Below are 57,671 nucleotides of genomic sequence, written 5' to 3'. Positions count from 1 at the left end.
AGTAGCAACGAAAGTGGATCAAGATAGCAGGCAAGGTTTTCAGTTGATTTGGGAGCAAGCAAAGGTGATTCTCGGCAAAATAGAAGCGGGCAACCCTACTAAAGAGCAGGAAACGGCCCTAAAGCAATTACTTCAGCAGTGGGTGAATCAGGAAAAAACGGCTGGAAAAACAACCATGCCACTTACTTTTAACCAGGATAGCAATCTTAAAGGGGAAGCGAAATTGCAAAACGTTTGGCAACAGCTTGTAACAACTTTTCGCAGCCGGGAAAACCTTTCTGCGCAAAACCGTTATCCAGGCAATTCTTCTGTAACTGCAGCAGATATTGGCAAATGGGTTAAACAGGCCTTGGCTAGACAGTCGGAAGATGGGTCGACAAATCAGGCAACTTTTTCACAGCAACATGCCAACAGCATGCCGGTTTCTAAACTCGAACAGTATGTAGTCCACCTAAACCAAACAGGGAGTCAGGAAGCTAATCAAAAACAAATGACAGAAACATTGCAAAAAGCAATACAAGAAAGCAATTTCTTGAAAAGCAATGGCACCAAAGAGCTTTCCATCAAGTTGCGTCCTGCTCAGTTGGGGGATGTAATGGTGAAGATGACCCAGCTCAATGGGGAAATGACCGTCAAAATAACAGTGACGAGCCAAGCAGCCAAGGACATGCTTGAAGGAAATCTTCATCAGCTCAAGCATATGTTCTCCCCGCAGCAAGTAGTTGTCGAGAAACAGGATGCTCAATTGTTGCAACAAGATAATCGGAACAATGGGCAGCAGAGCAACAGCAACATGGATCAGTCAGAACAAGAAAACGGCTACCCGCAGGATGAATCCAGGGAGTCTTCAGAAGAAGACTCGGAAGGTAAAAGCTTCTCTGATTTTCTGATGAATGAGAAAGTGTAGGTGACAAAAGTGACGAAAATAGATAATTCCTTTTATTTGAGCCAGCAGCCGCGTGGCACGACTAGTTCAAATTTAGGAAAAGACGAATTTTTAAAAATTTTGATGGCCCAGCTGCAAAACCAGGACCCGCTGAATCCAATGGAAGACAAGGAATTCGTATCTCAAATGGCCAGTTTTTCCTCCCTGGAACAAATGACGAACATGTCTAGTTCCATGGATCGATTAGTTGATTCACAAACCATTTCTCCGGTTCTTCAATATAGCCATTTAATCGGCAAAGAAGTTTCTTATAACCGGTATGATGAAGAGACAGGCCAAGTAATCGAAACACCGACAAGCGAGGTGACCGCAGTCAGCCAGTCAGACGGAAAAGCCATATTGGAATTGAGCAACGGTGAAAAGATATATGCGGATTCGGTATTAAAGGTGAGCAGCCCATCATCTGACTAAAGGATGATAAACATGGAGCACCGAATACAATCTTTACAACACCCAATAACCTTATTACCCAACTCAACGAAAACCAAAACATCTAAACAACAAACAAATTTTAAAGATGCATTGTTAAATGTACAAGGTTTAAAGGTTAGCAAACATGCAAAGCAACGTATGAACGAACGAAATATTGCAATCGACAGTGAGCTATGGCAAAAAATCACGGCAAAAGTAGGAGAAGCGAAACAAAAGGGAATAACAGATTCCTTGGTATTGACTGATCACGCAGCCTTGTTGGTAAGCACGAAAAACAATACCGTCGTGACAGCCATGGATCGCTCGGAAGCCGGCAGCAGAATATTCACCAATATTAATGGAACCATTGTTATGGATGATTAGGCTGGACCCGAAAGGGAGGCCGAAATTTGCTGAGTGAATGAGGCAAATGGAATAAAAAATACTGAAAAAGGATGTTGTGCTAAATGTTACGTTCAATGTATGCAGGAATTTCAGGAATGAACGGTTTTCAAACCAAATTAGATGTTATCGGAAACAATATCGCCAACGTAAACACTTCCGGTTATAAAAAAGGCCGGGTTACTTTTCAAGATATGATGAGCCAGTCTCTATCAGGAGCAGAAGGCCCCGTGATGCAAGGAGGGAATGCTATCCGTGGAGGTGTGAATCCTTCTCAGGTAGGCTTGGGTTCTCAGGTAGGTTCGATTGACAACATACATACCGTAGGGAACCGTCAGACAACCAACCGTGCATTAGACCTTGCTTTGGAAGGAGACGGCATGTTCGTTTTAGGAGAAGATGCCAATGCGGATGGAAACTTCACCTTTGGCGGAAACGAAATGACCTTTACCAGAGCAGGAAATTTCTATTTAGATGACGATGGTTATATCGTCAACCCGGATGGTAAATATCTGCTGGGAGAAGTAGAAGGCGGCGGATTAGGGAAAATCCAGATTCCGGAGGATGCTGAAAGCTTCAGCATACAGGGAACTGGAGAAGTGACTTATGTGGATCCGGACGACGGAGCCACAACAGCCGGCACGATCCGACTTGCTAAATTTTCGAATCCAGGGGGCTTGCAAAAGCTGGGAGCTAATACTTATCAGCTGACTGCAAACGCAGGTGTCTACACGGATGATGGCAACTTTGACAGCATCGATGATTTGGTCATTCCTGGACAAGATGGCGGGGCGTCCGTTGTTTCTGGTGCCTTGGAAATGTCCAATGTCGACTTGGCAGAAGAGTTTACGGAGATGATTACAGCACAAAGAGGATTCCAGGCAAATACCAGGATCATCACCACTTCGGATGAAATCCTGCAGGAACTGGTCAACCTGAAACGTTAATTAAAAGGGGGAACGGGGGCGTGAACAGCCCCCTTCAAATAAATGATCAAGCTCACTCGATTAAATGGTGATAAATTCAGTTTAAATGCAGTTTATATTGAGCAGATACAATCTTTTCCTGATACGACCATCAGTCTTGTAACAGGAAAAAAACTAGTTGTAAGAGAAACGGAGAATGAAGTTAATATGTTGATTCAAAAGTATTATCAAACTATTGGTTTGCAGGGCTGTGTCAAAGAAGCCGGTGATGTTGATGAGCGGTAAAATGATTAAAACGCTGATCATCGTCCTGCTGGTGCTGGTTATCGGCGGAGCGGCCGGCATGGTATTTGTATTGAATGCAGACGGAGAGGAAAAAGAACCGGATGAACAGTCGTTGGATGAAATGGTTGAAAACTCTGTTCAGACAGAAGAAATGAGCACCGATTTGGAAGACGGCAGCTTTGTCCGCATTCAATTCCAAATTGTCACAGACAGTGAAAAGGCCAAAGAAGAAGTAGAAAAACGCCAATTTCAAGCACAGAATATCCTGATAAAAGAGTTGGCGAAAATGGACCGGGAAGCATTTAAAACCGGTTTATCCGATCTCGAAGCAATGATGAAGGATAAGTTAAATGAAGTAATGCAAGAGGGAAATATCGTCGATGTTTACACCATCAAAAAAGTTTTACAATAAGGTAGAAAGTCTCCTGATAGGAGGTGGCGGATATGGCGCAGGAAGTACTTTCCCAAAACGAAATAGATGACCTTCTATCTGCTCTGTCTTCAGGAGAGATGGATGCGAGCACCTTACAGCAAGAAGAACAAGAAAGAAAAGTTAGAGTATATGATTTCAAAAGAGCACTGCGTTTTTCAAAGGATCAAATAAGAAGCCTTTCAAGAATTCATGAAAATTTCGCCAGACTGTTGACTACTTATTTTTCTGCTCAGCTGCGGACATACGTGCAAATCTCGGTGGCTTCTGTCGACCAGATACCTTACGAAGAGTTTATTCGTTCGATTCCGAAAATGACCATTTTGAATATATACAGTATGGCTCCATTGCAAGGAAGAATCATTTTTGAATTCAATCCGAATATCGCTTATGCCATGCTTGATCGATTATTGGGCGGAAAAGGCAACAGCGTGAATAAAGTGGAAAACTTGACTGAGATTGAAACCACGTTAATGTCACAGTTATTCGAGAAGGCCTTGGAAAATTTACAGGAGGCGTGGAGTTCAGTCATTGATATAGATCCCATGTTTGAAGAATTTGAAGTGAATCCCCAATTTCTTCAGCTTGTGTCCCCCAATGAAACCGTGGTGGTTGTTTCCTTGAACACCACCATTGGAGAAAGCAGTGGGATGATCAACATCTGTATTCCTCATGTCGTTTTGGAACCGATCATTTCCAAGTTGTCTGTCCATTATTGGATGCAGACGAATACAAAGGAAAGCGATCCAAAAGAGTATGAGGATTTGGCTCATACAATCAGCAGGGCAGAAGTGGACGTCAAAGCAATACTGGGAGATTCGACAATCAGTGTGAGTGATTTACTCAACTTGAAAAAAGACGATGTCATTCAGCTCGATCAGGCGATCGACCAGCCGATGACGCTTAAAGTGGATGAACAACCGAAGTTTTATATACAGCCTGGTAAACAAAAAAATAAGATGGCTGTCCAAGTCTTAGAAGAAATACAAGGGGGGAACGACAATGATGAATGATGATATGCTGTCCCAAGAAGAGATCGACGCTCTTTTGCAGAGCACGGATGACGAGGAACCGGAACAAGGAACAAAAGGAAATACAGTTCAAAATCCCCCGGTGGACGATTATTTAAATTCAATCGAGCAAGATGCTTTAGGAGAAATTGGGAATATTTCTTTTGGCAGTTCTGCAACGACCCTTTCCACTTTGTTGAACCAGAAGGTGGACATCACAACGCCGACGATTTCTGTCATTCACAAGGAAAATCTGCAGGATGAATTTCCGCAGCCTTATGTGGGAGTGGAAGTGGAGTACACAGAAGGCTTTTCGGGAGTGAACTTATTTGTCATACAATCAAGAGATGCTGCGATCATAGCTGATCTTATGCTGGGTGGCGACGGACAAGCTCCTTCTGAGGAATTGAACGACATCCATCTAAGCGCTGTACAGGAAGCGATGAATCAAATGATGGGTACTGCAGCGACCAGTATGTCGACCGTGTTCACCAAAAGAGTCGATATCTCACCACCGGCGATCAGCATGCTGGATGTGGAATCGGACCAAGGAACGAAACCGATTGACTCAGAAGATATTCTTGTAAAGGTTTCTTTTCAATTACAAATCGGCGATTTAATAGATTCAAATATTATGCAGCTCCTGCCTGTCAATTTTGCAAAAGATCTAGTTGATCAATTGTTGAATCCTGCCGAGGAAAACAATCAGGAAACAAAACAGGAACAAGCTGCATCCAAGCCGGAAAATGCACAGCAGCCATCGGCAGCGAAAGCGGAAAGTGAACCAAGGGCCGAGTACAATGCAGCACCTGGCGTTCAGAACCAGCAGCCGAAACATATCGGAGGCAAAGTATCCAGCAAAGCAGCCGATGTCCAGCAGGCCGAATTCTCCAATTTTGAGCAAGCGGAATTACCTGCCAAGGAGCAGCGCAACCTGGATATACTCATGGATATCCCGCTAAAAGTAACAGTGGAGTTAGGACGGACAAAACGTTCTGTACAGGAAATTTTGGAACTTTCGTCTGGATCGATTATCGAGCTGGACAAGCTTGCTGGCGAACCAGTCGACATCAATGTGAACGAAAAGTTGATTGCTAAAGGTGAGGTAGTAGTCATTGATGAAAACTTTGGCGTAAGGGTTACGGATATCGTGAGCCCGAGGGATCGTATAAAAAAATTGAACTAGAATTCGAGAGGGGTAGTTTAAATGGGTAAGAGAGTATTAATAGTAGATGATGCAGCTTTCATGCGGATGATGATCAAGGACATTTTGAGTAAAAACGGCTTTGAAGTAGTAGGGGAAGCGCCCGACGGTGCCCAAGCAGTCGAAAAATACAAGGAACTGACACCAGACCTTGTTACAATGGACATCACCATGCCTGAGATGGATGGTATTGCCGCGTTGAAGGAAATCAAACAAATCAATTCAGATGCTAAAGTCATCATGTGTTCCGCCATGGGACAGCAGGCGATGGTTATCGATGCGATCCAGGCAGGCGCGAAAGACTTTATTGTCAAACCATTTCAGGCGGACCGTGTAATAGAGGCAATTCAAAAAGTATTAGACTGAAAACAAGTGGTGAAAAATGTTGAAAAATTTTTTTGTGCTGGCATTTGTCTTTCTTTCCCTCTGGTTTGTTCCGGCTTCGTTTTCGGCGGCTCCCAGTGTAAAGGACTGCGTGGGAACGCAGAGTGATGAGTGCGAGTCAGACACAGGAACGACAAACGAAGAAGGCAATGAAAATGAAGGGAACCAAGATGGTCAAATAGAGCCGGCAGAGGAGTCTTCTTCCGGATTATTCTATTACTTCATTCGGTTAGTACTGGCGCTTGGGCTGGTCTTGGCGTTGATTTACTTTCTGCTGAAATTTTTAAACCGTAAAAATAAAATGTTCCAAAAAGTCAGGGCATTGGAGAATATTGGCGGTATCGCTCTGGGACCGCAGAAATCGCTGCAAATTGTCCGAATAGGGGAGAAACTTTTCGTGATTGGCGTCGGAGACAACGTGGAAATGTTGTCTGAAATAACCGATGAAGCCACGAAGGAAAATCTGATGAGGACGGATGGCGGGGGTAGTGATTTCAACCCAGTCACTTTCCTGACTTCCGTGGTGGGAAGTAAAAAAAAATCAGCAGTCGATAACGAAAGAGAAGAGCAGCAACAATTCTCTTCTTTATTCCAGACGGAGCTGGATAAACTCAAACAAGGCAGAAAAAGGTTGATTGACCGCCGACAGAATAAGGGTGAAGATAGCGATGAATGAATTTATAGATGTATTTTCCGGTTCAGACCCTGGCAATATATCGACCTCTGTCCGATTGATTTTGCTGCTGACCGTCTTTTCATTGGCACCGAGTATATTGATTTTGATGACATGTTTCACGAGAATCATCATCGTTCTGTCGTTTGTCAGAACTTCTCTGGCTACACAGCAGATGCCACCCAATCAAGTGCTAATCGGGCTAGCCCTGTTTTTGACATTTTTTATCATGGCGCCGACATTTCAAGAGATTAACGAGGAAGCTTTGTCTCCATTGATGAATGAAGAGATTACATTGGATGAAGCGTATGAAAATGCCAGTATGCCAATCAAAGAATTCATGGCCGGTCATACGCGACAGAAGGATTTGGCTTTGTTTATGAATTATGCTCAAATGGATCAGCCGGAAACCGTTGAGGAGATCCCGCTTACAACATTGGTGCCTGCATTTGCCATCAGTGAATTGAAAACCGCATTCCAGATGGGATTTATGATATTCGTTCCTTTTCTTGTAATCGATATGGCTGTAGCAAGTGTTTTAATGTCCATGGGTATGATGATGCTTCCACCGGTAATGATTTCTTTGCCATTTAAAATTCTGCTATTCGTCTTGGTGGATGGCTGGTACTTGATCACCCATTCTTTATTGAGCGGATTTTAACTAGGGAAAGGAGAATGATTTTATGAGCGGTGATTTTGTCATCTCCCTGGCACAGCAAGGGATATACACGATATTGATGGTAACCGGTCCATTGCTGCTTTTGGCACTGGTAGTCGGGCTTTTGGTCAGTATCTTTCAAGCAACTACTCAAATTCAAGAGCAAACACTGGCTTTTATCCCGAAAATTGTGGCGGTCCTTGTAGGACTGGTGTTTTTCGGACCCTGGATGCTGACAAGGATGGTAGAATTTGCAGCAAATATTTTCCAGAACCTGAACCAGTTCGTAGGTTGAAATAGATGTTGGATCTAATTAACTTATCCAGTGTTCCGGCTTTTTTATTGATACTAGTCAGGGTAACCTCTTTTTTTGTGACTGTTCCTATTTTTTCCTATAAAAATATTCCGGCCCATTTCAAAATAGGGAGCAGTTTCTTTTTGGCTTGGATTATGTATTATACGATATCCATACCCGATATAGCATTGGATGAAACTTTTATCTTATTAGTTTTTAAGGAAGCACTTGTCGGTTTGCTGCTTGGGTTGATGGCTTATCTTATTCTTGCGGCACTTCAAATTGCCGGTGGCTTTATCGATTTTCAGATGGGTTTCGCCATCGCGAATGTGATCGATCCGCAGACAGGGGCACAGAGTCCGTTGATCGGACAGTACTTTTATACGATTGCTTTATTGTTTCTGCTGGCTGTTAACGGTCACCATTTGTTGATAGACGGCATCTTTTACAGTTATCAAACGGTTCCGTTAGATGCTTTCATCCCTTGGGGAAACGAAGCTATTGCAGAGCTGGTTACCCAAACATTCAGCAAGATGTTCCTGATCGCTTTTCAAATGGCGATCCCAGTGGTCGGTTGTTTATTCCTGGTCGATGTTGCTCTTGGAATAATCGCCCGTACGGTTCCCCAACTCAATGTTTTTGTAGTGGGGCTTCCCTTGAAAATTCTTGTCAGTTTTATTGTCCTTTTACCTTTTCTTGGTCTGTATGTAGGATTGGTGAAAAACTTGTTTGAAACGATGCTTCAGACCATGCAAAGTCTGTTACAGCTATTCGGAGGTGCTTGAACTGGAATTAAAGCTGGATTTGCAATTTTTTGCTGGAGAAAAGACAGAAAAAGCAACCCCGAAAAAGCGTCAGGATTCAAGAAAAAAAGGACAGGTTGCTAAGAGTCAGGATGTAAACACAGCAATTTTATTGTTTTTCGTCTTTCTTCTTTTTATAGTCCTGGGCGGCTTTTTGAAAAATATTATGATGGAAATATATGAACATTCGTTTACGGAATATATCAACTGGGAGGTAACCGAAACAACCACCCACAAAGTTTTCTTGGAAACGACCATAGAAATGAGCAAAGCAATGGCCCCTGTTATGGGAATTGCTATTGTTGCTGGCCTTGCCTCCAATTTTATGCAAATAGGATTTTTATTCACTGGCGAGCCGCTTAAGCCGAAACTGAGTAAGATCAACCCGATCCAAGGTGCAAAAAAAATTTTTTCGGCACGTGCTTTGGTGGAATTAGTCAAATCTTTATTGAAAATCGTTTTTATCGGAGCGATCACTTTCGCTGTAATATGGATGCGGAAAGATGAGATGATGCAGCTTGCTGGAAAGGATGTGGACAGCTCGCTGGCGTTTTTCGGGAATACCACCGTAACTATGGGAATAGCAGCTTCGATTGCACTTTTGCTTATTGCAGTACTGGACTATGCTTATCAAAAATACGATTTTGAAAAAAGTATCCGCATGTCCAAGAATGACATAAAAGATGAACACAAGAATATTGAAGGAAATCCTTTAATCAAATCAAAAATAAAAGAAAAACAGCGGCAAATGGCCATGAGGAGAATGATGAGCGAGATACCTCAGGCGGATGTGGTCATCACCAATCCGACTCACTATGCTGTCGCGATAAAATATGATGAAACAAAAGCAGACGCTCCCTATGTCGTGGCAAAAGGGGTAGACTATGTCGCTTTTCGTATAAGGGAAATAGCTAAGGCAAACGATGTTATGTTGGTGGAAAACCGGCCATTGGCCCGTGGATTATATAAAGAAATCGAAATTGGCGACATCATCAGTGAAGAATTTTTCCAGTCTGTAGCTGAAGTGCTGGCTTATGTATATAAAATGGGACACAATGCCTCAAGTAAGTGATTTAAGGAGAGAGTTACATGGCAATCAGAGATTTATCGGTTTTATTAGGTGTCATTTTAATTATTATTATGTTGGTCATCCCTTTGCCAGGATGGCTATTAAGTATTTTCATATTATGCAATATATCCTTAGCGCTTATTGTCATATTGGTGTCCATGAATACGACAGAGGCATTGCAATTTTCAATCTTCCCGTCACTCTTGCTGCTGATGACTCTGTTCCGGCTAGGACTGAATGTATCGACAACCCGTTCCATCCTTTCTAAAGCGGATGCCGGGGGAGTCGTAGAAACGTTCGGCACGTTTGTAATTGGGGATAATCCATTAGTAGGTTTTGTAGTTTTCGCCATATTGGTGATTATCCAGTTTCTTGTCATCACGAAAGGAGCAGAGCGGGTTTCCGAAGTTGCTGCAAGGTTTACCCTCGATGCGATGCCTGGTAAACAGATGAGCATCGATGCCGACTTGAATGCGGGCATGATATCGGAGCAGCAGGCCAAGGAGCGTCGAGAAAAAATTGAGAACGAAGCGGATTTTTACGGCGCGATGGATGGTGCAAGTAAGTTCGTCAAAGGGGACGCGATTGCGGGAATCATCATTGTCTTGATCAATATTATATTCGGTCTGATCATAGGTATGGTCCAGATGGATATGAGCTTTCAAGAAGCAATCAGCACCTATATGCAGTTGACAGTAGGGGATGGCCTGGTGAGTCAAATACCGGCACTGCTTATTGCCACTGCTACCGGAATCGTGGTAACCCGAGTCGCTTCGGACGGGAACCTGGGAACAGATGTCACCACACAGCTTTTTCGGTATCCAAAATTGTTGTACATAGCAGCCGGCACCATTTTCTTCCTTGGTTTGACTCCGATCAATTTTTTGCTGACGACAATGATTGCCGGCATCCTCGTTTTTGGAGCGTACTGGCTTTCCAAGGAGTTGGAGCAGCCGGATTTGCCGACGGTCGAAGAAGAAGAGGAAGCGGACACCGATCATATGAAGTCTCCCGAAAATGTTGTCCAGCTGTTAAGTATGGACCCAATCGAGTTTGAGTTTGGTTATGCGTTGATTCCTCTAGCAGATACCAGTCAGGGAGGAGACTTACTTGACCGGGTGGTGATGATCCGGCGTCAGTTGGCAATTGAACTGGGTGTGGTCATTCCGGTAGTCAGAATCAGGGATAACATCCAACTTAACCCTAATGAGTACCGTTTGAAGGTGAAAGGGAATGAAGTGGCTACAGGCGAATTATTGCTGGATCATTATTTGGCAATGAGTCCAGGTATCGATGATGATACAATAGAAGGAATAGATACACAGGAACCTGCTTTTGGACTGCCGGCAAAATGGATAAGCGAAGAATTGAAAGACGAAGCAGAACTCTCAGGTTACACGGTTGTCGATCCGCCTTCGGTTGTTTCTACCCATATCACCGAGGTGATCAAGCAGCACGCGCATCTATTGCTTGGCAGGCAAGAAACAAAACAGCTTATCGACCACTTGAAGGAAAGTTATCCGATTTTGGTCGAGGAAGTGACACCAGAACCATTGTCTACTGGAGATATCCAAAAAGTTTTGGCTAAGCTGTTGCGTGAGAATGTTTCAATTAGAAATCTGCCGATTATTTTTGAAACACTTGCTGATTTTGGCAAGATGACTACTGATACCGAGTTGTTGGCTGAATATGCAAGACAGTCTCTTGCCTCTCAAATAACCAGTCAGTATGTCGATGAGAGTGGTATGCTTCGGGTGATTACCATTTCAAACGATGTAGAACAGGTATTGGCGGAGAATGTGCAGCAAACGGAACATGGCAGCTATTTATCATTAGATCCGGATACACAGCAGGTGATAATCCGATCTGTGACCGAACAGGTGGAACAGGCATCGCTTCGGGAAGAAACACCGATAATTTTATGTGCTCCTTCCATCAGGATGTATCTAAAGCAATTGCTCGATCGTTACTTTCCGCAGGTTATTGTGCTTTCTTATAATGAATTGGAACCAAACCTTGAAGTACAAAGCATAGGGGTGGTGAATGTCGCATGAAGGTGAAAAAGTTTACAGCACCGACAATGCCGGAAGTTATGCAGAAAGTCCGTAAAGAGCTGGGGGCCGATGCGGTCATCCTGCATTCGAAGGCGATCCATACTGGCGGGTTTTTGGGTTTGTTTAAAAAAAGGAACATAGAAGTGGTTGCCGCATTGGACAAGGAGCCGGAAAGACACAAACAAACGGATCAGCAAGCAATAAAACCGGCGGCCTCTATAAAAGAGGTGAAAGGGAAGGAATCTGATCGCGTCAAAGCAGATCAGGGCTTATTACAGGAATTGAGAGACTTGAAGAGCTTGATTGAATTGAACAGCAATACGGGAAGCTTGCCTCAATACCCTGCCGCTTACCGGTTGTTTTATGAACACTTGCTCAAACAGGATATGGAAGAAAAAACAGCTGAAAATTTGGTTTCGAGTATGTATGAGCGGAATCCAGAAGCTGGCAGGGATTCTTTTGTGGAGCTTTTGGCAGAAGAATTGGAAAGCAAATTTCAGCAAGATGCATTTGAGGGGATTTCCTACGACAAAAAATTTGTTCATTTTGTAGGACCTACCGGTGTAGGGAAAACCACCACCATTGCCAAAGTCGCAGCAAATAGTGTATTGAAAGATAACAAAAAGGTTGCCTTCATTACGACAGATACCTATCGAATTGCAGCGATCGATCAGCTGAAAACGTACTCGAGGATTTTGGATGTACCGATTGAAATAGCTTACAACCTTGATGATTATCGCTCGGCAAGAGAAAAATTCAAAGATTTTGACTTGGTGCTGGTAGATACGGCGGGCAGGAATTTCAGAGATGAAAAGTACGTAAATGAATTAGCGGAAATCATCGACTTGAACCATGATATCGATACATATCTGGTTTTATCCCTCGCTGCCAAAAGCGATGATTTGATGGAGATTTACCGGCAATTTGAAAAAGTGCCGATCAAACAATTGATTTTTACAAAGAAAGACGAAACAGCGAGTTATGGAGCGATGGCCGGCTTGACTTTGACTTCCGGCAAAGGGATCGCCTATCTCACCACCGGTCAGGATGTTCCGGATGATATCGAGTCGGTCGATGTCAAAAAACTTGCGAAGTTGATAGTTGGCGGGTTTGCCGATGTATGATCAGGCTGCTAATTTACGAAGAAAAGTAGAGGCATCGAGGAATCCAAAACAGGCAAAAACAATCGCTATCGTCAGCGGAAAAGGTGGAGTGGGTAAGTCCAACTTTGCTTTGAATTTCTGTTTGTCCCTATCCAAGAAACAAAAAAGTGTATTGTTGTTTGATCTGGACATCGGCATGGGGAATATCGATGTTCTGTTAGGAAAAACCAGCAAGCTTTCCATTGTCGATATGTTTGAAGGAAGATTGCCGATTGACGACGTCATTGAACGTATATCCGACTCTTTTGCCTATATTTCTGCTGGTTCGGGACTGATGAACATTTTTTCCATGAACGATGACCAGTTTGATTATTTTATCAGTCAATATGAAATGCTGACAGGTTTGTTCGATTTTATTGTATTCGACATGGGGGCGGGCATAACGGAAGGAAGCGCCAATTTTTTGATGGCGGCAGATGAAGCGATTGTCGTAACCACTCCTGAACCGACTTCCCTTACAGATGCTTACGCGATGATCAAACATATCACAAGGGAAGACCCGGTATTGCCGTTGTTTTTACTGATCAACCGAATTCCGAATCAGCGTGTCGGCAAACAAACTGCAGCCCGGCTTCAGCGTGTTGCTGGTCAGTTTTTAGGAAAAGAATTAGCCGTCCTCGGGATGCTGCCTGAAGATAAAGCGGTGGTCCAGGCAGTCATCAGTCAGACTCCCTTTGTAGAAAAAAGCCCAAAAACCGCTGCAGCCAAGGCTGTACGGGAGATGGCGGATTTATTTCTTGATGGTGATTTGCCGGGTGGCAGGCGAACGTCTTCTTCCTTTATCAAAAAGCTTACACATTTCATCAAAGAGAGGTAGTTAACATGAAACCGATACGGGTACTGGTGGTAGATGATTCAGCATTCATGAGAAAAATGATATCGGATATATTGAATTCCGACCCGCGATTGCAGGTGACCGGAACCGCACGTAACGGGCAGGATGCATTGGACAAGCTGGAGAATTTGGCTGTCGATGTAATTACCTTGGATATCGAAATGCCGGTTTTAGATGGAATCAGCACGTTGAAGCGGATCATGGAGAAACAGACTTTGCCTGTGGTGATGCTCTCCAGTCTTACAAGCCGGGGCGCTGACAGCACTTTGGAGGCCATGTCAATTGGCGCGGTGGACTTTATCGCCAAGCCTTCCGGTTCTATCTCCTTGGATATCAACAATGTCAGAGACGAAATCATCGACAAGGTCTACCACGCGGCTGGAGTAAGAGTAAACGACAGGAAGAGAAATGAGTTTGCAGGACGTCCTGTCACACCGCAGCCGATAAAGGTGCCAAAACAGCAGCCGCTAAAAAAGATAGTTGCAATCGGAACTTCTACAGGGGGGCCGAAAGCGTTGCATGAGGTGTTGACCCGCCTCCCGGGAAACTTTCCTGCTCCGATAGTGATTGTCCAGCATATGCCGCCTAACTTCACTAAGTCGTTGGCTAACAGGCTTGATTCCTTGTCCCAACTACATATCAAAGAAGCGGAAAACGGAGAAGTCCTGCAAAATGGCACCGCGTATATCGCACCCGGCGGGTATCAATTACGGGTGAGGCAAGTCGGAAGAACGTTGGCAGCCCATGTAACGGAGGAAGCGCCACACAAAGGACATCGGCCTTCTGTTGATATCCTGTTTGAGTCTTTGTCAAAACAAACGCTCTATAAAATGATTACAGTGGTGATGACAGGAATGGGGGCAGATGGCTCCTCTGGAATAGTCCAAATGAAAAAAGCTGCTGCCGATACGGTGGTGATCGCTGAATCCCAAACCAGCTCAGTCGTGTATGGAATGCCGCAGGCTGCTGTGAAAACAGGCTGTGTCGACAGAGTGGAAGATCTTGAGAATATTAGCAATGCTTTGGTAGACCAATTTTAGGCAAATGGGGGAATGAACCATGGAAACGAATGAATATTTAGAGGTATTTATTGATGAAAGCAAGGAGCATATCCAGTCTTTGAATGACCACTTACTGGAACTGGAAAAAAATCCTTCCGATTTGACGATGGTCAATGAGATTTTCCGATCCGCCCATACGTTGAAAGGAATGTCGGCAACTATGGGATACCAGGATTTAGCAGATCTGACCCACAAAATGGAGAATGTACTTGATGCCGTGCGCAATCACCAGTTGACAGTCACTACGGAAATCCTGGATATCGTTTTCGAAGCGGTGGACCAACTGGAGGAAATGGTCCTCGACATTGCTTCCGGAGGTGAGGGAAGCAAAGATGTCGCACGATTGGTTGAGCAATTGAATGCCATAGAACGAGGCGAGTCCATCCCGGAAGACAGCAGCAAGGCCGCTGTACCAGCTTCGGAACCCGTCCAAAATTCCTCTGCGTCCGATTTGGCTTCCACCCTTGATGAATTTGAGTTGACTGTCTTGAGGGAATCAAATGACCAAGGCTATAAAAACCTGGAGTTACATATAACATTACGAGAGGATTGCCTGCTTAAAGCTGCAAGAGTTTTCATGGTTTTCGAAATCCTCGAGCAATCAGGTGAAGTCATCAAATCGGATCCAACTGTCCAGGACCTAGAGGAAGAATTGTTTGAACAATCCTTTACCGTTTTGTTGGTGACTAAAGAAAAAGCGGAAGAAATAGAGAAGAAAGTGATGAAGGTATCCGAAATAGAATCGGTGAAAGTGCAAAAATTTTCCATCGATCAACGATCCGGTAAATCCGACAGCCCCGTGGATACACAAGAAGCAGCGGAGGGAAGCGGAGCGACAGCAGTAGCAGAGGCACCTGCCAAGCAGGAAAAAGATACTGCGAAAAAAGCGCCGGTGAGCAACAAGACAATCAGAGTAAATATCGATCGGTTGGACGCTCTTATGAATTTGTTCGAAGAGTTGGTCATCGACCGCGGACGACTGGAACAGATTGCGGACAGTTTAAAGCATGTAGAACTGCAAGAAACAGTCGAACGGATGACCAGGATATCCGGAGACTTGCAAAATATCATTTTGAACATGCGGATGGTTCCAATCGATCAAGTATTCAATCGATTTCCGCGTATGGTGCGGCAGCTTGCGAAAGACTTAGGGAAACAAATCAATCTGGAAATCGAGGGTGCTGAAACAGAACTGGATCGAACGGTGATAGATGAAATCGGTGATCCACTTGTCCATTTGATTCGGAATGCTCTTGATCATGGTGTTGAGTTACCGGACATAAGAGAGCAAAAAGGCAAACCGCGGGAAGGTTCTTTGAAGCTGAACGCGTATCATAGCGGCAACCATGTGTTTATCGAAATCAGTGACGACGGAGCCGGCATCAATCGTGAAAAAGTGATAAACAAAGCAGTGTCCAATGGTGTCATCACCAACGACCAGGCCGAAAATTTAACAGAAAAACAAGTATATCAGTTAATCATGGAAAGCGGATTTTCCACCGCAGACAAAATTTCAGATGTATCGGGCCGGGGAGTAGGATTGGATGTTGTCAAGAATACGATTGAATCTTTAGGCGGCAATATTACAATCGATTCAGGACTTGACAAAGGATCTGTTTTCTCTATCCAGCTTCCGCTCACATTATCGATAATTTCCGTCATGCTGGTAGAAATCAAAGAAGAAAAATATGCAGTACCTTTGTCTTCGATCATCGAAACTGCTGTAATTAAGAAATCGAATATCATGTCGGCCCATAATAAAAAAGTGATTGATTTCCGGGGCAATGTTGTTCCACTTATCGATTTGCAGGACGTCTTTGAAGTGCCTGGAGAAAAGCTCGATGATGAATACAGCTCCGTAGTAATCATCAGAAAAGGCGAAAAGATGGCCGGTCTTATTGTCGATACCTTCATCGGCCAACAAGAGGTCGTTTTGAAATCGCTCGGAAATTATTTGACCGATGTATTTGCCATCTCGGGAGCAACCATTCTGGGGGATGGTCAAGTTGCGTTGATTATCGATAGTAACTCGTTGATTGTTTAATTAAGTAAATGCCGTTTCATCAAAAATAAAGAATCAATATGAGGAGGACGTAGGAATGCCACAAGATAATAAACAGGATATTAAGGCGATAATTTTCCAGCTGAACGAAGAGGAATTTGCGATTTCCGTACAGCAAGTCAGCGGAATTGAAAGGATGCAGCATATCACCAGAGTTCCACAAACTGCATCTTTTGTAAAAGGTGTTATCAATTTGCGCGGGGTGGTCACCCCGATCATCGATTTACGGAAACGCTTCGGGCTTGACGCAGCAGAATTTACTGACAGTACCCGTATGATCATTGTATATATGGAGGATATGGAAGTTGGATTAATCGTTGATGCAGCGTACGATGTCATCGATATACCACAGGATGCGGTTGAACCGGCACCGGAGGTAGTGGGCGCCGTCGATGTGGATTATATCGAAGGAGTTGCTAAACTGGAAGACAGATTGTTGATTTTATTGAATCTGAATAATGTTTTAACCGATGATGAAGTCCAGGCGTTGAAAACTGTTGAAGGATAAACAGCCATGTCATTTATTGAAAAATTATCAACCTATCAACTTGATACTTTAAAAGAAATCGGAAATATAGGAGCCGGAAATGCTGCCACGGCTCTGTCAAAGCTGCTTAATCGCAAAATTGATATGCAGACGCCAGCTGTCCGGATTGCCAGTTTCGATGAAACAATGGAATTGGTAGGGGGGGCAGAGAAAGTCATTGTTTCTGTTTTCCTTCGGATCGAGGGAGAAGCGCCCGGCAGCATGTTCTATCTGTTTTCGCCTGAACAAGCAGAACAATTTGTACATCACATAACCGGCAATGATGAATTTTCGTTTGCCAATCCGCCATATCCGGATATGGGGTTATCGATTTTGCACGAAATAGGAAATATCTTGTCCGGCTCCTATTTGACTGCTCTTTCCGATTTTACCAAAATTAACATGCAACCTTCAGTGCCCTCATTGTCGATGGATATGGCTGGGGCGATTATTTCGGAAGGATTGATGGAGCTTTCCAGAGAAAGCGATCATGCCATCATTATCGATACAATGATACAGGAACCGGAAAGTGACAAAGAAGACATTGAAGGACATTTCTTTTTGCTTCCCGATCCGGAATCTTTCGAGCGAATATTCAAGGCCCTGGGAGTCAATGATCAATGAATGCCACCAATCAAATAATCAAAGTAGGTATAGCGGATTTGAAAATCGCCAATGCTCCGGATTCTCTCCGGACGACGGGATTGGGTTCTTGTGTAGGAGTAGTCGTTTACGACCTCTCAATCAAGCTTGCGGGCATGGCGCACGTCATGTTGCCTGATTCCACCATGTCCAGGAACGGTGAATTGAATGAAATGAAATTCGCTGATACGGCAATCGATTTGCTGATCAAGCAACTTTTGGACAAAGGGGCCCGCCGGTATGCTTTGAAGTCGAAAATAGCTGGCGGTGCGCAAATGTTTACGTTCAGTACTTCCAGTGACATGATGCGGGTCGGCAATCGGAATGTGGAGGCTGTTACTGAACGGTTGAAACATCATCGAGTTTCGATAACTGCACAGGATGTCGGTGGAAATAACGGGAGAACGATAGAATTTTCCCCGGAAAGCGGTATTTTGAAAATCAGGACTGTCAATATGGGAGAATCAGAGATATAAGACACATTACTGTATTTCTTTTCAGGAACAGAATGATAATGTGAGGAGGATAACCATGTCCAAACAAACATCTCCTCTAGAAGAGCAATTGTGGGACAATTGGATGAGAACAAAAAGTAGTGAAACGGCCGACGAACTAATAAAAAAATATATCTATTTAGTGAACTTCCATGTCAGCCGGATATCCACCCATCTACCTGGCAGTGTCAGTAAAGATGATTTGAAAAGCCTTGGTATGATGGGGTTGTTCGATGCTCTAAAAAAATTCGAACCTGAACGCGATTTGAAGTTCGATACCTATGCTTCGTTCAGGATCCGTGGAATGATACTGGATGGTTTGCGCAAAGAGGATTGGCTGCCGCGCTCCGTAAGGGATAAAGCAAAACAAGTCGAACAAGCTGCACAGATGCTGGAGCAATCCTTTCAACGGCCGCCAAGTTCAAAAGAGATCGCCGATTATTTGGGGTTGTCAGTGTTGGAAGTGGAAGAGGCTGTCAAGGACTCTTTGTTTGCCAATGTTCTATCTATGGAAGATAAACCAAAAGATGGCGCTGGCGATCATAAAGAAGGAATTGGCTATACATTGCCGGATAATCATTCATCCACACCGGAACAGCGCCTTATTAAGCAAGAAGATTACGCGGAATTGGAAGCCGGCATCAGAGAGTTGAACGAAAATGAACAGATGGTGGTCAGTTTGTTTTATAAGGAAGAATTGACCCTTACAGAGATCGGCCAGGTCCTCGGTCTTACGACTTCGAGAATTTCACAGATCCACCGCAAGGCGATTTTCAAATTGAAAAACTCTCTGAATAAACTTAGCCAGTGATCGCTGGCGTTTTTCACACAAAATAAATGATTGACCTTCGGCTGGACATGCAGCAGGAGATTTGCACCTGGAAGGAGAACTATTTACAGAGGGCTGGGCAATGTTGGTTGTCACCATTCCTGATATGGAAAGGATGCCTTTACTAAAAAGTGTCCTCGGAGAAAACATGATACAAATGCACATGTACTGTCTCGGGGGAATTCGAAGGGTGCGGGGAGATGAGCTGGAAATCGGTGGAAATGCAAGTGGCACTTCCGAGAGTCCAGGATGCAGCGAAGATGCAGGAACAATTACAGCAGCGGGGCCAGCAAACGCAAGAATTACTTGCTGCGGCACAAAAGAACCTGGAAGAAGTCAAGCGGAAGCAGGTCAATCATTCCGTGAACAAAGCGGATGTAAACAACAAAGCGAAAAAGGAAAAACAATTTAACTCAAGGAATGATCAAGAAAAGAAAAAAACCGACGAGGATAAAACAGGCAACGATCATCCATTCCTCGGGCGGAAAATCGATTTCAGTGGTTAGGGGATTTACATGCTGACTTTTTTACTGTTTATCAGTTTACTATTGCACATATTCACATTCATTGCGATTCGGTTACTGTTCCAAAAGTTGCAGCAAAATGGCTATGCAGGACAGGAGAAGACTGATACCCTTCAACAAACGGAGGAAATCTTAAGCGCTTTTTTGCACGAAATAAGAGAAGAGAACGACCGTCTGTTGAAAGGATTGGATCAAAATCCATCCACTTATAAGCAATCTGTTCCGAAAGATGAGGAGGTTGTTCCTGTATCTAATAAGACAGAACGGGTCCAACCATATAAACCAAGCCACAGAAAGCCTCATACCTCCACAACGGCAGATCATCCGGAATATGTTCCGCCAATTCCCGAGGTACAGCAGGATACGATAGAAGAATCAGTAACGGCGAAAGTATATTCATTATACGACCAAGGATATACAGTCGATGAAATCGCCAAAAAGCTTGACAAAGGAAAAACAGAAGTCGAACTAATGGTAAAATTTCATCGAAAAAACTGATATTATGCTTGATTGCAGAAAACCCATGTGGTATATTTACTTTTGGTGTTAATACACACGCTTGTAGATTTGAACAGGAGGTGCTGGCCAATCGGTTAGTTCCTGCTCAAAGAGGACGCAGGCGGAGGATCAAAAAACCATTTTAGGAGGAATTTTTCATGGCAGTTATTTCAATGAAACAACTACTTGAAGCTGGTGTTCATTTTGGACATCAGACGCGCCGTTGGAATCCGAAGATGAAGAAATATATCTTCACAGAGCGTAACGGCATCTACATCATCGACCTGCAAAAAACCGTTAAGAAGGTTGATGAAGCTTATCAATACGTTAAAGATATTGCTGCAGACGGCGGCTCTGTCCTTTTCGTAGGTACTAAAAAACAAGCACAGGAATCAGTTCGTGACGAAGCTACTCGTTCTGGCATGTACTATGTCAACCAACGCTGGTTGGGCGGCACGCTTACTAACTTCCAGACAATCCGCAAACGGATCAATCGTCTGAAGGACATCGAGCGCATGGAAGAAGACGGCACTTTCGATGTACTTCCTAAAAAAGAAGTAGTAGGATTGCTTAAAGAAAAAGAACGACTAGTCAAGTTCCTTGGCGGAATCAAAGAGATGAACAAACTTCCGGATGCATTGTTCATTATCGATCCTCGCAAAGAGCGTATTGCTGTGGCCGAGGCTCATAAATTGAACATTCCTATTATCGGAATTGTAGATACAAACTGTGATCCTGATGAAATTGACTATGTTATTCCGGCTAACGATGATGCTATCCGGGCTGTGAAACTTCTTACTTCTAAAATGGCGGATGCCATTCTGGAAGCAAAGCAGGGAGAAGAGGAAGTAGAAGCGGAAGCCGAAGCTGAAACCGAAGAAACTGCAACAGAGGAAGCAGCACAAGAGTAAGAAAAGGTTTGTGGGTGATAAGGGGGGGACCTTTTATCACCTTTTTTTAAGAGTTAAGTAAATATGGATTTCAGAGACGTCTAGCTTCAGCGCCTACCTCTCGATCTCTTAATTCAACCCTCTCTGTGGCAAAGAAAGCCACGCCGGGGCTTGTCTTAAACTTGTCGGAGGTGAGCAAGGCGGCTGCGCTTTTCTTAAGAGTCTGGATAAATACCAGGAAGTGGATGTTCCTGGTCTATCATAAGGAGGAATTTTTTATGGCTGTAACTGCAAAAATGGTAAAAGAACTTCGTGAAAAAACTGGTGCAGGAATGATGGACTGTAAGAAAGCTTTGCAAGAAACGGACGGCGATCTTGAAAAAGCGGTCGATTATCTTCGTGAAAAAGGTATTTCAAAGGCTGCCAAAAAAGCCGACCGAATTGCAGCAGAAGGTTCTGCCCACATTGAAGTGCAAGGCAACCAGGCTGTGATCCTTGAAGTGAACTGCGAAACCGACTTCGTCACCAAGAACGACCAGTTCAAGAATTTGCTCTCCGAGTTGGCGAAGCATCTGTTGGAGCAACAACCAGAATCCGTCGAAGCTGCTTTGGAACAAAAACTTCACGGTGAAGGGGAAACTGTTCAGGAATATATCAATTCCAACATTGCCAAAATCGGAGAAAAGCTATCTCTTCGTCGTTTTACCCTAGCTGAAAAAACAGATAACGATGCCTTCGGTGCTTACACGCATATGGGAGGAAGCATTGGTGTTTTAGTCGTTGCTGAAGGAACTACCGACGAAGCGGTTGCTAAAGATGTCGCGATGCATATTGCCGCAGTGAACCCTCGTTATGTTTCAAGAGACGAAGTTTCTGCTGAAGAAGTGGAAAAAGAACGCGAGGTATTGAAGACGCAAGCATTGAACGAAGGAAAGCCAGAGCATATTGTCGAAAAAATGGTAGAAGGCCGTCTCGGAAAGTTTTTCGAAGAAATCTGCCTGCTTGAGCAAAGCTTTGTAAAAGATCCAGATCAAAAAGTGAAAAAATACGTTGAAGATAAAGGTGCTTCTGTCAAAGGATTCATCCGTTATCAAGTTGGCGAAGGCATGGAGAAGCGTGAAGACAACTTTGCCGAAGAGGTAATGAGCCAAGTGAAAAAATAATGATGTAAGGGACGGGGGGACACTTAGTGTTCCCTCTTTCCGCATCGGATTGACAGAAACCAGTCTGCAACTTGCCCTGGGCGCTTGTTGCTTGTTTTCAGCGAACTTTCATTTTAAAATAAATACATATTACTGGAGGTAACCTATGACTACAGCTCGCTACCGTAGAATTGTTTTGAAACTAAGCGGAGAAGCTCTCAGCGGTGAACAGGGATACGGAATCGAACCAAAAATCATCCAATCAATAGCAGATCAAGTGAAGGAAGTTGCAGAACTTGGCGTAGAAGTAGCTGTTGTTGTCGGAGGAGGCAACATCTGGAGAGGCAAAGTCGGCAGCGAGATGGGAATGGACCGCGCTAATGCCGATTACATGGGTATGTTGGCGACGGTGATGAATTCCCTTGCATTACAGGACAGCCTGGAGAATTTCGGAATCCCGACGCGTGTTCAAACCTCAATTGAGATGAGGCAGGTGGCGGAACCGTATATTCGGAGAAAGGCTATTCGTCATCTTGAAAAAAAACGGGTAGTCATTTTTGCTGCTGGTACAGGCAATCCTTATTTCTCCACTGATACCACAGCTGCACTCAGAGCTGCCGAAGTGGAGGCAGATGTCATTTTGATGGCTAAAAACAACGTGGACGGAGTCTATACTGCCGATCCAAAGGTTGACCAAACGGCACGCAAATATGAAGAGCTCACTTATCTGGAAATTCTGAATGAGGGACTGGGAGTGATGGATTCGACAGCTTCCACTTTATGTATGGACAACGATATTCCGCTGCTGGTTTTTTCGATCATGGAAGAAGGGAATATCAAAAAAGCCGTGTTAGGTGAAAAAATCGGAACTATAATAAGGGGGAAATAACATGACTCAAGCTATTATCAAAGACACAAATGACAAAATGACACAAGCAGTACAAGCTTTTTCCAAAAACCTTGCAACTGTTCGGGCCGGGAGGGCGAATCCTTCTTTGTTGGACAGTGTCTATGTCGACTATTATGGAGCCAATACACCGCTCAACCAGCTTGCGACTGTTTCGGCTCCTGAAGCGCGCCTGCTGGTCATAACGCCTTTTGACAAATCTGCCACTGCAAATATCGAAAAAGGGATTCAAAAAGCAGATTTAGGTCTTTCACCTTCAAGTGATGGAAATGTGATCCGCATTAATATTCCTGCTTTGACAGAAGAACGCCGCAAAGATTTAGTCAAGGTCGTAGGAAAGTATAGTGAAGAAGCAAAGGTTCAAGTCCGTAATATCCGCCGTGACTCCAATGATCAACTGAAGAAGGCAGAAAAGAACGGGGATTTGACAGAAGACGATTTAAGGGACTTTCAAGATGATGTCCAGAAAGCTACTGACAAACATATCGCCGATATTGATTCCCTTGCCAAGGAAAAAGAAAAAGAAATTATGGAAGTTTGACCGCATAACATGTAAAATAATAAGTAGAAAAGACCCTCTTTACTTAAGGGGGTTTTTGCACGTTAAGGAAAATACAGCTAAACCCTTAGCGTGATGCCCTGCCCGGTCAGAGCAAAAAGGAATGTAAGGCCATGATGGAGGATTACAATGCCAATCAAACTTCCCTTTCTAAGCAAGAAAAAGAAATATAAACAAAATGAGCAACCCTCATTGAATAAAGACACGATGCCGAAACACGTAGCGATCATTATGGATGGCAATGGACGTTGGGCGAAAAAAAGAGGCATGCCCAGAGTTGCCGGTCATAAGGAAGGCATGAGTAATGTGAAGAAAATCGTGTCGGCTGCATCCGGCTATCATTTGGATGTATTGACCTTGTACGCTTTTTCCACAGAAAATTGGCGTCGCCCCAAAACAGAAGTCGATTACCTGATGAAACTGCCGATGGAATTTTTGAATACATATTTACCGGAACTCGTCGAGAAAAATGTCAAAGTACAAACAATCGGCAGGTTTGACGGTCTGCCAAAGCATACACGGGACGCAGTCCAAAAGGCAAAGGAGCAAACAAAGGACAATACTGGATTAATCTTGAATATAGCATTAAACTATGGTAGTAGAAATGAAATCATGGAGGCGATGAAATGCTTCCTGGAAGAAGTCCAGGCAGGGAAAAAGTCAGTGGAAGACATCAGTGAAGATACTTTTTCCGAATACTTGCACACAAACAATCTGCCGGATCCTGACCTGCTGATTCGCACCAGCGGCGAACAAAGGCTCAGTAATTTTCTATTGTGGCAGTCTGCGTATACAGAGTTATGGTTTACAGATGTCCTGTGGCCGGATTTTGACGAGCAGCTGTTTGACAAAGCTTTGAGTGACTATCAAAAGAGAAAACGCCGCTATGGTGGGATATAAGGTGATGAGAGATAAATGAAATTAAGAATAATTACCGCTTTGGTTGCAATCGTATTGTTTTTTCCCATTGTTTTTTATGGAGGATGGGGATTCAAGGCACTTGTGTATTTGATTGCAACCATCGGCCTTCTGGAACTGATTAAAATGAGAATGACCATAAACTATGTAGTGCCCTTTGCGATTACCATTTTGCTTTTATGGGGACTGCTAATCCCTGTAACCGGACAGGAACTCATGGATGTATTGTCCACTACCAAAGCTGAAATAACGCTGATAGGCGTCCTGCTTCTGTTGTCATATACCGTATTGGTCAAAAATAAATTCACATTCGAAGATGCAGGGTTCTTAGTGTTATCGGCCATTTATATCGGTACAGGCTTTTATTATTTCATGAATGCAAGAGATGCAGGTGCAGTTTTTATCTTTTATGGCATCATCGTTGTGTTGGCTACCGATACAGGGGCGTATTTTTTTGGACGAGCCTTTGGAAAGAAAAAACTTTGGCCGCAAATCAGCCCGAATAAAACAGTGGAAGGTGCAATCGGGGGAGTTTTGCTCGCTTGTGTCATCGCCGTTCTTTTCGACTGGTTGTTCCCGCTCCCGCATTCTTTACCGATCATCATTTTGGTGACCATCATAGCGTCGGCAGCAGGTCAGATCGGAGACTTGGTCGAATCAGCTTTTAAAAGGCATTACGATGTGAAGGATTCTGGAAAAATCCTTCCGGGACACGGTGGGATACTCGACCGGTTCGATAGCTGGCTGTTTATTTTCCCGGTGTTGCATTTCATTCATTTTATTTCCTGACCAGGAATAGATATAGGAGCGTGTCACATGAAAAATATAACACTTTTAGGGGCAACTGGCTCCATTGGAATCCAGACCCTTGATGTTATCAGGGACCACCCTGATGCCTTTTCCTTGTTTGCGATGGGATTTGGTGAAAACCTTGATAAGGCTATACCGATTATTAAAGAGTTCAATCCGCGAATCGTAGTGGTCGGGACCGACAACACCAAACGGCGATTGCAAGATATCTTCCCCGAGCTCGAGGTGGTAGCCGGGAAAGAGGGATTAGTAACGATAAGCACGGCAGATGAAACGGATATCGTCGTCAACGCCGTTATGGGAAGTGTTGGATTGCAGGCTACATTGCAAGCGATTGAGCATCGTAAACAAATAGCTTTGGCCAATAAAGAAACATTGGTCACGGCAGGACATCTTGTCATGGAGAAAGCCGAACAATATGGTGTGCGGCTTCTTCCGGTGGACAGTGAACATTCGGCGATTTTTCAATGTTTGAACGGAGAGAACGAAAAGCAGTTGAATCGGCTTATCTTAACTGCATCAGGCGGAAGTTTCCGCGACAAAACGCGGGAAGACTTAGTCGGGGTTACGAGGGAAGACGCACTAAAACATCCCAATTGGAATATGGGAGCAAAAATCACCATTGACTCGGCAACCATGATGAATAAAGGGCTGGAGGTCATTGAAGCCCACTGGTTGTTCGATGTACCCTACGATAAAATAGATGTTATCATGCATAAAGAAAGTGTCATCCATTCGATGGTTGAATTTGCTGATAATAGTGTGATTGCTCAATTAGGCACTCCGGACATGCGCGTCCCGATTCAATATGCACTGAATTATCCTGACAGGCTTGAATTATCAGGGACAAAAAGGTTAGACTTAATTGAAGTAGGAAAGCTGCATTTTTCAGAAATGGATCAGAATAGGTTCCCCTGCTTGAAAATGGCTTATGAAGCCGGTAAAGAAGGAGGAACGATGACCACCGTCCTAAATGCAGCAAATGAAGCTGCAGTACAGTTGTTTTTGCAAGATCAAATATCTTTTTTGCAAATAGAAGAGTTGATCAAAAGAGCACTGGATGCACATCAATCCATTAAACAGCCTGATTTGCAGACTATTTTGGAAGTGGATAGCCAGACAAGATCACAGGTGTTATCCTATTTAGATTAAAGGAAGGTGCATCAGTTGAATACTATTATTGCATTCATTCTAATGTTTGGCCTGCTTGTGTTCGTTCATGAGTTTGGACATTTTATTTTCGCCAAACGGGCAGGAATGCTTGTTAGGGAATTCGCCATAGGGTTCGGTCCTAAAATTTTTTCAAATAAAAAGAACGAAACCCTCTATACCATCCGGCTGCTGCCGATCGGTGGTTATGTCCGTGTAGCAGGCGAAGACCCGGAAATCATAGAATTGAAGCCGGGTCAGCATATAGGATTAGAGTTCAATCCTGGGGGAACGGTAAGCAAAATCATTGTAAACAACAAGTCCAAGCACCCGGATGCCAGAGTGATTGAAGTAGAGCATGCGGACTTGGATCATCGGCTTATCATCGAAGGTTATGAAATCGACGAAGAGGAAAAACTGTCTTTTTCAATTGATCCAAAAGCTGGTTTCGTGATGGATGAGGTGGAAACACAAATCGCGCCATATGACAGACAATTTGCTTCAAAGACGAAATTGCAGCGGGCGATGCAGCTATTTGCCGGTCCGATGATGAATTTTCTGCTTGCTGCCGTCATTTTTTTCTTGCTGGGAATGTTGAACGGTGTGCCTGCCGATCGGGCTATTATCGGCAATGTCGTATCCGACAGTCCGGCTGAGGAAGCAGGCTTTCAAAATGGAGACGAGGTCATCCGCATCGGGGATACGTCTATATCTACCTGGGAAGAGTTCACAGAAATCGTTCGGGCTCACCCGGAAGAAGAACTGGACATGACGGTGGAAAGAGACAATGAGCAAGTAGATGTCCAGGTAGTACCGAAGAGCAATGTGGCTCAGGACCAAGAAATTGGCCAGATCGGGGTCCAGGCTGCTACGGAAAAATCAGTATTAAAGGCAATTCCATACAGTATCAATCAGACATACGAGTGGATAAAACTGATTCTTGTAAATCTAAGTATGCTTGTTACCGGACAGTTTTCTCTCGACATGCTGTCTGGTCCGGTAGGCATCTATGATGCCACCGATCAAGTAGTCCAAACAGGGATGCTCAATTTGCTGATGTGGACATCGGCTTTAAGCATCAACCTTGGGATCATTAATCTTTTGCCCTTGCCTGCTCTTGACGGAGGTAGGCTGCTGTTTGTCGGAATCGAGGCGGTCAGAGGTAAACCGATAGATCCGCAAAAAGAAGGCGTTGTCCACTTTATCGGTTTTGCATTGTTAATGCTGCTCATGATAGTGGTAACTTGGAATGATATTCAGCGGTTGTTCTTGTGATAGCACGATTTGACTATCTTTCGAAAAGCGTGCTTTTCCGTAGTCTTCTACGGCGATTTGTTTATTGAACGAATCCACCATTTTTTGAAAGCCAGCCTTTCCGTAAAGGCTGGTCTTTCGGAGTTGGTTAGGTTTTTATTATGACGGAAGAAAATTGAGGTGACATACATATGAGACAAAGTAACATGCTGATTCCGACACTTAAAGAAGTCCCCGCTGATGCGGAAATCAAAAGCCATCAATTGTTGGTCCGCGGAGGGTTCATACGTCAAATAGCTTCAGGGGTGTACAGCTTTTTGCCAATGGGCCAACGAGTGCTTCGCAAGGTAGAAACAATCATAAGACAAGAAATGGATAACATCGGTGCCAATGAAATGATCATGCCTTCGATGCAGCCCGCTGAACTTTGGAAAGAAACAGGAAGATGGAATAATTTTGGCCCGGAGTTAATGCGGTTGAATGATCGTCACGACCGGGAATTCGCTTTGGGCGCGACACATGAAGAAGTCATAACAAGTCTCATCAGGGATGAGGTGAAGAGTTATAAACGACTCCCGTTAACCGTTTATCAAATCCAAACGAAATTCAGAGATGAAAAACGTCCCCGATTCGGATTGATGAGAGGCAGAGAATTTGTCATGAAGGATGCCTATTCGTTTCATGATTCCTTCGATAGCCTTGACCAGGTATATGACAAGATGTACCGAGCGTACGAGAATATATTCCGTCGGTGCGGGTTGAATTTCCGGGCTGTAATCGCTGATTCAGGAGCAATGGGTGGCAAAGACACACATGAATTCATGGTATTGTCAGAAGTGGGCGAGGATACAATCGCCTATTCAGACACCTCCGAATATGCTGCCAACATCGAAATGACTCCTGTCATCACGCCACACCAAACGGCACAGGATGAATTAAAAGATTTGCAGGAAGTAGCAACTCCAGGTAAAAAAACGATGCAGGAAGTAGCCGACTTTCTAGAACATCCGCTTGATAAAGGACTTAAGGCATTGATGTTCAAAGTCGACGGAAATTTGGTATTGGTTGTTACCAGGGGTGATCATGAAGTAAATGACATTAAGTTAAAGAACCTATACAAAGCTGAGACAGTCGAACTTGCGACAGAAGAAGAAACAAAAGCTGCTCTTGGTGCCGGGTTTGGATCATTGGGACCGGTCGGGGTGCCGGACGATGTGGATGTTGTCGCCGACCAGGCGGTAAAAAGTGCCGTCAATGTTACCTGTGGGGCAAATAAAGATGGATATCACTATCTCAATGTCAATCCGGACCGCGACTTTAAAGTTGACACCTATGCCGACCTTCGTTTTATTCAACAAGGCGATCCTTCCCCTGATGGCAAGGGAACCATCCAATTCGCTCGCGGAATCGAGGTGGGACACGTTTTTAAACTGGGAAGTATCTATGCCGAACGAATGGGCGCTACGGTGTTGGATGAACAGGGGAAAGCCAAAACGATGAATATGGGCTGCTATGGTATTGGCGTATCTCGCACAGTTGCTGCCATAGTAGAACAGTATCATGATGATAGAGGCATTACCTGGCCGGCCCATTTAGCTCCATTCCAAGTGCATCTGCTGGCTTTGAATATGAAAAAAACGGAGCAAAAGCTATTGGCCGAAAAAATATACGATTCCTTGAAGACGGCCGGAGTTGAAGTGCTCTTTGATGATCGTGCGGAAAGGGCGGGCGTCAAATTTGCCGATAGTGATTTAATTGGTGTTCCCCTCAGAATAACTGTAGGTAAGCGTGCTGGAGAAGGATATGTAGAACTTAAACAACGGGCTACAGGAGAACAAACAGAAATTCATGAGTCGGAATTGTCGGGACAATTGAATAACTTGGTCTGATTGGCAATCAAAACCCTTGTCTGTTTTCTAATGACAAGGGTTTTCTAAAGTAGTAAAATTGTAAAATAAGAGCTTTTTCAGCCTGCATGCAGGTCGGAGAAGACGGGCCATGCTGCTGAATCAAATTAGATGGTCGCAAATGGGGAGGAAGAAAAATGGACATATCAGGTAAAGAAAAGCTTGGTTTACTGTTGAAGCAAATCGATATGCCCGACGAGTTAATCCAACAGCATTTTCAGGATGGTTATCTAGCTAAATTGGAAGTCCATACAAAGCAAAAGCAATGGCATTTTCATATAAATGTACCACGAATTTTACCACCTTCTGTCTATCAGTTGTTCACCGCAAAATTGCAGGAAGCTTTTTCTCAAATTGCAGCGATCAAATGGACGATTTATGCAGAAAACAAAGCTTTGTCAGATACTGATGTTTGTACTTACTGGAAACATTTTGTTCATTCACTTACAGATTTATCCCCGGCTTACCGGGACCTGGTTCATGAACAAGTGCCAAAAGTGAACGGTAATAAGATTATGTTAACTTCGCGGAATGAAGCAGAAGCCAACGCCCTTCGAAAAAGATTGGAGCCCGGCTTCCAAGGATACTGTCAAACAATCGGAGCAATGAATTATTTTTTGACGGTCGAAGTCGGAGACGAACAGGAGAACATACAAAAATTCAGAGAACAAAAAGCAAAGGAAGATCAGCAGCTTGTTCAGAAGGCTGTGAAGGACAAGCAGGAAAGAGAGAAGCAAAAAGCCGAAGGTGCCTTTGAAGGACCGCTGACCATCGGTTACAGAATCCAGGATGAAATCGTTCCGATGGAAAATATCGTGGAAGAAGAGCGGAAAATGGCAGTGCAGGGGTATGTGTTCAGTTCTGAAGTCAGAGAACTTCGGTCAGGTAGACATTTGTTGATCGCAAAGGTAACGGATTATACGGACTCCTTCCAGTTAAAGATGTTTTCCAAAGGGGATCAGGACGCTGAGAAATTTGCCAAATTAAAACAGGGTATGTGGATAAAAGCACGAGGAAGCATTCAAACAGATAATTTCACCAATGAATTGACGATGATGGTCCAAGATATCAACGAAGTGAAAGCAGAAAAGAGAAACGACAATGCCCCTGAAGGGGAAAAACGAGTAGAATTACATGCTCATACTGCGATGAGTCAAATGGATGCTGTTGTTTCGGCTGGCAGGCTGGTACAGCAAGCCGCAGAGTGGAAGCATCCCGCGGTTGCGATTACAGACCATGCTGTCGTCCAGTCCTATCCGGAAGCCTATGCGGCGGGGCAAAAACATGGAGTGAAGGTCATATATGGATTGGAAGCAAATATTGTCGATGACGGTGTGCCGATTGCATATAATGAAGCGGACTTAAATTTGGAGGACGCTGTTTATGTCGTATTTGACGTAGAGACAACCGGTTTATCAGCAGTTTATGATACGATCATCGAACTGGCGGCCGTTAAGGTGCAAGGCGGGGAAATCATTGATCGTTTTGAAGCCTTTGCCAATCCGCACCACCCTTTGTCACAGACGACAATTGATTTGACTGGCATTACCGATGATATGGTAAAAGACGCACCGGATGTCGGAGAGGTATTGAAGAATTTTCATGAATGGATGGGTGATGGAGTGTTGGTTGCCCACAATGCGAGCTTCGATATGGGATTTTTGAATGAAGGACTTAAGAAAATCGGTTTTGAAAAAGCAGAAAACCCGGTGATCGATACGTTAGAGCTTGCCCGTTTTCTGTATCCGTCCTTGAAAAACCATCGATTGAATACGTTATGTAAAATGCTTGATATCGAGCTGACTCAACACCATCGCGCGATATATGACGCCGAGGCAACAGGGTATATGCTTTGGAAACTGATAAAACAAGCATTCCAAAAAAATATCGTCAACCACAATCAATTCAATCAGCATATGGGAGAAGGAAACGCCTATCAGAGATCAAGACCATTTCATGCCACATTGCTGGCAATGAACCCGGAGGGCTTGAAAAACATTTATAAACTGGTATCCGTGTCTCATGTCGATTATTTTTACAGAGTACCGCGTATTCCCCGCTCTCAATTACAAAAGCTGAGAGAAGGTATACTGGTTGGCTCCGGGTGTGATAAAGGGGAAGTATTTGAAACGATGATGCAAAAATCCAAGGAAGAAGCAGAAAAAGCTGCTGATTTCTATGATTTCATTGAAATACAGCCGCCTTCAAATTACTACCATTTGATTGAAAAAGAGTTGGTCGGAAATGAAGCGCAATTATATGACATCTTGAAAAATTTAGTCGAGTTGGCAGACGGTATGGGGAAGAAGGCCGTTGCTACAGGCAATACGCATTACATTGACCCGCATGAAAAACTGTACAGACAAATCCTGATTTCAAGCCAGAACGGTAACCCATTGAGCCGTCAGACATTGCCGGATGTCCATTTCCGGACAACGGAGGAAATGATCGATTGTTTTTCCTTCCTGGGCGAAGGGAAAGCAAAGGAAGTCGTTGTCGACAACAGCCAGTATATAAATGATCTAATTGAAGAAGTCTCTCCCGTCAAAGAAGACTTGTACACACCGAACATCGATGGTGCAGAAGAAGAAATCAGGGAAATGAGCTATAGCATGGCGAAAAGCATCTATGGCGAAGAGCTTCCGGAAATAGTGGTCAACCGGATTGAAAAAGAATTAGAAAGTATTATCGGACATGGTTTTGCGGTTATTTATTTGATCTCGCACAAACTGGTGAAAAAATCACTGGACGATGGTTATCTCGTCGGCTCCAGGGGATCTGTGGGATCTTCGTTGATTGCAACACTGACTGAAATTACGGAGGTCAATCCGTTGCCACCGCATTATGTCTGTCCTTCATGTAAACATAATGAATTTTTCAATGATGGATCGGTCGGCAGCGGCTTCGACCTGCCGGATAAAGATTGCCCAAAATGCGGGCAACCTTTCAAGAAGGATGGTCAGGATATACCGTTTGAAACGTTCCTGGGCTTTAAGGGCGACAAAGTCCCCGATATCGATTTGAACTTTTCTGGCGAATATCAGCCACAGGCACATAACTATACGAAAGTTTTGTTCGGAGAGGACAATGTCTATCGTGCAGGTACGATCGGCACGGTCGCCGAAAAGACTGCCTATGGTTATGTAAAAGGGTATGCAGGCGACCATCAGTTACAATACAAAAATGCCGAAATCGATCGTCTCGTCCAGGGGTGTACAGGCGTGAAGCGTACTACTGGGCAGCACCCTGGGGGTATCATCGTCGTTCCTGATGATAAAGAAATTTATGATTTCACCCCTATTCAATACCCGGCTGACGATCGGAACTCGGAATGGAAAACCACGCATTTTGATTTTCATTCCATCCATGATAATTTGCTGAAATTGGATATACTCGGACACGATGATCCGACTGTCATCCGTATGCTTCAGGATTTGAGCGGTATCGATCCGAAAACAATACCGACAGACGATCCGGAAGTGATGAAAATTTTCTCAGGACCGGAATCACTCGGCGTAACTGCAGAAGAAATAAATTGCAAAACTGGAACACTCGGTGTGCCGGAATTCGGTACAAAGTTTGTGCGTCAAATGTTGGAGGATACGAACCCCAAAACTTTTGCAGAATTAGTGATTATTTCCGGATTGTCTCATGGTACCGATGTTTGGCTTGGAAACGCACAGCAATTGATCAACGACGGCATATGTCAACTGCCTGACGTAATCGGATGCCGCGATGACATCATGGTATATTTGATGCATAAGGGCTTGGATGCATCGCTTGCATTTAAAATCATGGAGTTCGTCAGGAAAGGAAAAGGACTGCAGGATGAATGGATAGAGGAAATGAAAAAACACAATGTGCCTGATTGGTATATTGAATCTTGTAAAAAAATCAAGTATATGTTCCCGAAAGCCCATGCTGCAGCATATGTGCTTATGGCCGTGCGCATTGCTTATTTCAAGGTCCATTACCCGATCTTCTTTTATTCAGCTTACTTCACCGTCAGAGCCGGCGACTTTGAACTGGAAACGATGATCAAAGGGGCGGACGCCATCAGAAAAAGGATCCAGGAAATCGCGGCGAAAGGAAACGATGCTTCTCCGAAAGAAAAGAGTTTGCTGACAGTATTGGAAATTGCTTTGGAAATGAATGCCAGAGGTTTCACTTTCCAAAAAGTCGATTTGTATAAATCAAGTGCCACAGATTTTCTTGTCGATGGAAACTCTTTGATCCCGCCGTTCAATGCTGTGGATGGCCTTGGCACCAACGCAGCGTTGAATATAGTCAAAGCCCGGGAAGAGGGAGAGTTTTTGTCGAAGGAAGATTTGCGTGAGCGAAGCAGGATTTCAAAAACCGTTTTAGAGTATCTGGATAATCACGGTTGTCTGGAAGGTATGGCAGACGCCAATCAACTATCTCTGTTTTAACCACACGGCTCTAAAAAGCCACTATCTTGCATTAAATTGTTAGATATGGTATATTTTCTATGGTAAGCATTGATACGTAAGCAGAAAGAGTGGGTGAAGCCCACTCTTTCTTCATACCATTTTCTTTTTCTGCAATGGAACTTTTGTTGATTGAACAGAAAGCGGGCACAAACGGATGGATTTCTGTTTCGTGTTGAAGCTGCCGGTGTTGCTTATCACATTGCTTGAGGCCTCTGTTTCTCACTTTTTGTTAACACAGTAATAGGTTGGAAGCTGATGAGTTCCCTTGTCAATTATCTAAATGGCAAGGGTTTTGTAATGAAGAAGCAGGAAGCGGGAAAGGTTCTCCGTTCAAAATGAAACAGCAGCTAATTGAGTATACTATTTTTACATGACAGGATAGTATAGGTGGTAAAAGGAGGGTGCCAATTGAGTGCAAAAGTAACCGAAACAACAGAAAAACTTGTCCAACCCATCTTGCAAGAAATGAATTTAGAATTAGTGGACATTGAATTTGAAAAAGAAGGTAAAAATTGGTTCCTGCGTGTCTTCGTGGATAAAGAAGGCGGGGTAGATATCGAAGAATGCGGCCAGGTTTCCGAGCAGCTCAGTGAAAAATTGGATGCCGAAGACCCGGTGAGCACGCCTTATTTTTTGGAGGTTTCGTCTCCCGGAGCCGAAAGGCCACTGAAGAAGCCAGAAGATTTCCGGGCGAATATCGACAACACTATTTACGTGAAACTGTATGAACCGATAAATGGTGAAAAAGAGTATGAAGGTGTTCTGAAAGCTTTCCAAGATGAAACCATTACATTAGAAGTGAAAGTAAAGACCCGTAAACAAGAGATACAATTACCGTACGATAAAGTTGCAAAGGCGCGCTTGGCGGTATCATTTAACTAAAGGGGGAAAAAACGGTGAGCAGCGAGCTTTTTGATGCAATTGATTATTTGGAGAAAGAGAAAGGGATTGATAAAGATATCCTCATGGAAGCCCTCGAGGCCGCTCTTATCTCCGCTTATAAGAAAAACTTTAAATCAGCCACAAATGTCCGGGTTGATTTAAATGAAGAAACGGGAAGCATGCATGTTTATGCCCGTAAGGATATTGTCGAAGAAGTGGAAGATCCATTGCAGCAGGTATCCATTGAAGAAGCAAAACAGAAAGACCCTAACTATGAAATCGGGGATGTAATCGAGCAAGAGGTGACTCCGAAGGATTTTGGAAGAATCGCCGCTCAAGCAGCGAAGCAGGTAGTCACCCAAAGAGTCCGGGAAGCAGAAAGAGGCGTTATTTTTAGTGAGTATGCAGACCGGGAAGAAGATGTTATGACGGGCATCATCCAACGAAAAGATCCTCGTTTTATTTATGTAAATCTCGGCAAAATCGAGGCGAGACTCCCCGAGAGTGAGCAAATGCCTACGGAACGGTATGAGGTTCACGACCGTCTTAAAGTGTTGGTTACAAAAGTCGAAAATACGAACAAAGGACCGCAGATATACGTTTCCCGTACCCATCCGGGATTATTGAAGCGGTTGTTTGAAATGGAAGTTCCGGAAATTTATGATGGAACCGTGGAAATTCGATCTGTAGCCAGGGAAGCCGGGGACCGTTCCAAAATCTCCGTCCACGCCGAAGACCCGGAAGTGGATCCGGTCGGCTCATGCGTAGGCCAGCGCGGCCAACGGGTACAGACAATTGTCAATGAATTGAAGGGCGAAAAAATTGACATTGTAGAGTGGTCCGAGGACCCGATTGTATATGTTTCCAATGCACTCAGCCCTTCAAAGGTGATCGAAGTGCTTGTCAATGAAGAAGAGAAGGCCACTACTGTAATTGTTCCTGATTATCAGTTATCGCTCGCTATTGGCAAAAGGGGACAGAATGCAAGGCTTGCTGCAAAACTGACCGGATGGAAGATAGACATAAAGAGCGAGAGTGAAGCTCGGGAAGAAGGCTTGTTGGAAGAATCGGAAGAAGGTTCTTCCGATGTTGATGAAGCTTATTCAGATATCGATGATAACTTGTTTGAATAAGGAGGGGGAAAAGGATGGCAGCAACCAGAAAAGTTCCTCTTAGAAAGTGTGTAGTAACACAGGAAATGAAACCAAAGAAAGAATTAATCCGCATCGTCCGCAATAAAGAAGGCGAAGTATTTGTGGACGAAACCGGAAAAAAGAACGGGCGTGGAGCCTATTTGACCAGAAGTATCGATGTCGTGGAGACAGCGAAAAAAAGCGGTATATTGAACCGTCATTTGAATGCGGAAGTCGATTCGTCGGTTTATGAACAACTAAAAACAGTTATAGAAGGTAAGAAAATTGAGTAAAGATTATCTGAATTTGTTGGGCCTTGCTTTTCGAGCGGGGAAACTCACATTGGGAGAAGAGGCCATTATACGTGACATTCAGAAGCGGAAGGCGAAACTTGTTCTTTTAGCAAGTGATACGGGAGCGCAGACAAGAAAAAAGATTACCGATAAATGTACGTATTATCAAATCCCTTTTTTTTTAGTAGACGACCGCGATACCATCTCACAAGCTATTGGGAAGTCAGGAAGAGTTGCTGTTGCAATTCTCGACTCGGGATTCGCCGCTAAAATGACATCGTTGCTCGATGAATCTATTCGGGGGTGAACGTATGAGTAAAACAAGAGTTTACGAATATGCGAAAAAACACAATCTATCCAGTAAAGTGGTCATAGATAAATTAAAAGAGTTGAATGTGGAAGTGTCGAATCATATGTCGACCATTTCAGAAGACACAATCAAATCGCTGGATAAAGCAATCAGCGGCAATAAACAGGCTGACAAAAAGCAAGAACAAGCAAAACCAGTCAGTGGAGATAGTTCCTCCAATAAAACAAATGCCAATCAAAATAATAAAAACAGAAACAACCGTACGCAACAAAATGGAAAGAATCCAAACAACAAAAACAATAAGAACAACAAAAACAAAAAAAGAAACAACCAACATTCCGGCCAAAACAAACAGCAATCGAAAGGCAAAAAACAGGAAACACCTGATAAAATCACGTACACCGATTCGCTGACCGTTAGTGAACTGGCTGATAAGTTAAATAAAGACGCTTCTGAACTCATCAAAAAATTGATGTTTTTGGGAACCATGGCAACAAAAAATCAAGATTTGGACCAGGACTCAATCGAATTGATTTGTGATGAATACGGAGTGACAGCCGAACAAGTTGTCGAAGTCGATGAAACGGATCTGGAAAACTTCAAACCAGAAGAAAAAGAAGAAGACCTCGTGGAACGTCCAGCTGTTGTGACGATTATGGGCCACGTGGACCATGGTAAAACAACGTTACTCGACTCGATACGCGACACGAAAGTGACCGAAGGCGAAGCAGGAGGCATCACGCAGCATATCGGTGCATATCAAGTAGAAGAAAATGGCAAGAAAGTAACATTTTTGGATACACCAGGCCATGCCGCTTTTACCAGCATGCGTTCACGCGGCGCACAGGTAACGGATATCGCCATACTCGTTGTCGCAGCAGATGACGGAGTCATGCCGCAGACAGTGGAAGCGATCAACCATGCCAAAGCAGCTGAAGTACCAATCATTGTTGCTGTCAATAAAATGGATAAAGAGGGAGCCAATCCTGATCGTGTCATGCAGGAACTGACGGAACATGAATTGATTCCGGAAGACTGGGGCGGCGACACTATATTCGTTCAACTTTCTGCTATTAAAAGAGAAGGAATCGACGATCTGCTTGAAATGATTTTGCTTGTTTCCGAAGTGGAAGAACTGAAAGCAAATCCTAACAGCTATGCCAGTGGAACAGTAATCGAAGCACAGCTGGATAAAGGACGAGGTTCTGTAGCGACCTTGCTGGTGCAAAATGGAACCTTGCGTGTCGGAGACCCGATTGTTGTCGGTAACACATATGGAAGAGTTCGGGCAATGGTCAATGATCTTGGACGCAGGGTGAAAACAGCTGAGCCATCAGCTCCTGTGGAAATCACCGGTTTGAACGAAGTGCCGCAGGCAGGTGACCAGTTTGTTGTCTTTGCTGACGAAAAGAAAGCCCGTCAAGTCGGTGAAGCACGTCAGCAAAAACAAATCGAAGAAAAGCGCAGTGATAAAGCGAAAGTTAGCCTTGATGATTTGTTTGAACAAATCAAACAAGGGGAAGTCAAGGATATAAACCTTGTACTGAAGGCAGATGTACAAGGTTCTGTTGAGGCATTGGCATCTTCACTGAAAAAAATAGATGTGGAAGGCGTAAAAGTAAATATCATCCATACAGGTGTAGGTGCGATTGCAGAGTCGGATATTATCCTTGCTTCTGCATCCAATGCAATTGTGATCGGATTCAACGTTCGTCCGGATAACAATGCCAAAAAAGCTGCTGAGACAGAAAATGTGGACGTTCGCCTGCACCGCATCATCTACAAGGTGATTGAAGAAATAGAATCTGCCATGAAAGGAATGCTTGATCCGGAATTTGAGGAAAAAGTTATCGGGCAAGCGGAAGTGCGGGAGATTTTCAAGGTTTCCAGAATCGGTACGATTGCCGGAAGCTATGTCACCGATGGGAAATTGACCAGAGATGCAGGGGTCCGTGTGATCCGTGACGGAATCGTCATTTATGAAGGGGAAATCGATACACTCAAGCGATTTAAGGATGATGTGAAAGAAGTCGCCCAAAACTATGAGTGCGGTATTACGGTGAAAAACTTCAATGACATAAAAGAAGGCGATATATTCGAAGCATATGTCATGGAGGAAATCGAGCGTGTATGATCTTATACGCGGAAGTAAATTGTTTTATCTATGAACCCCATTCGCTAAAACAAAAGCGTTCTGTGGTTAAAAGCCTAATAACAAGGTTGAAAAATGATTATAATATTGCTGTAAGCGAGATTGATCACCAGGATTTATGGCAAAGAACAGCCCTTGGCCTGGTGACCGTCTCTGCTGACAAAATCCAGGCGGAAAAGGTGATTAATCAGGCGTTGAAACTCATTGATTCTTTTCCCGAATTGGAGCGAACCACTACCAACTTTGAGTGGCTTTGAAATTACTTTCCCTCCACATAATAGAGGTGATAGAAAATGAATGAAATACGCGCAAACCGTGTAGGGGAACAAATGAAGAAAGAACTTGGAGATATAATCGGAAGAAAAATCAAAGATCCTCGGGTCGGTTTTGTCACAGTGACTGATGTGGAAGTTTCCGGTGATTTGCAACAGGCTAAAGTGTTTATTTCCGTGCTTGGCGACGAAAAGCAACGGCATGATACGCTTGTCGGACTGGCCAAAGCAAAAGGGTTTATCCGTTCGGAAATCGGCAAGAGGATTCGTTTACGTAAAACACCCGAATTATACTTTGAATTTGATGATGCAATTGAAAAAGGAAACAGAATTGAGCATATACTTCGCCGATTAAATGATTCAGAAGAATAAATCGCTTTTTTCTGATGGTAAAACCCTTGTCATCCAACAAGGGTTTTATCTTTGTGCAAGCCACTGCGAGAAAGTGGCGGGAAAGAAAGGCACGGCGTATCAGAAGTTGTCGCTTTCTCCATCTTGAGATACTCGGAGATGAAGATGGAGCGAATTCGACTGCAGGCAGGTATAGAATCGATTCTGATGAAATTATCTAGAGGCGGAGGAAAGGGCTATGGATGGAATTCTTCCTTTATGGAAACCGAAGGGATGGACTTCACATGATTGTGTAGCAAAACTAAGGCGGCTATATGGTACAAAGAAGGTGGGCCACACCGGCACGCTTGACCCTGAAGTGGAAGGGGTTCTCCCCATTTGCATCGGTCAGGCGACCAAGCTGGTCCCGTATTTGACTGATACCAAAAAAACTTATATCGCCGAAGTAACATTGGGTGCCTCTACAGAAACAGAGGACAGTTTTGGAGCACCTGTTGAACAGGTTGCAGTACAGGAAGATTTTTCCGCTGCACGCGTCCAACAGGTTTTGGAAGGTTTTATCGGAGATATTGTTCAAATACCCCCAATGTATTCAGCAGTGAAAGTCAAGGGGAAAAGGCTTTACGAGTATGCAAGAGAAGGTCTTACGGTGAACCGGCCAGAGCGAACTGTGCATGTTGAGCGGATCCAGCTCCTATCAGATATTCTGAAGGAAGGGGATTGTATCCGTTTTTGTTTCCTTGTGGAGTGCGGGAAAGGCACATATGTGCGGACACTATGCGTGAATATCGGTGAAAAACTCGGATATCCGGCGCATATGTCTGGATTGGTAAGGACAAAAACAGGGGCCTTTGATAAAAACAGGAGTTATACAATAGAGGAAGTTGAACGGGCAAAAGAAAGAAATGAGCACTTGGATTTGCTTCTTCCTTTATCAGAAGGAGTAGCTCATTTAGAAAAGATTGAAGCTGATGCAGACATGGCGGCCAGAGTGTTTCACGGTCAAAAACTGAAAATGCCGGAAAAATTGCATGGGACGAAACAGTTCCGGATACAGCAAGACGAAAAACTGCTGGCTATTTATCAACCACATCCTTCGGAAGCTGGCATGACGAAACCAGCCAAGGTTTTTCACTATGAGCAGGACTGAATTTGATAAAAAACAGCAAAACCGTTTGAATAAATCTTCGTTGAGTGGGTTTTAAGTTCTGCAGATTCGCTTTGTGTTTCTGCAAGATTGAATTAGCACTCATCCTAAAGGATAGCAGGAAGAGGCGTGAAAGGCATTGAATGTTTATTATCTACACCCCTTTGTCTTTGAAAAGGCTAGCTTTTAAAAAAATGCGCATATCCTGAAGAGATTTTGTATAATTACTTGCAATTTATCAATAAAAGCGTTAATCTAAAATACGGAAACCATCCCTTGGCAACGCGTAACTCCGACGCTTGCTGGGAGATTGGGGTTTTACAATTCATAGGAGGTGAAAAGGATGGCAATCACACAAGAACGCAAAAACGAAATCATCAATGATTTCAAAACACACGATAACGACACTGGTTCTCCAGAAGTTCAAATCGCTGTCCTAACGGAAGAAATCACAAATTTAAATGAGCATTTGCGTGTTCATAAAAAGGACCACCATTCACGTCGTGGTTTATTAAAAATGGTAGGTAAACGCCGTAACTTGTTGAACTACCTTCGCGCTAAAGATGTTACACGTTATCGCGAATTAATACAAAGACTTGGCCTCCGTCGCTAAGTTTTTCAGGGGAAAGCGGGAGTATTCCCGCTTTTTCTGTACTTATAAACCATTACATAAAGCAGCTTTCAAGCAGATTTTCGCGGAGTGAATCGGCACGGCCGATTTCTTTCGGGCGCAATGGTACACGCACTCTGTCTAAGGACATGAGGCAGCTGCAGGGTATGCAAACTGTTTAATCGGCAAAGACTGACAGTATGGCTATAACAAAGTGAAAAAGTATTTGCCGAAACTGAAAGCTTGATTTTTATTGAGAGGAGTATAGATGATGGCAGATAAGAAAGTATTTTCTACAGAAATCTCCGGACAGCCGTTCACGGTCGAAGTCGGAGAGTTAGCGAAGCAAGCCAACGGTGCTTGTATGGTTCAGTATGGCGACACTTCTGTTTTGACGGCAGCGACCGCATCAAATGAACCGAAAGACCTGCCGTTCTTTCCATTGACAGTCAATTATGAAGAACGTTTATATGCAGTAGGCAAAATTCCAGGAGGTTTTATCAAGAGGGAAGGACGTCCAAGTGAAAAAGCTGTACTGACTTCCCGCTTGATCGACCGTCCGATACGTCCGTTGTTTGCTGACGGTTTTCGAAATGAAGTGCAAGTAATCAGTACGGTGATGAGCGTCGATCAAAATTGCTCTTCCGTGATTGCGGCAATGATTGGGTCATCCCTGGCACTCGGCGTTTCTGATATTCCGTTCGGCGGACCTATTGCGGGGGCGATTGTCGGCCGTGTAGACGGAGAATTCGTTATTAATCCGTCGATCGAACAGTTGGAAAAAAGTGATATCAATTTGACAGTGGCCGGAACAAAAGATGCCGTGAATATGGTGGAAGCCGGAGCACAAGAAGTGCCGGAAGAAGTCATGCTGGAAGCAATCATGTTCGGACACGAAGAAATAAAACGGCTGGTTGCATTCCAGGAGGAAGTGATAGCCGAAGTCGGGAAAGAAAAAATGGAAGTGACCTTGTTTGAGTTGGATAAAAGTTTGTCGGCTGAAGTAGAAGCCAAAGCAAAAGAATCCCTTGTACAAGCCATCCAAGTTCAAGAAAAGCATGCCCGTGAAGAAGCAATCGATGCAGCTAAAAAAGCCGTCGTGGAAAGTTATGAAGAAGCCGAGGCGGAAGAAGAAAAAATCAAACAGGTTAAAGGTGTATTGGACAAGCTCGTGAAAGAGGAAGTACGCCGTTTAATAACTAAAGAAAAGGTACGGCCGGATGGGAGAAAAGTAGACGAAATCCGTCCTCTATCTTCCCGAATCGGTGTCCTGCCGCGTACGCATGGATCCGGGTTGTTCACCCGTGGTCAGACACAGGCTTTAAGTGTGTGTACACTTGGTGCGTTGGGCGATGTGCAAATTCTTGATGGTTTGGATTTGGAAGAGTCAAAACGATTCATGCACCATTATAACTTCCCGCAATACAGTGTAGGGGAAACCGGCCCGATCAGAGGTCCAGGACGTCGGGAAATCGGTCATGGAGCTTTAGGGGAACGGGCATTGGAAGTAGTGGTTCCTTCTGAAAAGGAATTTCCTTATACAATTAGACTCGTCTCCGAAGTATTGGAGTCTAATGGATCGACTTCGCAGGCCAGTATCTGCGCGAGCACCATGGCAATGATGGATGCCGGCGTTCCAATTAAGGCTCCGGTAGCAGGAATAGCCATGGGCTTGGTAAAGCAGGATGAAGATTATACCATCCTCACCGACATACAAGGCATGGAAGACTTTCTTGGTGACATGGATTTCAAAGTAGCAGGAACTTCCAAAGGTGTGACTGCCTTGCAAATGGATATCAAGATTGAAGGTCTTTCCAGAGAAATACTTGACGAAGCACTGAGCCAGGCTAAAAAAGGACGGATGCACATCCTTGATCACATGATGGAAACCATCGGTGAACCGAAAGAGGAGCTTTCCGAGTATGCACCGAAGATTCTTACCATGGAGATCAATCCCGATAAAATACGTGATGTAATCGGACCGAGCGGTAAACAAATCAACAAAATCATCGAGGATACTGGAGTTAAAATCGATATCGAACAAGACGGAAGAGTATTTATTTCTTCAACCGATTCGTCCATGAACCAAAAAGCCAAAAAAATCATCGAAGATCTTGTACGCGAAGTGGAAGTGGGCGAAATATACCTTGGCACCGTACGACGTATCGAGAAGTTCGGAGCCTTTGTTGAGTTGTTCAAAGGAAAAGACGGTCTTGTGCATATTTCCGAACTGGCTGAAGAAAGGGTCGGAAAGGTTGAAGATGTCGTTTCGATTGGTGACCAGTTAATGGTCAAGGTAAAAGAAATCGACAATCAGGGCCGTGTTAATTTATCGAGAAAAGCAGTGCTCAAAGAACAAAAGCAGGAAGACGAACAATAAACGCAAAAACAAGAAGCTGGTCTCCCAGTTTCTTTTTTTCTTTTGGCTAATTTTTCTCTGTTTTTTTGCGATAATAAAAGTGGTAAGTTCGAGATTTCTTTTTTGAACGATAGAAAGTTTCAATTATAAAAATGTCCTGCTCCAGTGCTTACCCCCCTCGAGTTCTGAAGCAAAGCTATGTGGACAATGAATGCCACTTCAAGGCTTTACTCAAGCTTGTCGGATACTCATATGATGTGGACATGCAGACGTTGCCGCTGGATGCAGCGTATTTACCCTGTTCTCCCTTCAACCGTTGCTTTCGCTTTTCTTTAAAATTGGCTGTGCAGGCAGGCGATCTACTGGGATTCCCTTTTGTTCTACCTTGTCCCCGTCCCTCATATTTATAAAAGAGGAGGGATCAAAGTGAAACGGTTCATTATCCAGATAGGTGTTTTTCTACTATTGGCAGGCGCTTTTTTCCCGACGGCTGCCAATCCATTTAAATACAACAACCTGGAAGTTCTACCAGAAGCGCTTCCTGTCACAAGTCCTGAAGAGGAATCGCTCCGCAGCGAAATAGAAACGCAAGCGAAGCATTTGAACGAGAAAGCTGACAATGCAAAAATAGACAGGGTGTGGAAGAAAATGCCCGGGAGAAACGGTTTACAGGTAAATATCGAAGAATCCGTCAATAAAATGAAAAAAGCAGGAAAGTTCGATAAGTCGCTTCTTGTTTTGGAACAAGTCCCGCCCCGGATTGCTTTTGAAGATCTTCCGGCAGCCCCGATCTATCGGGGACACCCGGAAAAAGAAATGGTCACATTGCTCATCAACGTTTCCTGGGGAACTGAAAATATCCCAAGTATGCTAAAAACTTTAAGAGAAAAAAATGTGAAGGCAAATTTTTTTATTGAGGGTAAATGGGCGAGCCAGAATTCTGACTTGGTTAAGATGATCCAAGAAGAAGGGCATACTATTGGAAACCACGCTTACAATCATCCAGACATGAAGCGGTTAGCAACTGCAGAAAACAGGGAACAGATAGAAAAGACGAATGAAATAATCAAAGCCATAACAGGTGAGACTCCGAAATGGTTTGCTCCTCCAAGCGGGAGTTACAATGAACAAGTTGTTCAAATAGCGGCTGATCTTGAAATGGAAACAGTCCTTTGGTCGGTTGACACAATTGATTGGAAAAACCCCACTGTCCCTGTCATGCTGAAGCGAGTGGAGGAAAAAGTGCATCCTGGCGCAATGATTTTGATGCATCCAACAGATGTGGTGAACAGCGGATTGGCTGAATTGATCGATATGATAAAACGGAAAGGCTACAAGATTGCTGCAATAGAACGTTTGTTGAGCGAACAACGATAAAAACGGAGGCAGGAAGAAATAGGAGGATTTGATTTGCTTAAAAAATATACGTGCGACAATGGGTTAAGAGTAGTATTAGAAGATATACCGGCGGTGCGATCCGTCACGGTGGGTATCTGGATCAAAACAGGGTCACGTAATGAAACGTTGGAAAATAACGGGATATCCCATTTCCTGGAGCATATGTTCTTCAAAGGAACAACATCGCGGTCGGCCCGGGATATCGCAGAAGCCTTTGACGCCATAGGCGGACAGGTCAATGCTTTTACCTCGAAAGAGTACACGTGCTTTTATGCGAAAGTGCTCGATACTTATAAAGATTTTGCTTTAGAAATATTGGCGGATATGTTCTTCAACTCGACTTTTGAAGAAGAAGAGCTGGAAAGAGAAAAGAAGGTCGTGTTCGAAGAAATAAAGATGTCCGAGGATACCCCGGACGATATTATCCATGACATGCTGTCAGATGTTTCTTTCGGTGACCATCCTTTAGCGTATCCAATTCTCGGTTCTGAGAAAACTCTTTCCTCTTTCAACCGGGAAGATTTGCAACGATACAAGGACAGCCATTATACACCGGGCAATGTAGTTATTTCTGTAGCCGGCAATGTTGACGACCGCTATTTTAAGCAAGTCGAAAAGTTATTCGGCAACTATCATGCAAAAAGCAATGGATTCGAATATCAACAGCCAATGTTCCTGGCCGAGCATGTAGAACGCAAGAAAGATACCGAGCAAGCTCATTTATGTCTGGGTTATCAAGGTCTCCCAGTCGATGACCCATCCATCTACAGTTTAATCATCATGAATAACGTCCTGGGCGGCAGTATGAGTTCCAGATTGTTTCAGGATGTAAGAGAGCAGAGAGGGCTCGCTTATTCCGTCTTTTCCTATCATAGTTCATTTATCGATAACGGATTGCTCACTATTTATGCTGGGACGGGAAAAGAACAGTTGACTTTACTACAGGAAACAATGGAAGCGACTATCGAAAGTTTCAAATTGAATGGACTTACTGACAAAGAGCTTCATAACAGCAAAGAACAGCTGAAAGCCAATTTGATGCTGAGTTTGGAAAGTACAAATAGCCGAATGAGCCGGAATGGCAAAAATGAACTGATATTAAACAGGCATCGGACGCTGGATGAAATCATTGATGAAATTGATCAAGTAACACATGAGTCGACCAGTCACATCATCCATTCTTTGTTTGAACAAGAGCATTCGAGTGCGTTGATTGCACCTTGATATTCTAAGGTCCGTGTAAATGTTTATCATCATGTTTTTCATTCTTCCACATAAAATAAGAGCAAAGACTTCTAAAACCTGAGCGATCTGGAAGGATAGGTGAACAAATGAGATACAAGGACTTGAGTGGCAAGGAAATCGTCGATGTCAGCAGCGGTACAAGACTCGGCGTTTTGGGTCATACCGATTTAGAATTTAACGAGGAAACCGGTCAGATTGAATCCTTCATTCTGCCGAATTATAAATGGTTCGGAATGAAAAAAGAAGGGGAAAATGTAAGGATTAATTGGCGTGATATCAAAAAAATCGGTGAAGATATGATAATTATAGATTCCTGAGTGATAATAGGTACCTTAAAAAGCTTGCAGAGACTCCGGCTTCTCTGCAAGCTTTTTTGTTGTGTCCAGGAAAATCAAAGAATATGGACTTTTGGACAGTTGTTGGCAGGACCAGCTCTTTTCCAGTTCCTGTGCCCATTCCCGGCAGTTCTAAGGCAATCCTTCTGCCACGCCTGGGCTCGTCTCAAGCTTGCCTGAGGCCCGAACGAAGCGGCCTGTGCAGGCGTTGCCACAGGAGATGGCGAATTCACCTGTATCCTTTAAACAGAGGCTTTCGCTTTTTTGCCAATTTCACTTTACCTTGAATACTACCGGGATGAGTGTACAGTCACTAACTATGGCGGATTTCATAGTATAAACAGAGACGCATTATCCCTACGCGAGGTGAAGTAATGGATACCAAAATGAATATCGCCATTATTGGTGGTGACGCAAGATATTTAGAATTAATCAGGCACTTAACGAAAAATCCCCAAATGGAACTGACAATAATCGGTTATGATCAACTGGATCAGGGTTTCACAGGAGCCAAACAAGCGGAAATGGAAGATTTGGAACCAAGTAAACTAGATGCAGTGATTCTTCCTGTCCCAGGAACAGACCATCAAGGATATGTGGAAACTGTTTTTTCCGACAAACAGATCCAGCTGAAAAAAGATTGGTTTCACGCGTTGAAAAAAGACTGTATCGTATTTTCTGGCATTACTACTCCATTTTTAGATGAAGCAGCTGGAGAGGCTGCTATACAGTTGGTTCCGTTATTCGATCGGGATGATGTGGCGATTTACAACTCAATCCCAACAGTAGAAGGGACCATCATGATGGCCATCCAGCATACTGATTTTACCATCCATTCAAGCAATGTAATCATCTTGGGATTGGGGAGGGTCGGTATGACGCTTGCCAGCAAGTTTTCCGGATTAGGTGCGCGTGTCTCTGTCGGATCCAAGCATCAACCAGACCTTGCCAGGATTACAGAAATGGGGTTGACCCCTGTTTTATTGGAAGACCTTGCCACGCATTCTCCTAACTGCGATTTGCTGATCAATACCATACCGGCACGAGTCGTCACCAGGGAAGTAATCCAGCCGATGAAATCACATACCTTGATCATTGATTTGGCTTCCAAACCAGGAGGAACTGACTTTGATTTTGCTGAAAAGAGGGGAATCAAAGCCATGCCCGCACCCGGGCTGCCGGGAATTGTCGCTCCAAAGACAGCGGGCGCCATCCTTGGCAGAGTAGTTTCTCAAATTTTGACGGCCCACTTTTCGGAAAGGAGAAGGTAATATGTCATTAGAAGGAAAAAGAATCGGCTTTGGTCTTACAGGTTCTCATTGTACGTATGATGCAGTTTTCCCTCAAATGGAAAAACTGGTAAAGGCAAAAGCGGAAGTAGTACCGATAGTTTCCTATACTGTTCAACATACCGACACCCATTTTGGAGAGGCAAAAGCACATTTACAAAGGATCAAAGAGATTACTGGTAAAGAACTGATTACAACCATTCCAGAAGCAGAGCCTTTAGGGCCGAAATATCCTTTGGATTGTATGGTAATAGCCCCGTTGACCGGTAATTCGATGAGTAAGCTTGCTAACGCCTTGACAGATTCCCCAGTCCTGATGGCTGCAAAAGCGACCATCCGTAATGGCAATCCTGTAGTTTTAGGTATCTCGACAAACGATGCTTTGGGATTGAATGGGGTCAATTTAATGCGGTTGATGGCCACGAAATTGATTTACTTCATTCCTTATGGACAGGACGATCCTTTCAAGAAGCCGAACTCCTTGGTAGCAGAAATGGATTTATTGCAAAATACGGTAGAAAGCGCCCTGGAATACCAACAGTTGCAACCGGTTATCATTGAAAGAAAATAAGCATCCGCACCCTTTCTATACCTTCCTTCCTTCTATTATGTTAGAATAAAGACTATGAGAAAAATCTGTAAACATATTAGCAGACACCGAATCAATCAGGGAGGAGATTTTTTAGCATGCAAAACCAAAAAGGATACCATGTTGCCGTCGTAGGCGCGACGGGAGCAGTAGGACAAAAAATGTTGGAAACACTTGAAAAGAAAGAGTTTCCTTTAGAAAGTTTAAAGTTATTATCTTCCAGTCGTTCGGCTGGTAAAAAAATAGTTTTTAAAGGCGAGGAATTAACTGTAGAAGAAGCCACTCCTGAAAGTTTTGAAGGAGTACAAATCGCTTTGTTTTCAGCAGGGGGTTCTGTGTCCAAAAGCCTGGCACACGAAGCAGTAAACAGAGGAGCCGTGGTCATCGACAATACAAGTGCTTTTCGCATGGATAAAGAAGTTCCGCTTGTCGTGCCGGAAGTAAACGAAGAAGATCTTTCCAAACACAAAGGAATTATCGCCAATCCGAATTGTTCAACCATACAGATGGTTGCTGCACTCCAGCCGATCAAGAAAAATCATGGTATTTCCCGAGTAATCGTCTCTACTTATCAAGCAGTTTCGGGCGCTGGTACTTCAGCTGCGGAAGAATTACGAGAACAATCGAAAGCATTTTTGAATGGTGAAGATATGCAAGCGGAAATTCTGCCAGTTAAAGGAGATAAAAAACATTTTCCGATTGCTTTTAATGCCCTTCCGCAGATTGATACGTTCGAGGAAAACGGCTATACATTCGAAGAAATGAAAATGATCAATGAAACGAAAAAAATCATGCATGCACCGGATCTTCCTGTAGTAGCAACGTGCGTCCGGCTTCCATTTTTCACTTCTCATGCTGAAAGTGTATATATTGAGGTAGAGAAAGAGGGACTGCAGGCAGCCGATATCCAAGAAGTATTGCGGAATGCGGATGGCGTCATACTGGAGGATGATCCATCTAAGCAAGAATATCCTACCCCGTTGAGCGCAGCAGGGAAAAGTGACGTTTTTGTCGGTCGAGTGAGAAAAGACCCAGACCATCCGAAAGGCTTTCACCTTTGGGTCGTATCTGATAATCTACTAAAAGGGGCAGCATGGAATTCTGTGCAAATCGCAGAAAGTCTTACAAAAAATAATTTGCTGTAACTTTGAGGTGTGTGTATGAATAAAATATTAGTTCAAAAGTTCGGTGGTACGTCAGTGCGGGACAAAGACACTCGTGCAAGTGCCGCCGGACATATTAAAGATGCGATAGACGAAGGCTATAAAGTAGTAGTGGTGGTATCAGCCATGGGGAGGTATCCGGATCCTTATTCGACAGATGCTCTGCTTCAGCTTGTCGGGTTTCCGCGGACACAAATTACGAAGCGGGAACAGGATTTGCTGTTATCTTGCGGGGAAACTATATCCTCGGTGGTTTTTTCCAATGAATTGAAAGAAGCAGGAATCCATTCCATTTCCCTTACCGGCGCGCAGGCTGGTTTTATTACAAGCGGGGATTTTACCGAGGCGAAGATCAAAGAAATGAATCCGGAACGAGTGAAGAAAGAATTGGAAATGTATGATGTCGTTGTGGTGGCAGGCTTCCAGGGAAAAACGGAAGATGGAGAAATAACCACGATTGGCAGAGGGGGTAGTGATACTTCTGCCGCCGCATTGGGAGCAGGACTTGGAGCCGAGTATGTCGATATTTTCACGGATGTAGAAGGAATCATGACCGCGGATCCTCGAGTTGTAGAGACAGCAAGAATATTGGATGTGGTTACTTATTCAGAAATTTGCAATCTTGCTTATCAGGGTGCAAAAGTCATCCATCCACGCGCGGTCGAAATTGCGATGCAGGCAAAAGTGCCAATCAGAGTACGTTCCACTCATTCTAAGGATACCGGAACACTGGTTACCTCCTCACGTGAATCGGCAAAAGGAAAAGATATACCTGACAGGCTTGTCACGGGGATTGCCCATATTTCCGATATTACACAAGTGAGGGTAAATACGAACAAGGAACCTTACCGCTTGCATTCAGAGGTATTTAAAGCAATGGCTGCCGCCGGAATTTCCGTCGATTTTATAAATATTTCTCCGACAGGTGTGGTATACACTATACCAGAGCGGTTTACAGACCAGGCGGTCGAATTGCTGGAAGGCTTGGATTACGAACCGATCATTACCAGAGATTGTGCAAAAGTATCCTTAGTGGGTGCCGGAATGACAGGCGTACCTGGAGTGACTGCAAAAATTGTCCAGACATTGACAGATGCAGGGGTTCACATCCTTCAATCAGCAGACAGTCATACGACCATTTGGGTGCTAATCCATCAGGAAGACCTTGTATCAGCGGTAAATGCACTTCATAATACTTTTGAGCTGGATATTCAGCACGATTGATTTACTAGCAGATGCAGCATAGTAGCAGGTGGTTTGCCACCTGCTACTCTTGACTAAAGAAACGAAAAGATGAAGTGAAAATGAAAGGAGTCCGTATTGCCATGAATTTCGGCAGAGTGCTAACAGCAATGGTCACCCCGTTTGACAACAAGGGGAACGTTGACCTGGAAAAAACAACAGAATTGGTGAATTATTTATTAAAAAACGGTTCCGATGGACTCGTGATTGCAGGAACTACCGGTGAATCGCCGACCCTTACCTCGGAGGAAAAAATAGCTGTATTCAATCAGGTCGTGAAAGACGCGGATAAACGTGTGCCTGTCATCGCCGGTACTGGGAGCAACAACACCTATGCCACTATAGAATTGACAAAAAAAGCAGAAGCAGTCGGGGTGGATGCTGCATTACTGGTCGTCCCTTATTACAATAAACCTAGTCAGCGAGGGATCTATGAACACTTTGCTGCAGTCGCCAAGGAAACGAACTTGCCAATCATGCTATATAACATTCCCGGACGTTCGGTTGTACGAATGGAACCGGAAACAGTAATAGAGCTGGCAAAAATACCGAACATAGTATCTATAAAAGATTCTACCGGCGATTTGGATGCTATTTCGACAATTATCGAAAATACAGGCGATGCATTTTCGGTTTACAGTGGGGATGACAGTTTGACACTTCCGATAGCGGCTGTTGGCGGAAACGGTGTTGTGTCGGTTTCATCACATATCATTGGGAAAGAAATGCAGGAAATGCTTACAGCATTTGAAACAGGAGAAACAGGGAAAGCTTCCCAGCTGCATCGTCAACTGCTACCGATCATGAGAGGCATGTTCATGGCTCCTTCTCCAACGCCTGTCAAGACAGCTCTTCAAATTAAAGGGATGGACGTCGGAGGTGTTCGTCTGCCGCTTGTTCCATTGACGGGAGAGGAAAGAAAACAATTAACACAATTATTATCTGGTAAATGATTCAAAGTAAACTCCATAAATGGATATATTCCCTTTTTAAAACGTGCTTATCCAAGCGCGTTTTTTTAAATTGGTTATTCACCAAGGGTCTTTAATATCATAGTTGATAGAAACTACGACATAGTTTGAATTTGTCTTCCTAACTACTTGCATCCTTTGAGTGGGAGTTCCGCTGCGGAAATACCCTGCGCTTTCCGCGGGTGGCTGGTGAGCTTCCTCGAGCTGACGCTCTGCGGGATCTCACCGTGGCCTTTCCTCCCGCAGGAGTCTCCGGGTATTTCCTTCGCTGGGACCAGTTTCCTGTTTAGAAACTCGCGTACTAGACGTTTTTTTATTCATGTTCCTCTATGAACCGTTAAATCTTGAACGCATTAGGAGGTCTTGGGTTCAATCAGTTGCAAGGTATCGTAGAAAGTGACGAAACCTTCTTTCATGAGTCATTAAAAGGTCGAAGAGAAATCAGCTAAGAAACGTGGGAAAAAGACAAAATAAGAGGTGTTTCTAACCTTTAAATTGCTGTTGTAGTTGCACAAGATAGAAATGGTAATATGATTGCTCGAAAAGCAGGAACAGGTCGTGCTAGAGCAGAAGAAATCGCACTGTGATAGGTGAGTATATTCCCCCGTCTGCTTTGCTATGCACAGATACAGCCACTAACTATAAGAAGTTCGCCAAACTAAAAGGGCTGTTGCACGAAACAGTTAATGGCCGACAAAAACAACGGGTGAAGAAAGGGATATTCCATATCCAACACGTTAATAACTTCCACAACGGTTTGAAAGGCTGATTGGAGTGCTTTCAAGGTGTGGATACTCATTATTTGGACACAACTAACTCTATTGGTTCCGATGGCCTGAAATAGGCAAGGATTTGGCTTTTTATAAACGAGTAGAACAAATGCTTATTTCAGCGTGTCAAAAATCTAATCATACAACAGTTGAAATGTTAAAAGGTGCATAAGAAAAGACCTCCGATAAAGAGGTCAGTCGATAGAAACACTTAATTTTTGTCTGTAAATGAACGAACCAATATTGTTCCTGCTAAAACCGATAAAATCATATGTGTTTCAGGTAGTAAAAAGACGTTGGGGTAAATGTCCTGTGATACTCCATACCACTTCACCCAATAGATGTTTGGTATGAACACAAGAACAGTCAAGATAACAGTTGGAATAAAAAGTTTCCAGTTAAAGTTAAACTGTCTTTTTAAAAGGCTCCTTAAACCTTTCCATTCCATCAATACACCAAATAGGAATGCCCATAAAGACATTACTATAAGGAGGATTTTTGTGTTTTCTGATGCCATTTGTGAAGCTATTTGGAGGTCATAGTAATTACCAACCATTAAGTAAAGTAAAATTATCATTCCCACAATCACTGTTGAAACACCTAATATTTTTTTTAGAATAGTAAAACCTCCCTTAATATATTCCTACGAATTAAAAAGCCTAAAGTTTTCAAAATCACCTTAATTTTATTTGAAAATTCAAATTCTAAAATATTGTCTAAAAACAACAATCTTTTAGAAAACAGCCTTATGAAAAGAAGTACATGTTTTCAGACAACCGTTTTAAGATGGCTTGTTGGGTCTAAAAGAAAAATTCTCTACGCTTGCGTAATCAGCATGCTTCTTAGCGCAGGTAGCATACGAAGACTCCAGCGGGAACAGCGCGAGCTGAAGATCCACTTGGTAAAGGGCTTTTCTTTACCAAGTTAGCTGAAGCCGTGCCCACGGAAAGCGAAGTATGCTACCGAAGCGTTGGGTAACACGCTTCTTGAATAGGCAATGACACTCCATTAAAGTTACGGCTGCAGTTTCTATTAACAAGACATTAATATGCTCGCGGATTTCCAATTAATATAAAGTTTCTAAATCCTTATAACAAGAAACTTTAAGATAGGAGGTGGTAGGTCAGCGTATTTCTATTACTAACGGAGAAAAATCAACCACAGAATTCGCCCATTAAAGCTACTTCTACAACATAAAAACAACGTAAAACTTCCCTTCAACCATGTGTATGTAAGCAGTCATACTGTTACATACTAGGTACATGCTTGAAAAGGAGCGTGGATGAATAATGGGAAAAGATACATCAAAACAAGATAATCAAGACCAAAATAATCAATCGTCATTAGTACAAAAAATACAGCAGCTTGGTCAGTCTACTGTACCACAGGCCCCGGATTCCAATATCCATGTACTGCCGATTATCGGGCAGATTGAAGGACACGTACAGCTGCCGCCGCAAAATAAGACAACGAAGTATGAGCACTTAATTCCGCAAATTGTAGCAATAGAGCAAAACCCTAAAATTGAAGGATTAATCGTTTTGCTGAATACGGTAGGCGGAGACGTAGAAGCGGGTCTTGCCTTGTCAGAAATGATTGCATCCTTGTCAAAACCTACCGTTTCCATCGTACTGGGAGGGGGGCATTCAATCGGGGTGCCCATAGCTGTTTCGACTGATTATTCCTTTATTGTTCCGACGGCAACCATGACGATCCATCCCATCCGATTGACGGGACTGGTAATCGGTGTACCCCAAACCTTTGAATATTTGGATAAAATGCAGGAAAGGGTTATCAATTTCGTCAAGCAACATTCCGATATCGAAGAAGAAAAATTTAAAGACTTGATGTTTGCGAAAGGGAATCTGACAAGAGATATAGGTACGAACGTAGTCGGAGCAGACGCTGTGAAGTATGGCTTGATTGATGACGTCGGCGGAGTCATGGAAGCCATGAACAAGTTGAACGAATTGATAGAAAAGGAAAAACAATCAGGGGAGATGCTGCAATGATTTTATATACCCCCATGACAGAGGAAGAGATATTCGGTGTCGATCAAGAGGCATTTGCCAATCGGCAATTTATAAACATAAACGGAAGGACTGTGCATGCTGAGAGGAACAAAGACGGATCGTTCAGAATTTTACAGCTGATTTCGACTGATCCACAGGATTACCTTGATGATTCTTATACACCGGGAACCATTATTTCTGGTCAATAAAAAGAATTCTATTTCTCTCAATCCGCGTACTCTGTGCTATAATAACAATAGAGACCAGTGGGGAATCTTGCCAATATTTCAGGTTATCAACCCTTGTCATCGTGATGGCAAGGGTTGTACTACATAAGAAGACTGGCTGTTATTTATGTGTGCAGAGGTGAATCATATGGCGAAAAAGAAAAAAAACAGAAGAAAGAAATCTCAACTAAAAAAGCAAGTGAAATATGAACTTACTGGTATCTTATTTGTGTTCTTGGCTGTCTTGGGTAGTGGAGCGAGTGCGATAAGTGACGGAGCTGTTCCAGCAGGTCTGGAAAACATTTTTCGCTTTTTCTTTGGGATATGGTATTTTGTAGCTTCACTGTTCTTGTTGACGACCGGGATATTATTGATCATCAAAAGAAGGGTGCCATATCTATTGCATAAACGCATGATTGGATTTTATATCATTTTTTCAGGGATATTGCTGATCACTCATATCCAAACCTTTGAATCCATATTGCAGGAATCGATGAACACTTCCATCATCGTCACAACGTGGGACAACATCCTCTCTTATATAGGCGGAGACGTACCTTCAGCCAATCTCGGAGGCGGCATGGCCGGTGCATTATTATTTGCTTTTTGTTACTTTTTATTTTCAGCGGCCGGAGCGAAAATTGTAGCTGTGTTCGGGATAGTAATTGGAGCACTGTTCGTTACGGAGCTGTCGATAGGCGAAATACTGGACAAAGTTTGGCAGCGGACAAACAGTTTTTTTCGCAATCAATTACAACAAATGAAAAAGTTGCAGCAGAATAATCGATCTGGTCGAAAGAAAAAGAAGCAGTCCAATCGTACGGAGGAAGGCTTAGCTGAGACCACGGTGGATGGAAGTGAATCGACAGCTGAAGAACCAGTAATCCAGGATTTTACGGATATCGCTTATTCTGCAGATGTCCAAACAGCAGAAACAGTTAACCGACCGGAGGAGAAAGAAGAACAAACCACCTCCGAACAAAAGAAAGATACAGAGGATGGAGAAATAGCTGAATCATTGCCGATGACGGAAGCGGAAAACCTTGATTATAAGCTGCCGACCATGTCGTTACTGGCTGAGCCTGAATATAATACCCAGCAGCAGGAAAGATCTCAAATTCAGGCTGTGGTAAGAAAATTGGAAAAGACTTTTCAAAGCTTCGGAGTAAAAGCGAAAGTAACGAAAGTGCATGTCGGACCTGCAGTGACAAAATATGAAGTATATCCGGATGTCGGTGTGAAAGTTAGTAAAATTGTCAACCTTCATGATGATCTGGCGTTGGCTCTGGCAGCTAAGGACATTCGGATTGAAGCTCCAATTCCAGGAAAATCCGCTGTCGGAATTGAAGTGCCGAATGGGGAAGTGGCGACTGTATCTTTAAGGGAAGTTTTAGAAACCAAGCAGGCACAGCAAGGGTCCAAGCTTTCTTTTGTGTTAGGCAGGGATATATCGGGTGATGCAGTCATGGCTGAATTGAATAAGATGCCGCACTTACTGGTCGCAGGGGCAACCGGAAGCGGTAAGAGTGTTTGTATCAACGGGATCATCACGAGTATTTTGATGCGGGCAAAACCGCATGAAGTAAAAATGATGATGATCGATCCAAAAAAAGTGGAGTTGAATGTCTATAATGGCATTCCGCACCTGTTATCCCCGGTCGTTACAGACCCCAAAAAGGCTTCGCGCGCTTTGAAGAAAGTCGTGTCAGAAATGGAAAGACGGTATGAATTATTTTCTGATACAGGGACAAGGAATATTGAAGGGTATAATGAGTTCATAAAAAAACATAATCAAACAGATCAAGACAACCAGCCGCTGTTACCATATATTGTTGTACTGGTGGATGAGCTGGCAGATTTGATGATGGTCGCTTCCAACGACGTCGAAGATGCGATCACGCGTCTGGCACAAATGGCCCGCGCTGCAGGCATCCATTTGATCATAGCGACACAGCGTCCATCCGTAGATGTCATAACCGGTGTCATCAAAGCCAATATACCATCCAGGATTGCATTTAGTGTTTCTTCTGCCACTGATTCGCGGACCATTCTGGACTCCGGTGGAGCAGAGAAACTTCTTGGAAGGGGAGATATGCTTTTCATTCCTGTCGGTTCATCCAAGTCGACGAGAATACAAGGGGCATTTCTTTCCGACGAGGAAGTAGAACGGGTGGTGGACCACTGTATTGATCAGCAAAAAGCGCAGTACCAAGAGGAAATGATACCGGATGAAGAAGCGGAAGTGAACGAAGAGGTAGATGATGAATTATTTGACGACGCGGTACAAATGATTTTAGAGATGCAAAGCGCGAGCGTTTCGATGTTACAGCGAAGATTCCGGATTGGTTACACCCGAGCAGCCCGGTTGATCGATGCCATGGAAGCAAGAGGAATTGTCGGCCCTTATGAAGGAAGTAAACCAAGGGCAGTGTTAATTTCACAACAAGAAGAAGAGAAAACTTCCTAGTGTTTTCAATTGCGACACAAAGACAAGCCCGGAAAGAGCGGTTTTTATCACACAGAAGAGGGACGCAGGATTTATTCGAAGGCCCGGAATGCAGCTCTTTTGTTGCTGCCAAAAAAGCGCCTCATTGACGATTAGTTCAATGAGGCGCTTTTTTAAAGGCTCTACAATATTTGTTGGGGTTTTAGAAAAATTCCGCATAAAAAATACACACAAGCTCCTATCTCTACTACACTTGAATTGACTAAGAAACAAGCAAGCAGATAGGAGTTGTGTGTACATGCAT

57 protein-coding genes and 1 pseudogene (1 of these 58 running past the window's edge) are annotated in these 57,671 nt (G+C 43.7%); 57 read left to right on the top strand and 1 reads right to left on the bottom strand.

Annotated features, from left to right (window positions below; translation table 11 throughout):
* The 54 genes and pseudogenes from ABVF09_RS00290 to ABVF09_RS00025 form a co-directional block, all read left to right on the top strand.
* Window positions 1–907, top strand: the 3' portion of a protein-coding gene (locus ABVF09_RS00290) for a flagellar hook-length control protein FliK (RefSeq protein ID WP_153462564.1). Its footprint begins 497 nt before the window's first position; 907 of the gene's 1,404 nt are visible here — the last part of the coding sequence; its start codon lies beyond the left edge, outside the window; it ends in the stop codon at window positions 905–907.
* Entirely contained in the window at window positions 908–1,357 is a 450-nt protein-coding gene (gene flgD / locus ABVF09_RS00285) for a flagellar hook assembly protein FlgD (RefSeq protein WP_371068398.1), read from the top strand.
* Window positions 1,358–1,369: 12 nt separating this feature from the next.
* Window positions 1,370–1,741, top strand: coding sequence for a TIGR02530 family flagellar biosynthesis protein (locus ABVF09_RS00280; RefSeq protein WP_026570359.1), 372 nt, complete (start codon window positions 1,370–1,372; stop codon window positions 1,739–1,741).
* Between the two features lie 83 nt (window positions 1,742–1,824).
* The gene (flgG, locus tag ABVF09_RS00275; RefSeq protein ID WP_026771358.1) at window positions 1,825–2,706 is read left to right on the top strand and encodes a flagellar basal body rod protein FlgG; all 882 of its coding nucleotides are present in this window, start codon (window positions 1,825–1,827) and stop codon (window positions 2,704–2,706) included.
* 42 nt (window positions 2,707–2,748) lie between these two features.
* Window positions 2,749–2,970 carry a flagellar FlbD family protein gene (locus tag ABVF09_RS00270; RefSeq protein ID WP_026570357.1) on the top strand — a complete coding sequence of 74 codons (222 nt, stop codon included), beginning with the start codon at window positions 2,749–2,751 and terminating at the stop codon, window positions 2,968–2,970.
* Window positions 2,960–3,382 (top strand): flagellar basal body-associated protein FliL, encoded by a 423-nt coding sequence (fliL, locus tag ABVF09_RS00265; RefSeq protein ID WP_237648614.1) that lies wholly within the window; start codon window positions 2,960–2,962, stop codon window positions 3,380–3,382. The genes ABVF09_RS00270 and fliL overlap by 11 nt, the downstream gene beginning before the upstream one ends.
* 32 nt (window positions 3,383–3,414) lie before the next feature.
* A complete protein-coding gene (gene fliM / locus ABVF09_RS00260; protein ID WP_026570356.1) occupies window positions 3,415–4,413 on the top strand; it encodes a flagellar motor switch protein FliM in 999 nt (332 codons plus the stop codon).
* Window positions 4,403–5,596 (top strand): flagellar motor switch phosphatase FliY, encoded by a 1,194-nt coding sequence (gene fliY, locus ABVF09_RS00255; RefSeq protein WP_026570355.1) that lies wholly within the window; start codon window positions 4,403–4,405, stop codon window positions 5,594–5,596. Before fliM ends, fliY begins: the two co-directional genes overlap by 11 nt.
* 21 nt (window positions 5,597–5,617) lie before the next feature.
* The gene (locus tag ABVF09_RS00250) at window positions 5,618–5,980 is read left to right on the top strand and encodes a response regulator (protein ID WP_026570354.1); all 363 of its coding nucleotides are present in this window, start codon (window positions 5,618–5,620) and stop codon (window positions 5,978–5,980) included.
* Between the two features lie 16 nt (window positions 5,981–5,996).
* Window positions 5,997–6,674, top strand: a complete 678-nt coding sequence (fliO, locus tag ABVF09_RS00245) for a flagellar biosynthetic protein FliO (RefSeq protein WP_371068397.1) — start codon at window positions 5,997–5,999, stop codon at window positions 6,672–6,674.
* A complete protein-coding gene (fliP, locus tag ABVF09_RS00240; protein WP_026570353.1) occupies window positions 6,667–7,332 on the top strand; it encodes a flagellar type III secretion system pore protein FliP in 666 nt (221 codons plus the stop codon). Before fliO ends, fliP begins: the two co-directional genes overlap by 8 nt.
* Window positions 7,333–7,354: 22 nt before the next feature.
* On the top strand, window positions 7,355–7,624 hold the full coding sequence (gene fliQ, locus ABVF09_RS00235; RefSeq protein WP_026570352.1) for a flagellar biosynthesis protein FliQ: 270 nt from the start codon (window positions 7,355–7,357) through the stop codon (window positions 7,622–7,624).
* A 5-nt stretch (window positions 7,625–7,629) separates the two neighbouring features.
* Complete coding sequence (gene fliR / locus ABVF09_RS00230) at window positions 7,630–8,409, top strand: flagellar biosynthetic protein FliR (RefSeq protein WP_026570351.1); 780 nt, start codon at window positions 7,630–7,632, stop codon at window positions 8,407–8,409.
* Window position 8,410: 1 nt separating this feature from the next.
* Window positions 8,411–9,499 carry a flagellar biosynthesis protein FlhB gene (flhB, locus tag ABVF09_RS00225; RefSeq protein ID WP_035426819.1) on the top strand — a complete coding sequence of 363 codons (1,089 nt, stop codon included), beginning with the start codon at window positions 8,411–8,413 and terminating at the stop codon, window positions 9,497–9,499.
* A 17-nt stretch (window positions 9,500–9,516) separates the two neighbouring features.
* A complete protein-coding gene (gene flhA / locus ABVF09_RS00220; RefSeq protein WP_153462568.1) occupies window positions 9,517–11,550 on the top strand; it encodes a flagellar biosynthesis protein FlhA in 2,034 nt (677 codons plus the stop codon).
* Window positions 11,547–12,674: a flagellar biosynthesis GTPase FlhF gene (gene flhF, locus ABVF09_RS00215; RefSeq protein WP_153462570.1), complete on the top strand. Its 1,128-nt coding sequence runs from the start codon at window positions 11,547–11,549 to the stop codon at window positions 12,672–12,674. Before flhA ends, flhF begins: the two co-directional genes overlap by 4 nt.
* Window positions 12,667–13,530, top strand: a complete 864-nt coding sequence (locus ABVF09_RS00210) for a MinD/ParA family protein (protein ID WP_026570347.1) — start codon at window positions 12,667–12,669, stop codon at window positions 13,528–13,530. The genes flhF and ABVF09_RS00210 overlap by 8 nt, the downstream gene beginning before the upstream one ends.
* 5 nt (window positions 13,531–13,535) lie before the next feature.
* On the top strand, window positions 13,536–14,588 hold the full coding sequence (locus ABVF09_RS00205) for a protein-glutamate methylesterase/protein-glutamine glutaminase (RefSeq protein WP_026771353.1): 1,053 nt from the start codon (window positions 13,536–13,538) through the stop codon (window positions 14,586–14,588).
* Between the two features lie 19 nt (window positions 14,589–14,607).
* Window positions 14,608–16,653, top strand: a complete 2,046-nt coding sequence (locus tag ABVF09_RS00200) for a chemotaxis protein CheA (RefSeq protein ID WP_153462573.1) — start codon at window positions 14,608–14,610, stop codon at window positions 16,651–16,653.
* Window positions 16,654–16,708: 55 nt separating this feature from the next.
* Window positions 16,709–17,179: a chemotaxis protein CheW gene (locus ABVF09_RS00195; protein ID WP_026570344.1), complete on the top strand. Its 471-nt coding sequence runs from the start codon at window positions 16,709–16,711 to the stop codon at window positions 17,177–17,179.
* 6 nt (window positions 17,180–17,185) lie between these two features.
* Window positions 17,186–17,821: a chemotaxis protein CheC gene (locus ABVF09_RS00190; RefSeq protein WP_026570343.1), complete on the top strand. Its 636-nt coding sequence runs from the start codon at window positions 17,186–17,188 to the stop codon at window positions 17,819–17,821.
* Window positions 17,818–18,315, top strand: a complete 498-nt coding sequence (locus tag ABVF09_RS00185) for a chemotaxis protein CheD (protein ID WP_371068396.1) — start codon at window positions 17,818–17,820, stop codon at window positions 18,313–18,315. The genes ABVF09_RS00190 and ABVF09_RS00185 overlap by 4 nt, the downstream gene beginning before the upstream one ends.
* Window positions 18,316–18,370: 55 nt before the next feature.
* Entirely contained in the window at window positions 18,371–19,144 is a 774-nt protein-coding gene (locus ABVF09_RS00180) for a FliA/WhiG family RNA polymerase sigma factor (RefSeq protein ID WP_026570341.1), read from the top strand.
* 218 nt (window positions 19,145–19,362) lie between these two features.
* A complete protein-coding gene (locus ABVF09_RS00175; RefSeq protein ID WP_026570340.1) occupies window positions 19,363–19,668 on the top strand; it encodes a hypothetical protein in 306 nt (101 codons plus the stop codon).
* A gap of 9 nt (window positions 19,669–19,677) precedes the next feature.
* Window positions 19,678–20,184 (top strand): DUF6115 domain-containing protein, encoded by a 507-nt coding sequence (locus ABVF09_RS00170; RefSeq protein WP_026570339.1) that lies wholly within the window; start codon window positions 19,678–19,680, stop codon window positions 20,182–20,184.
* Window positions 20,185–20,342: 158 nt separating this feature from the next.
* Complete coding sequence (gene rpsB, locus ABVF09_RS00165) at window positions 20,343–21,095, top strand: 30S ribosomal protein S2 (protein ID WP_026570338.1); 753 nt, start codon at window positions 20,343–20,345, stop codon at window positions 21,093–21,095.
* A 257-nt stretch (window positions 21,096–21,352) separates the two neighbouring features.
* Window positions 21,353–22,237 carry a translation elongation factor Ts gene (gene tsf / locus ABVF09_RS00160; protein ID WP_026570337.1) on the top strand — a complete coding sequence of 295 codons (885 nt, stop codon included), beginning with the start codon at window positions 21,353–21,355 and terminating at the stop codon, window positions 22,235–22,237.
* 145 nt (window positions 22,238–22,382) lie between these two features.
* Window positions 22,383–23,105 (top strand): UMP kinase, encoded by a 723-nt coding sequence (pyrH, locus tag ABVF09_RS00155; protein ID WP_026570336.1) that lies wholly within the window; start codon window positions 22,383–22,385, stop codon window positions 23,103–23,105.
* Between the two features lies 1 nt (window position 23,106).
* Window positions 23,107–23,664 carry a ribosome recycling factor gene (frr, locus tag ABVF09_RS00150; RefSeq protein WP_026570335.1) on the top strand — a complete coding sequence of 186 codons (558 nt, stop codon included), beginning with the start codon at window positions 23,107–23,109 and terminating at the stop codon, window positions 23,662–23,664.
* Between the two features lie 147 nt (window positions 23,665–23,811).
* A complete protein-coding gene (locus ABVF09_RS00145) occupies window positions 23,812–24,582 on the top strand; it encodes an undecaprenyl pyrophosphate synthase (protein ID WP_026570334.1) in 771 nt (256 codons plus the stop codon).
* A 15-nt stretch (window positions 24,583–24,597) separates the two neighbouring features.
* Window positions 24,598–25,389 carry a phosphatidate cytidylyltransferase gene (locus ABVF09_RS00140; RefSeq protein WP_026570333.1) on the top strand — a complete coding sequence of 264 codons (792 nt, stop codon included), beginning with the start codon at window positions 24,598–24,600 and terminating at the stop codon, window positions 25,387–25,389.
* 27 nt (window positions 25,390–25,416) lie between these two features.
* The gene (gene dxr, locus ABVF09_RS00135; RefSeq protein WP_371068395.1) at window positions 25,417–26,562 is read left to right on the top strand and encodes a 1-deoxy-D-xylulose-5-phosphate reductoisomerase; all 1,146 of its coding nucleotides are present in this window, start codon (window positions 25,417–25,419) and stop codon (window positions 26,560–26,562) included.
* A 15-nt stretch (window positions 26,563–26,577) separates the two neighbouring features.
* A complete protein-coding gene (gene rseP / locus ABVF09_RS00130; RefSeq protein ID WP_026570331.1) occupies window positions 26,578–27,834 on the top strand; it encodes an RIP metalloprotease RseP in 1,257 nt (418 codons plus the stop codon).
* Between the two features lie 170 nt (window positions 27,835–28,004).
* A complete protein-coding gene (locus ABVF09_RS00125) occupies window positions 28,005–29,702 on the top strand; it encodes a proline--tRNA ligase (RefSeq protein ID WP_371068394.1) in 1,698 nt (565 codons plus the stop codon).
* Window positions 29,703–29,857: 155 nt separating this feature from the next.
* A complete protein-coding gene (locus ABVF09_RS00120) occupies window positions 29,858–34,150 on the top strand; it encodes a PolC-type DNA polymerase III (protein WP_371068393.1) in 4,293 nt (1,430 codons plus the stop codon).
* 429 nt (window positions 34,151–34,579) lie between these two features.
* Window positions 34,580–35,053: a ribosome maturation factor RimP gene (gene rimP, locus ABVF09_RS00115; RefSeq protein WP_026570328.1), complete on the top strand. Its 474-nt coding sequence runs from the start codon at window positions 34,580–34,582 to the stop codon at window positions 35,051–35,053.
* Window positions 35,054–35,067: 14 nt separating this feature from the next.
* Window positions 35,068–36,186: a transcription termination factor NusA gene (nusA, locus tag ABVF09_RS00110; protein WP_026771346.1), complete on the top strand. Its 1,119-nt coding sequence runs from the start codon at window positions 35,068–35,070 to the stop codon at window positions 36,184–36,186.
* Window positions 36,187–36,200: 14 nt separating this feature from the next.
* Entirely contained in the window at window positions 36,201–36,479 is a 279-nt protein-coding gene (rnpM, locus tag ABVF09_RS00105) for an RNase P modulator RnpM (protein ID WP_026570326.1), read from the top strand.
* Window positions 36,472–36,786: a YlxQ family RNA-binding protein gene (locus ABVF09_RS00100; protein WP_026570325.1), complete on the top strand. Its 315-nt coding sequence runs from the start codon at window positions 36,472–36,474 to the stop codon at window positions 36,784–36,786. Before rnpM ends, ABVF09_RS00100 begins: the two co-directional genes overlap by 8 nt.
* A gap of 4 nt (window positions 36,787–36,790) precedes the next feature.
* Window positions 36,791–38,923 carry a translation initiation factor IF-2 gene (gene infB, locus ABVF09_RS00095; RefSeq protein ID WP_026771345.1) on the top strand — a complete coding sequence of 711 codons (2,133 nt, stop codon included), beginning with the start codon at window positions 36,791–36,793 and terminating at the stop codon, window positions 38,921–38,923.
* A complete protein-coding gene (locus tag ABVF09_RS00090; RefSeq protein WP_026570324.1) occupies window positions 38,920–39,198 on the top strand; it encodes a DUF503 domain-containing protein in 279 nt (92 codons plus the stop codon). Before infB ends, ABVF09_RS00090 begins: the two co-directional genes overlap by 4 nt.
* Before the next feature lie 36 nt (window positions 39,199–39,234).
* The gene (gene rbfA / locus ABVF09_RS00085; RefSeq protein WP_371068392.1) at window positions 39,235–39,585 is read left to right on the top strand and encodes a 30S ribosome-binding factor RbfA; all 351 of its coding nucleotides are present in this window, start codon (window positions 39,235–39,237) and stop codon (window positions 39,583–39,585) included.
* Window positions 39,586–39,802: 217 nt separating this feature from the next.
* Window positions 39,803–40,714 carry a tRNA pseudouridine(55) synthase TruB gene (gene truB / locus ABVF09_RS00080; protein ID WP_371068391.1) on the top strand — a complete coding sequence of 304 codons (912 nt, stop codon included), beginning with the start codon at window positions 39,803–39,805 and terminating at the stop codon, window positions 40,712–40,714.
* Window positions 40,715–41,054: 340 nt separating this feature from the next.
* Window positions 41,055–41,324, top strand: coding sequence for a 30S ribosomal protein S15 (gene rpsO, locus ABVF09_RS00075; RefSeq protein ID WP_026570321.1), 270 nt, complete (start codon window positions 41,055–41,057; stop codon window positions 41,322–41,324).
* Window positions 41,325–41,589: 265 nt separating this feature from the next.
* Entirely contained in the window at window positions 41,590–43,701 is a 2,112-nt protein-coding gene (gene pnp, locus ABVF09_RS00070) for a polyribonucleotide nucleotidyltransferase (RefSeq protein WP_371068390.1), read from the top strand.
* A gap of 405 nt (window positions 43,702–44,106) precedes the next feature.
* Entirely contained in the window at window positions 44,107–45,057 is a 951-nt protein-coding gene (locus ABVF09_RS00065) for a polysaccharide deacetylase family protein (RefSeq protein WP_026570319.1), read from the top strand.
* 33 nt (window positions 45,058–45,090) lie between these two features.
* Entirely contained in the window at window positions 45,091–46,302 is a 1,212-nt protein-coding gene (locus ABVF09_RS00060; protein WP_026570318.1) for a M16 family metallopeptidase, read from the top strand.
* A gap of 107 nt (window positions 46,303–46,409) precedes the next feature.
* Window positions 46,410–46,640, top strand: a complete 231-nt coding sequence (locus ABVF09_RS00055) for a YlmC/YmxH family sporulation protein (RefSeq protein WP_026570317.1) — start codon at window positions 46,410–46,412, stop codon at window positions 46,638–46,640.
* A gap of 392 nt (window positions 46,641–47,032) precedes the next feature.
* Window positions 47,033–47,929, top strand: a complete 897-nt coding sequence (gene dpaA / locus ABVF09_RS00050) for a dipicolinic acid synthetase subunit A (RefSeq protein WP_371068389.1) — start codon at window positions 47,033–47,035, stop codon at window positions 47,927–47,929.
* A 1-nt stretch (window position 47,930) separates the two neighbouring features.
* Window positions 47,931–48,518 carry a dipicolinate synthase subunit B gene (gene dpaB, locus ABVF09_RS00045; protein ID WP_026570315.1) on the top strand — a complete coding sequence of 196 codons (588 nt, stop codon included), beginning with the start codon at window positions 47,931–47,933 and terminating at the stop codon, window positions 48,516–48,518.
* 116 nt (window positions 48,519–48,634) lie between these two features.
* Window positions 48,635–49,681 carry an aspartate-semialdehyde dehydrogenase gene (gene asd, locus ABVF09_RS00040; protein ID WP_371068388.1) on the top strand — a complete coding sequence of 349 codons (1,047 nt, stop codon included), beginning with the start codon at window positions 48,635–48,637 and terminating at the stop codon, window positions 49,679–49,681.
* 15 nt (window positions 49,682–49,696) lie between these two features.
* Window positions 49,697–50,923 (top strand): aspartate kinase, encoded by a 1,227-nt coding sequence (dapG, locus tag ABVF09_RS00035; protein ID WP_037329042.1) that lies wholly within the window; start codon window positions 49,697–49,699, stop codon window positions 50,921–50,923.
* A 101-nt stretch (window positions 50,924–51,024) separates the two neighbouring features.
* Window positions 51,025–51,894, top strand: a complete 870-nt coding sequence (dapA, locus tag ABVF09_RS00030; protein ID WP_371068387.1) for a 4-hydroxy-tetrahydrodipicolinate synthase — start codon at window positions 51,025–51,027, stop codon at window positions 51,892–51,894.
* A gap of 359 nt (window positions 51,895–52,253) precedes the next feature.
* Window positions 52,254–52,854: pseudogene (locus ABVF09_RS00025) on the top strand (IS1595 family transposase); the annotation flags it as partial.
* Between the two features lie 39 nt (window positions 52,855–52,893).
* Here ABVF09_RS00025 and ABVF09_RS00020 read toward each other — a convergent pair.
* Window positions 52,894–53,271 carry a hypothetical protein gene (locus ABVF09_RS00020; protein ID WP_371068386.1) on the bottom strand — a complete coding sequence of 126 codons (378 nt, stop codon included), beginning with the start codon at window positions 53,269–53,271 and terminating at the stop codon, window positions 52,894–52,896.
* Window positions 53,272–53,971: 700 nt separating this feature from the next.
* Here ABVF09_RS00020 and ABVF09_RS00015 point away from each other — a divergent pair.
* The 3 genes from ABVF09_RS00015 to ABVF09_RS00005 all read left to right on the top strand — a co-directional run bounded on the left by ABVF09_RS00015 (window position 53,972) and on the right by ABVF09_RS00005 (window position 57,388).
* Window positions 53,972–54,694, top strand: a complete 723-nt coding sequence (locus ABVF09_RS00015; RefSeq protein WP_026771340.1) for a ClpP family protease — start codon at window positions 53,972–53,974, stop codon at window positions 54,692–54,694.
* Window positions 54,691–54,903, top strand: a complete 213-nt coding sequence (locus tag ABVF09_RS00010; RefSeq protein WP_153462587.1) for a YlzJ-like family protein — start codon at window positions 54,691–54,693, stop codon at window positions 54,901–54,903. The genes ABVF09_RS00015 and ABVF09_RS00010 overlap by 4 nt, the downstream gene beginning before the upstream one ends.
* Window positions 54,904–55,069: 166 nt before the next feature.
* The gene (locus ABVF09_RS00005; RefSeq protein WP_371068385.1) at window positions 55,070–57,388 is read left to right on the top strand and encodes an FtsK/SpoIIIE family DNA translocase; all 2,319 of its coding nucleotides are present in this window, start codon (window positions 55,070–55,072) and stop codon (window positions 57,386–57,388) included.
* The last annotated feature ends 283 nt before the right edge of the window (window positions 57,389–57,671 follow it).

The organism is Sediminibacillus sp. JSM 1682029, assembly GCF_041366435.1.
In the GTDB taxonomy this organism is placed as follows: domain Bacteria; phylum Bacillota; class Bacilli; order Bacillales; family Amphibacillaceae; genus Sediminibacillus; species Sediminibacillus terrae.
This window is presented reverse-complemented; position numbering and strand designations above follow the sequence as displayed.

Coding starts and splice junctions, on each gene's coding strand:
- pnp (WP_371068390.1), top strand. CDS start 41,590: ATGATGGCAGATAAGAAAGTATTTTCTACAGAAATCTCCGGACAGCCG.
- ABVF09_RS00190 (WP_026570343.1), top strand. CDS start 17,186: ATGTCATTTATTGAAAAATTATCAACCTATCAACTTGATACTTTAAAA.
- flgG (WP_026771358.1), top strand. CDS start 1,825: ATGTTACGTTCAATGTATGCAGGAATTTCAGGAATGAACGGTTTTCAA.
- ABVF09_RS00140 (WP_026570333.1), top strand. CDS start 24,598: ATGAAATTAAGAATAATTACCGCTTTGGTTGCAATCGTATTGTTTTTT.
- truB (WP_371068391.1), top strand. CDS start 39,803: ATGGATGGAATTCTTCCTTTATGGAAACCGAAGGGATGGACTTCACAT.
- fliQ (WP_026570352.1), top strand. CDS start 7,355: ATGAGCGGTGATTTTGTCATCTCCCTGGCACAGCAAGGGATATACACG.
- fliL (WP_237648614.1), top strand. CDS start 2,960: ATGAGCGGTAAAATGATTAAAACGCTGATCATCGTCCTGCTGGTGCTG.
- ABVF09_RS00180 (WP_026570341.1), top strand. CDS start 18,371: ATGTCCAAACAAACATCTCCTCTAGAAGAGCAATTGTGGGACAATTGG.
- ABVF09_RS00210 (WP_026570347.1), top strand. CDS start 12,667: ATGTATGATCAGGCTGCTAATTTACGAAGAAAAGTAGAGGCATCGAGG.
- dxr (WP_371068395.1), top strand. CDS start 25,417: ATGAAAAATATAACACTTTTAGGGGCAACTGGCTCCATTGGAATCCAG.
- ABVF09_RS00270 (WP_026570357.1), top strand. CDS start 2,749: ATGATCAAGCTCACTCGATTAAATGGTGATAAATTCAGTTTAAATGCA.
- ABVF09_RS00125 (WP_371068394.1), top strand. CDS start 28,005: ATGAGACAAAGTAACATGCTGATTCCGACACTTAAAGAAGTCCCCGCT.
- asd (WP_371068388.1), top strand. CDS start 48,635: ATGCAAAACCAAAAAGGATACCATGTTGCCGTCGTAGGCGCGACGGGA.
- ABVF09_RS00200 (WP_153462573.1), top strand. CDS start 14,608: ATGGAAACGAATGAATATTTAGAGGTATTTATTGATGAAAGCAAGGAG.
- rpsO (WP_026570321.1), top strand. CDS start 41,055: ATGGCAATCACACAAGAACGCAAAAACGAAATCATCAATGATTTCAAA.
- ABVF09_RS00015 (WP_026771340.1), top strand. CDS start 53,972: ATGGGAAAAGATACATCAAAACAAGATAATCAAGACCAAAATAATCAA.
- infB (WP_026771345.1), top strand. CDS start 36,791: ATGAGTAAAACAAGAGTTTACGAATATGCGAAAAAACACAATCTATCC.
- dpaB (WP_026570315.1), top strand. CDS start 47,931: ATGTCATTAGAAGGAAAAAGAATCGGCTTTGGTCTTACAGGTTCTCAT.
- frr (WP_026570335.1), top strand. CDS start 23,107: ATGACTCAAGCTATTATCAAAGACACAAATGACAAAATGACACAAGCA.
- ABVF09_RS00090 (WP_026570324.1), top strand. CDS start 38,920: ATGATCTTATACGCGGAAGTAAATTGTTTTATCTATGAACCCCATTCG.
- ABVF09_RS00055 (WP_026570317.1), top strand. CDS start 46,410: ATGAGATACAAGGACTTGAGTGGCAAGGAAATCGTCGATGTCAGCAGC.
- dapA (WP_371068387.1), top strand. CDS start 51,025: ATGAATTTCGGCAGAGTGCTAACAGCAATGGTCACCCCGTTTGACAAC.
- flhF (WP_153462570.1), top strand. CDS start 11,547: ATGAAGGTGAAAAAGTTTACAGCACCGACAATGCCGGAAGTTATGCAG.
- ABVF09_RS00010 (WP_153462587.1), top strand. CDS start 54,691: ATGATTTTATATACCCCCATGACAGAGGAAGAGATATTCGGTGTCGAT.
- dapG (WP_037329042.1), top strand. CDS start 49,697: ATGAATAAAATATTAGTTCAAAAGTTCGGTGGTACGTCAGTGCGGGAC.
- dpaA (WP_371068389.1), top strand. CDS start 47,033: ATGGATACCAAAATGAATATCGCCATTATTGGTGGTGACGCAAGATAT.
- ABVF09_RS00195 (WP_026570344.1), top strand. CDS start 16,709: ATGCCACAAGATAATAAACAGGATATTAAGGCGATAATTTTCCAGCTG.
- rpsB (WP_026570338.1), top strand. CDS start 20,343: ATGGCAGTTATTTCAATGAAACAACTACTTGAAGCTGGTGTTCATTTT.
- ABVF09_RS00250 (WP_026570354.1), top strand. CDS start 5,618: ATGGGTAAGAGAGTATTAATAGTAGATGATGCAGCTTTCATGCGGATG.
- tsf (WP_026570337.1), top strand. CDS start 21,353: ATGGCTGTAACTGCAAAAATGGTAAAAGAACTTCGTGAAAAAACTGGT.
- flhA (WP_153462568.1), top strand. CDS start 9,517: ATGGCAATCAGAGATTTATCGGTTTTATTAGGTGTCATTTTAATTATT.
- ABVF09_RS00120 (WP_371068393.1), top strand. CDS start 29,858: ATGGACATATCAGGTAAAGAAAAGCTTGGTTTACTGTTGAAGCAAATC.
- rbfA (WP_371068392.1), top strand. CDS start 39,235: ATGAATGAAATACGCGCAAACCGTGTAGGGGAACAAATGAAGAAAGAA.
- ABVF09_RS00280 (WP_026570359.1), top strand. CDS start 1,370: ATGGAGCACCGAATACAATCTTTACAACACCCAATAACCTTATTACCC.
- fliP (WP_026570353.1), top strand. CDS start 6,667: ATGAATGAATTTATAGATGTATTTTCCGGTTCAGACCCTGGCAATATA.
- ABVF09_RS00175 (WP_026570340.1), top strand. CDS start 19,363: ATGAGCTGGAAATCGGTGGAAATGCAAGTGGCACTTCCGAGAGTCCAG.
- fliY (WP_026570355.1), top strand. CDS start 4,403: ATGATGAATGATGATATGCTGTCCCAAGAAGAGATCGACGCTCTTTTG.
- ABVF09_RS00205 (WP_026771353.1), top strand. CDS start 13,536: ATGAAACCGATACGGGTACTGGTGGTAGATGATTCAGCATTCATGAGA.
- ABVF09_RS00170 (WP_026570339.1), top strand. CDS start 19,678: ATGCTGACTTTTTTACTGTTTATCAGTTTACTATTGCACATATTCACA.
- ABVF09_RS00005 (WP_371068385.1), top strand. CDS start 55,070: ATGGCGAAAAAGAAAAAAAACAGAAGAAAGAAATCTCAACTAAAAAAG.
- fliM (WP_026570356.1), top strand. CDS start 3,415: ATGGCGCAGGAAGTACTTTCCCAAAACGAAATAGATGACCTTCTATCT.
- ABVF09_RS00185 (WP_371068396.1), top strand. CDS start 17,818: ATGAATGCCACCAATCAAATAATCAAAGTAGGTATAGCGGATTTGAAA.
- ABVF09_RS00145 (WP_026570334.1), top strand. CDS start 23,812: ATGCCAATCAAACTTCCCTTTCTAAGCAAGAAAAAGAAATATAAACAA.
- pyrH (WP_026570336.1), top strand. CDS start 22,383: ATGACTACAGCTCGCTACCGTAGAATTGTTTTGAAACTAAGCGGAGAA.
- fliO (WP_371068397.1), top strand. CDS start 5,997: ATGTTGAAAAATTTTTTTGTGCTGGCATTTGTCTTTCTTTCCCTCTGG.
- rnpM (WP_026570326.1), top strand. CDS start 36,201: ATGGCAGCAACCAGAAAAGTTCCTCTTAGAAAGTGTGTAGTAACACAG.
- fliR (WP_026570351.1), top strand. CDS start 7,630: ATGTTGGATCTAATTAACTTATCCAGTGTTCCGGCTTTTTTATTGATA.